We start from the raw sequence: 57671 nt of genomic DNA, 5'->3' as shown, positions 1-57671 counted from the left end.
AGATGGGGTTCCCGGGCTACTTTCTGATCGTGATGGACTTCATCAAGTGGGCCAAGAACAACGGTGTGCCCGTGGGGCCGGGCCGGGGTTCCGGTGCCGGCTCGCTGGTGGCCTACGCCCAGCTGATCACTGACCTGGATCCACTAGAATATGACCTGCTGTTCGAGCGGTTCCTGAACCCGGAACGGGTTTCCATGCCCGACTTTGACGTCGACTTTTGCATGGAGGGTCGGGACCGGGTGATCGAATACACCGCCCAGAAATACGGGCGTGAGGCGGTGTCGCAGATCATTACCTTCGGCACCATGGCCGCGAAGGCGGTTGTGCGGGATGTTGCTCGGGTGCAGGGCAAATCCTATGGCCTGGCCGACAAGCTGTCCAAAATGATCCCGTTCGAGCCGGGCATGACCCTGGAGAAGGCTCTGGAGCAGGAGCCACAGCTGGTCGAGTTTCTCGAGAACGACGAGGAAGCCCAGGAAATCTGGGAAATGGCCCTGAAGCTCGAGGGCGTGTGCAGGAACGCCGGTAAACACGCCGGCGGCGTGGTGATCGCGCCTACCAAGATCACCGATTTTTCGCCCCTGTACTGCGACGACGAGGGCGGAAGCCTGGTGACCCAGTTTGACAAGGGCGACGTGGAAGACGCCGGCCTGGTGAAGTTCGACTTCCTGGGCCTGCGGACGCTTACGATCATCAAGTGGGCGCTGAACATGATCAATCCGCGCCGGGAAAAGAAGGGCATGCAGCCGCTCGACATTAACGAGATTCCGCTGGATGACGTGCCCTCGTTCGACATGCTCAAGAAAGCGGAAACCACGGCGGTGTTCCAGCTGGAATCCCGGGGCATGAAAGACCTGATTCGCCGTCTCCAACCGGACTCCCTCGAAGACATGATCGCCCTCGTGGCCCTGTTCCGGCCGGGGCCGCTGCAATCGGGCATGGTGGACGACTTTATCGACCGTAAGCACGGCCGCCAACCCATGTCCTTCCCGCATCCGGATTACCAGTATGAAGGCCTGAAGCCGGTTCTGGAGCCCACCTACGGGGTTATCCTGTACCAGGAGCAGGTCATGCAGATCGCCCAGGTGATGGCCGGTTATACCCTTGGTAATGCGGACATGCTGCGGCGCGCCATGGGTAAGAAAAAGCCCGAGGAAATGGCCAAGCAGAAGCAGTTTTTCCTGGATGGCTGTGAGCAGAACGGGATCAACACGACCCTGGCCGAAAACATCTTTGACCTGGTAGAGAAGTTTGCCGGCTACGGCTTCAACAAATCCCACTCCGCCGCCTATGCACTGGTGTCCTACCAGACACTCTGGCTGAAAGCCCATTACCCGGCAGAATTCATGGCCGCGGTACTGACTGCCGATATGCAGAACACCGACAAGGTGGTCACGCTGGTAGAAGAGTGCCGGAACATGAAACTGGATCTTCTGGTGCCAGACGTCAGCCGTTCGGAATACACCTTTACCGTCAACGACGAAGGCCAGATTGTGTATGGCCTCGGTGCTATCAAAGGCCTGGGCGAGGGCCCGATTCAGAGCATCGTGGAAGGTCGTGGCGATGGCGAGCCCTATCAGGATATTTTCGATTTTTGCCGACGCATTGACCTGAAAAAGGTCAACAAGCGCGCCATGGAAGCGCTGATCCGGTGCGGCGCCATGGACAAGCTTGGCGCCAGCCGGGCTCAGTTGATGGCCAGCATCGATAAGGCCGTGCAGCAGGCCGGCCAGCAATCCCGTAACGAGTCCGTCGGCATGATGGATATGTTCGGCGAAATGCTCGAGGCCGGTGATGGTGGCGATCCCTACGAGGACGTGGCCGGCATGCGCGAGTGGCCCGAAAAACAGCGGCTGAAAGGGGAGAAAGATACCCTGGGGCTTTACCTCACCGGCCACCCGTTTGATGAATACGAGAAAGAGGTTCGGCGGTTTGTCCGGTCCTCCATCGCCGATCTGAAGCCGAACAAGTCACCCCAGCGCGTCGCCGGGTTGGTGGTTGCCCAGCGCACCATGAAAACCCGCACCGGTTCCACCATGTGTTTCATTACGCTGGATGACAGGAGCGCGCGGATAGAGGCGACCCTGTTCTCGGAAGCCTTCTTTGAAAATCGGGAGCTGTTGCAATCTGACCAGGTGATTGTGGTGGAAGGTCAGGTGAGCCACGACGACTATTCCGGCCAGACGAAGATGCGGGTGAGCTCGGTGATGGATGTCGCGAGCGCTCGTCAGCAGTTTAGCCGTGGGTTGAAGCTCAACCTGCACGCCGATCAGCTGCAGAACGGACTGCTGGACAAACTGGACACCACCCTGAGGCCGTTCCGCTGTGATGGCAGTCCGGTCTGGATTGAGTACAGCAGCCCCGAGGCGTCCACCCGGATCGAGCTGGGTGAATCCTGGCGGGTGCAGCCGGATGACAACCTGCTACTGGAGCTCCGTTACCTCGTAGGCGACCAGTCGGTAGAACTGGTCTATGATTGAGTAAGCTGAAAATTAAAAGTTTGTCAGATAGCGGACTCATACCAATGTCCGCTTTAGCCACTGACCGGGCGCTGCTATCTTTGTGTAAATTCTGGTTTGGCGGAGCATTTTCCCGCCTGGCAAAAAATGATGGAACATCATGAACCCTAACTATCTGGATTTCGAACAGCCAATCGCCGACCTGGAAGCCAAGATTGAAGAGCTTCGGATGGTTGGCAATGACACCGACATCAATATCACCGACGAGATCACCCGGCTGAAGAAAAAGAGCGTCAGCCTCACAGAGAGCATTTTCTCCGATCTCAAACCCTGGGACGTTGCCCGACTGGCTCGCCATCCCCGCAGGCCCTACACCCTGGACTACATCGAATCCATGTTTGAGGATTTCGATGAACTGCACGGCGATCGCCGTTATGCAGACGACCTGGCGATCGTAGGGGGTACTGCCCGGCTGGACGACAAGCCGGTAATGGTGATTGGTCACCAGAAGGGCCGGGAAGTGCGGGACAAGGTAAAGCGCAACTTTGGTATGCCGCGCCCTGAGGGCTATCGCAAGGCCCTGCGCCTGATGGAAATGGCCGAGCGGTTCAAGATGCCCATTCTCACGTTCATCGACACGCCGGGTGCCTATCCCGGCATTGGTGCGGAAGAGCGTGGGCAGAGTGAGGCCATTGCCTTCAACCTGGCCGTGATGTCCCGCCTCAAGACACCCATTATCTCCACGGTGATCGGTGAGGGCGGTTCCGGTGGCGCGCTGGCCATCGGTGTCTGTGACCAGCTGAACATGCTGCAGTATTCCACCTACGCGGTGATTTCCCCAGAGGGCTGTGCGTCGATCCTCTGGAAAAGTGCCGAATACGCTGCCCAGGCGGCGGAGGCCATGGGTGTTACGGCTGACCGGCTTAAAGATCTGGGGCTGGCGGATAACGTGGTAACCGAGCCCCTCGGCGGTGCTCACCGCAACCCTGAAAAAATGTCGGAATCCCTCAAAGAGGTTCTGGCGAAAGGCGTCGCTGAGCTCAGCCGCCTGCCACTGGATGAGCTGGTATCCCGCCGCTACGAGCGGCTGACCCGCTATGACACCGGGCGCTGAGCCCGGTTCCGGATTCCACTGGCCGGAGGCCCTGTGTGCCCCGGTCAGAGAACTCCCCGATCACGCCCGTCTTTGGGTCGCCCTGAGCGGTGGCCTCGATTCCACCCTGTTATTGCACCTGGCAGCCCACTGCCATGGCTGTTCCGGCGCTGTCCGGGCGATCCATATCAATCATCAGCTTCAACCCAATGCATCGGATACCGAGTCGTTTTGTCGCGGTGAATGTGAGCGACTTGGCGTGCCGCTTGTGGTTGAGCGGGTAACCGTCGATGGTGGTCGTAGCTCGGGTGCGGGTATAGAGGAAGCTGCCCGCAAGGCCCGCTATGCCGCCCTCGAGGCGCTGGTCGGGAAGGGCGACCTGGTCTTGATGGCTCACCATGGGGATGACCAGGCGGAAACCGTTCTGTTCCGGATGCTCAGGGGCAGCGGTGTGGCCGGGCTCGCGGGCATGCCGGCCAGTCGTGAGCTGGGCACCGCGACCCTCGTCCGGCCCCTGCTAGGGTTTGAGAGGGCCGAACTCGAGCGCTGGGCCCGGGTCGCTGGCCTGTCATGGGTTGATGACCCCAGCAATACCGACCAGCGATTTGACCGGAATTTCCTCCGTCACACTGTGTTGCCGCTCTTGCGGGATCGCTGGCCGGGGTTGAATCGCAGGCTGCGGCACACGGCGGAATCCTGTGGCGAGAGTGAAGCGCTGAACCGCAAGCTGGCCGCTTTGCAGTGGCAGGCAATCGGCGGCGACCGGGACCGTCTCCCCGTTGATGGCCTGAAAACACTGCCTCTGGCGGAGCAGAAGAATCTGGTCCGTTGGTGGGCACGGGAACGCGGGTTTCATGCGCCCACCCCTGGTGACTGGCAGCAGGTCATTCGGGACCTGCTGTTTGCCGCAGAGGATCGGGAGCCGGAGTTCCGGTCCGACGGTTTCAGTCTGCGACGTTTCCAGGGTGATCTTTGCCTGGTTCCCGACCGCGGCCCTTTACCGGACGCTCCGGTCAATCTCGAGCCGGGGGAGGGCGTGGCGTGGGGAGAGTGGTCCCTCAGGTTGGAATCTGTCGTTACCCCGGAACAGTCGTTGCCGCCAATACGGATATTTACGAGGCAGGGTGGCGAGCGGGTCCGTTTCCGTCCCGATGGGCCGTCCCGTTCGCTCAAGAAATGGCTGCAGGAAGTCGGCGTTCCACCCTGGGAAAGGGCCCGTCTGCCGCTGGTTTTCGCGGGTTCAGAGGGCGCAGCAGAGCTCATTGCCATTGGCGATTTATGGTGTTCTGAACAATACTCGGGAGGCGCCCATGCCGCCGGTTGGCGGCTGGTCGTAGAGCGGGAATGTGATTGAGTCAATGGGGCCTTTCTGGTAGTCTGGCGTCCCATCTTGAGATGACAATCTCCCCCCTTCACCGAACCAGACAATCACGGAATCTGCATGACGCGTTATATTTTCGTCACCGGCGGTGTCGTGTCCTCCTTGGGGAAAGGTATCGCATCAGCCTCTCTGGCTGCGATCCTCGAGGCACGCGGCCTGAAGGTCACTATTCTCAAGCTGGACCCGTACATCAACGTGGACCCCGGCACCATGAGCCCGTTCCAGCACGGTGAGGTTTTTGTCACCGAGGATGGCGCGGAAACAGACCTCGATCTGGGCCACTACGAGCGCTTCATCCGCTCCCCGATGAGCAAGCGCAACAACTTCACCACCGGTCGGGTGTACGAGGAAGTAATCCGCAAGGAGCGCCGTGGCGACTACCTGGGCGGAACTGTGCAGGTAATCCCCCATATCACTGACGAGATCAAGCGCCGGGTCGTTGAAGGTGCTGCTGGCGCCGACGTAGCGCTGATCGAGATTGGTGGCACGGTAGGCGATATTGAATCCTTGCCGTTCCTCGAAGCCTGCCGCCAACTGAAGGTTGAAGTCGGTCCCCAGCGTGCACTTTTCATGCACCTGACCCTGGTTCCGTACATTGCCACTGCGGGTGAGATCAAGACCAAACCCACCCAGCACTCGGTCAAGGAAATGCGCTCTATCGGTCTGCAGCCGGATATCCTGCTGTGCCGCTCCGAGCACGAGGTGGACGCCAGTTCACGACGCAAGATTGCCCTGTTCACCAACGTCGAAGAGCGGGCCGTTATTCCTCTCCAGGATGCCAAATCCATTTACGCCATTCCGCGCATGCTCTATGAGCATGGCCTGGATCAGCTCGTTATCGAACGATTCGGCCTGGATGCACGTCCTGCGGACCTCAGTGAGTGGGACAACGTTGTTGAATCACTGATGAATCCCGAGCAGGAAGTGACCATTGCCATGGTTGGCAAGTACATGGAGCTTCTCGACGCGTACAAGTCGCTGATCGAATCCCTGCTGCACGCCGGCATCAAGACCCGCACCAAGGTCAATATCAACTACATCGATTCCGAAGACATCGAGCGTGATGGCACCGGTGCGCTGGCCAGTGCCGACGCGATTCTGGTGCCGGGCGGTTTCGGTGAGCGCGGCGTGGAAGGCAAGATCCGCACGGTTCAGTATGCCCGTGAGAACAAGGTGCCTTACCTTGGCATCTGCCTGGGTATGCAGGTTGCTGTAATTGAATACGCGCGGAACGTGGCCGGTCTGACCGACGCTCACAGCACAGAATTCCGCGAGCACACGCCGGAGCCGGTGGTGGGCCTGATCACCGAATGGCTGGATTCCACCGGAGAGCGCGAAGAGCGTACGGAAGAATCTGATCTTGGCGGGACCATGCGTCTCGGCGCCCAGGATTGCGTGCTTACCGAAGGTTCCACCATTGCCAACTGCTATGGCAAGAAAACCATTCGCGAGCGTCATCGCCATCGTTACGAGGTCAACAACCACTTCCTGCCAAAGTTGGAAGAGGCCGGTCTACAGATCTCAGGTCGTTCGACCGATGGTCGTCTGGTCGAAGTGGTTGAAGCGCCGGATCATCCCTGGTTTGTCGCCTGTCAGTTCCATCCGGAATTTACCTCCACACCCAGGGACGGCCACCCGCTGTTCAAAGGCTTTGTTGAGGCAGCACTGGCCTGCAAGAAAGGATCCTGAGCATGGCGCAGAACACTGTAAACGTTTCGGGAATCGACGTCGCCAACGACAAGCCGTTTGTGCTCTTTGGTGGCATGAACGTCCTCGAGTCGCCGGAGCTGGCCATGGAGGTTGCCGAGGCCTACGTTGAGGCCACAGGTAAACTCGGCATTCCCTACGTTTTCAAGGCGTCGTTTGATAAGGCCAACCGTTCGTCGGTGAATTCGTTTCGTGGTCCAGGCCTTGAGAAAGGGCTGCAGATTCTGGCGGACATCAAAAGCAAGTTTGGTGTTCCCATTATTTCGGACGTCCACGAGCCGGCCCAGGCCGCTCCCACAGCGCAGGTATGCGACATCATCCAGCTGCCGGCTTTCCTGAGCCGCCAGACGGACCTGGTGGTCGCCATGGCGAAAACCGGTGCGGTGATCAACATCAAGAAGGCCCAGTTCCTGGCTCCCCAGGAAATGAAGCACATCATCACCAAGTGCGAGGAAGCCGGCAATGACAAGGTGATCCTGTGTGAGCGGGGCAGCAGCTTCGGCTACAACAACCTGGTTGTCGACATGCTGGGCTTTGGCATCATGAAAGCCATGAACGTACCGGTGATGTTCGATGTGACCCACTCCCTGCAAATGCCCGGCGGACGCGCGGATTCGGCCGGTGGCCGACGTGCCCAGGTGACTGACCTGGCGCTGGCGGGTATGTCCCAGGGGTTGGCCGGATTGTTCCTTGAGGCCCATCCGGACCCGGACAAAGCCAAGTGCGATGGCCCCTGTGCTTTGCGGCTGAGCCAGCTTGAGCCCTTCCTGCAGCGGGTGAAAGCTGTGGATGATCTGGTAAAAAGCTTTAAACCTATCGACACCGCCTGATTGGCGGTGTTGGCGTTTTACGCGGACTATGGGAGCGAGCGGGAACGGCCCTGCGAAAATGTAGAGGGCCGTTCCCTCTCGCTCTGACTCCCGAATTTGAACATGAACTTGGAGACAGAGAAGAATGACCAAGATTGCCAACATCAAGGGCCGTGAGGTTCTGGATTCCCGCGGTAACCCGACAGTAGAAGCCGACGTTATCCTGGAAGACGGCACCGTCGGCAGCGCCTGCGCGCCTTCTGGTGCCTCCACGGGTTCCCGGGAAGCCCTGGAACTGCGTGATGGTGATGCATCCCGTTACCTTGGCAAGGGTGTTCTGAAGGCTGTGGAAGCCGTGAACAGCAAGATCCGTGATGCACTGGTAGGCAAAGATGCAGCTGATCAGCGTGCCCTGGATCAGATCATGCTGGACCTCGACGGTACCGAGAACAAGGCCAACCTGGGCGCCAACGCCATCCTGGCAGTTTCCCTGGCGGCGGCCAAGGCTGCAGCTATCTCCCTGGGCAAGCCGCTGTATGCGCACATTGCAGACATCAACGGCACCTCTGGCCAGTTCTCCATGCCGGTGCCGATGATGAACATTCTGAACGGTGGTGAGCACGCGGATAACAACGTTGATATCCAGGAGTTCATGGTTCAGCCGGTTTCCGCCAAGAGCTTCTCTGAAGCCCTGCGTGTTGGCGCGGAGATTTTTCACAGCCTGAAAAAAGTGCTTAAGGCCCAGGGCCTGAACACAGCGGTCGGTGATGAGGGTGGTTTTGCTCCCAACCTGCCCTCCAACGAAGCGGCGCTGGCGGTTATCCAGGAAGCGGTCGAGAAGGCCGGTTACAAGCTTGGTACCGATGTGACCCTCGCCCTGGACTGTGCGTCTTCCGAATTCTACAAGGATGGCCAGTACCAGCTGTCCGGCGAAGGCAAGAGCTTCGATTCCGAGGGTTTTGCCGATTACCTGGCAGGTCTGTGTGAGCGATACCCGATTGTCTCCATTGAAGACGGCATGGACGAGAGCGACTGGGATGGCTGGAAGGTGCTGACCGACAAACTGGGCGCCAAGGTTCAACTGGTCGGTGACGACCTGTTTGTGACCAACACCAAAATCCTGAAGCAGGGTATCGAGAAGGGCGTGGGTAACTCCATCCTGATCAAGTTCAACCAGATCGGCAGCCTGAGCGAAACCCTCGATGCCATCAAGATGGCCCAGGATGCCGGTTTCACTGCCGTGATTTCACATCGTTCCGGTGAAACCGAGGACACCACCATTGCCGATCTGGCGGTGGCGACCTGCGCCGGCCAGATCAAGACCGGTTCCCTGTGCCGTTCGGATCGTGTTGCCAAGTACAACCAGCTGCTGCGCATCGAAGAAGCGCTGGACGGTAAGGCGCCTTACCGCGGCCTGAGCGAAATCAAAGGGCAGGGCTGATCGACTGATCCCACCGGTTCTGGCAGAGTGTCTGGCCGGTAATTGGCGAAAAACTGTTAAGGCCATCGTGTTCTGGGCGAAATTCCGGACATGATGGCCTTTTTGTACAGGCAGTTAGAAGAATTTGTTGCTAATCTACTCTAAGGTCTATACTCAACGTCCGGCGTTGGTATTTTGATTGATTGAATTTTGAACGGAATCGGCAATGAAGTTGCTCTGGACCTTAATGGTGGTTGTGATTCTCCTGCTGCAGGTGCGCCTGTGGGTCGGGGAGGGCAGCTTTGCGCAGGTATGGGCTCTGGAGCAGTCCATTGCCGAGCAACGTGAAGAAAATGCCGAGCTAGCTACCCGCAATGAACGTCTCTATGCGGAAGTCAGGAATCTGCGTAACGAGCAGGGCGCCGTTGAAGAACGGGCCAGAATGAACCTCGGCCTGATAAGAGACGACGAGACCTTTTTCCTGGTTGTTGAAAACTGATTGTCTATGCCTGCTCCGAGACTCTGGCTGATTGTTCCTGCCGCCGGCATCGGCCAGCGTATGCAGGCTGAGCAACCGAAACAGTACCTTCGGCTTGGCGAGCGTTTCATTCTCGACATCACCCTTTCCCGACTCATGGATTCCGCGCCTTTTTCCGGCTGCATGGTGCCATTGCACCCGGCCGACCATTGGTGGCCGGATACCGAAGCCAGCGGCGATAGCCGAATCCAGACCTGTACCGGCGGTTCCGAAAGAGCTGGTTCGGTGTTGTCGGCGCTGCACGCCATGGCGGAACAGGTGAAAGATGACGACTGGGTTCTGGTGCACGATGCGGCGAGGCCCTGCCTTGATACCCGGGATCTTTCCAATCTGATTGACCGGCTCTACAGCCATCCGGTTGGGGGGCTGCTTGCCTCGCCGGTTGCCGACACTTTAAAGAAAGCCGGTACTGCTGAACTCCCGGAAGTGATTGAGACCGTTGATCGCACGGGGTTGTGGCGGGCTCTGACGCCCCAGATGTTTCGCTATCGTGTTCTTGTTGATTCTCTGGAGGCAGCTCTTGCCCGAGAGCTTCCGGTGACCGATGAGTCCTCCGCGGTGGAGTTTTCCGGTAACATGCCGGTGCTGGTTGAAGGGCGGCCGGACAATATCAAGATCACCGTGCCCGCCGATCTGGCACTGGCAGGCTTCATTCTGAGCCAATTCTGAACTTTCGGAGTGTTCCGGAGCACATTATGCGTATTGGTCAGGGCTTCGATGTCCACGCCTTCTGCGAAGGCGACTCTGTGATTATTGGCGGCGTAAGCATTCCGCATTCCCACGGGCTCAAGGCCCATTCTGATGGTGATGTCCTGCTGCATGCGTTGGCAGATGCATTGCTGGGCGCTGCCGCGCTTGGCGACATCGGGCATTTCTTCCCGGACACCAGTGACGAGTGGGCAGGGGCCGACAGCAGGGACCTTTTGCGTCGGGTTGTGAACCGGGTCCGGGACGAGGGCTTCTCCGTCGTTAACGTGGATACCACAATCATTGCCCAGGCCCCCAAGATGGCACCCCATATCGATGCCATCCGTTTGAACATTGCCGAAGATCTGGGCGTGCCGGCCAGTCGTGTCAGCGTGAAAGCCACCACCACGGAAAAGCTGGGTTTTACGGGGCGCGGGGAAGGCATTGCCTGCCAGGCGATCTGCCTGCTTGAACCGGTGGAATCTTGAGCAACTGGCGCCTTGACTGGCCAACCTCCGGCGGCGGTCGTATTGCCTCTGGCCGCCTGAAAACCGCCCCGGGCGATTTCATTGTCGACGAATTGCTGGAGCTGCCGGAAAGCGACCCGGCTGTCGAGGGAGAGGTAATCGCAGGCAGTGGCGAGCATCTTTGTTTGAAACTGGAGAAAGTGGGTGATAACACAGAGTATGTTGCCCGCGAATTGGCCAGGATCGCCGGGTGTCGTCACTTTGATGTCGGTTTCTGTGGGCTCAAGGATAGGCATGCTGTGACCCGCCAGTGGTTCAGTCTGTACCGTCCCGGAAACGAGGATCAGGACACCGCTCTGATCCGGGAGATTGGCCTACGCTGGCCGGTTCTGGCGGCTTCGCGGCAGGCGCGGAAATTGCGGCGCGGGGAGCACAGGGGTAATGGCTTCACGATTACCCTGAGGGCCGTCTCCGGTGAGCACCAGGTTATTGACCGAGCGCTGGAGCGTCTGGGCGATATTGGGGCTCCAAACTACTTTGGCCCCCAACGGTTTGGCAATGATGGCGCTAACCTTGACCGAGCGGTGCATCTTGATCCCGCTACCCTGAACCGACGTGGCCGGTCCGGTGGAAAAGGCCGGGGTGGCAAAAAGCGAGCTGGCAGCGACGGCTCGAAAAACGTATTGTATTTTTCGGCAGCGCGCTCCTGGCTGTTCAATGAGGTGCTGGCAGCTCGGGTAGACGATGGCAGCTGGGCCGAGGCAGGAGCGACAGGTCCACTGTGGGGTGACGGCGGCACCACCGCTTGCGGGCCCCTGGAAACCTTCGAGCGAGGCATTGTCGCGCAAACCCCGGAGTTGGCCGCCCTGTTTTCGGTCACCCGGATGAAACCGGAGCGAAGGCCATTGGCGGTAAAACCGGAGAGCCTCTCCTGGCAGTGGGTCGCTGAAGACTGTCTGGAGCTGGCGTTTTTTCTTTCGCCCGGCCAGTACGCGACAACGATTTTGAGTGATATTTTCGAGCTTGAGGACATGAGCCTCGGCCGACACAACGAACAACAAGGCTAGCGGAGAACACTGTGCGTATTCTGTTGTCGAATGATGACGGCGTTCATTCACCGGGGCTTATAGCCCTGTTTGATGGCTTAAAAGGACTGGGTGAGCTTGAGGTCGTGGCGCCTGACCGGGATCACAGCGGCGCCAGTAACGCCCTGACGCTCAATCGCCCCCTGACGGTTGAGGAACATCCCAACGGTTTTCGTTCGGTCGATGGAACACCGACCGACTGCGTCCATCTGGCGGTGAACGGATTGTTCCGTGAGCCGTTCGACAGGGTGGTGTCGGGTATCAACACCCACGCCAACCTAGGCGACGACATTATCTACTCCGGTACCGTTGCTGCGGCAACCGAGGGTCGCCACCTCGGACTTCCCGCCATTGCCGTCTCCCTTGTCAACGATGGCCACTTTCACTACGAGACCGCCGCCCGGGTTGTCCGGGTGCTGCTCGAGAACGAGCGTCCCCTGGTGCTGGGGCCTCGCTCCATTCTCAACGTGAATGTCCCGGATGTTCCCTGGGAGGAACTGGCTGGCATTCGGGTGACGCGCCTCGGCCACCGGGAACGGGCAGAGGGTGCCGTCCCGATGACCTGTCCTCGCGGCAAAGAGCGTTACTGGATCGGGGCGGCAGGTGTCGGCGGTGACGCCGGTCCCGGCACTGATTTCAATGCCGTACGTGAAGGTTATGTCTCGGTTACCCCGGTTCACATCGACATGACCCGGCATGAGGCGCTCTCACGGCTCCGGGATTGGGTCGATACCCTGGAGGTTTCGCTGGAGGGGCGGGGATGACAGCGCAGCTCGAAGGCATCGGGATGACCTCCCGACGCACCCGGATGCGACTGGTTCAGCGCCTCAGGGAAGCCGGCATCGAGTCGGACCGGGTACTTGAGATTATGGGAGAGGTGCCACGGCACATTTTCCTGGATGAGGCGCTTTCCCATAGGGCCTACGAAGATACATCGCTACCGATTGGCTACGGCCAAACCTTGTCACAGCCCTACATAGTGGCCCGCATGACTGAATTGATGCTGGCCTACGGGCCCTCACGGGTCCTGGAGCTTGGCACCGGGTCCGGTTACCAGACCTCGGTGCTTTCCCGCTTGTTCGCCGAAATCTACAGCGTCGAGCGGATCAAGGCGCTTCAGGACAGGGCCCGGGACCGGTTGCGACAACTGAACGCCAGAAACGTGTTCCTGAAACATGCTGATGGTGGCATGGGCTGGCCTGAACGTGGCCCTTTCGACGGCATTATCGTGACCGCAGCACCCATTGAAGTTCCAGCCGAATTGCTCGCCCAACTGGCAGACGGTGGCGTGTTGATTGCCCCTGTCGGTGAGGAGAACCAGGTGCTGGTGCAGGTAACCCGGCGTGGAGATCGCTTTGATCACAAGGAGCTGGAACCGGTCCGGTTTGTGCCGCTTCTGGGCGGGGTTGTCCGATAATCATGGTCGACTCTTCAGAAAGTAAACCAAACCCGGACAACGATATTGCACGCAGCCACCACCCTGCAGCCGTGTTTCTTCGGGGAATCGCCATGGGCGCCGCTGATATCGTTCCAGGGGTTTCCGGTGGCACAATTGCCTTCATCACCGGTATCTATTTCCGCCTCCTGGAAGCTATCAACGCGGTTCCCGGAGCAGTTTTCCATGACTTGATTCGAGGCCGGTTCAGTCGGTTCTGGCACGCCTGTGACGGAACTTTTCTGGTCGCCTTGCTGGCGGGCGTCCTGACCAGTATTGCTACCCTGGCATCTGGGATCAGCTATATGCTGGTGGCCTACCCGATCCTGATCTGGAGCTTTTTCTTTGGATTGATCGTCGCTTCGGTGTGGCATGTCGGGCGCCAGGTGCGACACTACAAGCCCGCACTGCTGGTTCCGTTGTTGTTCGGCATTGTTATCGCGTGGTGGATAACCACCCTGTCTGCCAGCGAAGTCGCGCCTTCCACTCTGGCGTTCTTTGGTGCCGGAGCGCTGGCCATCTGCGCCATGATTCTTCCTGGCATCTCGGGCAGCTTTATCCTGGTGATTATTGGTATGTATGCGCCCGTGCTCGCCGCGATCAAATCGTTGGACGCGGGCATTCTGCTTCTGTTTATGGCAGGTTGCGTGGTGGGTCTTTTATCCATCGCCCGCCTGATCACCTGGGCGTTCCACCATTTTCATGATCTCGTGCTCGCCTTGCTCACCGGCTTCATGATCGGAGCGCTCAACAAGGTTTGGCCCTGGAAGGAGACTCTCAGTTGGCGTATCAACAGCTCCGGTGAACAAGTTCCCCTGAATGAGACGAGTATCTGGCCCTCTACCTTTGCAGAGCAGGCCGGCCAGGATCCCCAGGTGCTATTTGCCCTGCTCATGGCGGCGGCCGGTTTTGCCCTCGTTCTGCTGGTGGAGTGGCTCGGTTCCCGGCATGGAGAGGTCGCACCATCGAGGTGATTTGAGGCGACTGTGTGCGAAGAGTGTTACCTAACGCACAAAACGGATGTTTCTGGAGGTAACAAGGGAGGTCGGTTAGTAACTTGGCTTCGCGAGAAAAATGTGCAATATATTAGCAAGTTACTATAAAAACTTTAGAAACTGCTTCGACAACCGACAGCGGTTATACGGATTTTTCATAACTGGGTCAGTTTTATTCCTGTGAGATTCATGCGTGGGCTCATCAATGCCGTTTCACCGGCGTCCCCGCGGTTCCCGTCCGGTGCCTCAGAGCCTGATCGCCCCGCGAAAAAGGTGCTGGCCAGCCGCCTTGCACTCCTGCCCCTCATGGCCCTGCTGCTACTTTCCGGCTGTAACACGCCGGCACTCTACCAGGATGACATTTACAATCCCCCGGTCTATTGGGGCCGCCACGTCGTCAAACCCGGCGAAACCCTTTACAGCATAGCCTGGCGGTATGGTCGGGACTACCGCGAGCTTGGCGACGCCAATGGCATTGGTCCGCCCTGGAATCTCAAAGCGGGTCAGGTGATTCGTCTGGATCTTCGCGGAAGTGTAACCTCGGGCAGTCAGACTACAGCTGCCAAAAAGCCGTCTGGATCGCAACCGCCGAGAACGGCGAGTCGTGCTTCGCCTCCAAAACAGACAGCCGCCACGGCACCCAAACCTGCGGTGACGAGAGCGGCGAACAAGGGCGCGCCGCTCGCTTCCCAGACCCAGACCGTGGCCCGGATTGAATGGCGCTGGCCTCACGTTGGCACTGTAATTGCTGGATATTCAACATCCGGAAAAGTCAATAAAGGTATTGATATTGCCGGGCAAGCCGGGGATGCTGTAAGAGCTGCGGCCACCGGGAATGTGGTCTATGCCGGCAACGGGTTGCTTGGATACGGCAACCTGATTATCGTGAATCACAACGAGCACTATTTAAGTGCTTACGCTCACAACCGGAAGATTCTGGTGCAGGAAGGGGAGGATGTGAAAGCCGGGCAGGTGATCGCAGAGCTCGGTAGCAGTGGCGCTGAACGACCCATGTTGCATTTTGAGATTCGTAAAAATGGCAATCCGGTTGACCCAGTCCATTATCTGCCGCCGCGCTAATGAATGACGCAGTCAGCAGGCTGCCCTGATCGCACACCCTGGCACTGACAAAACACCGCGTTCGCAAGAAAAACAAGAACGGTAAAGGCCATGACAGGCCGACCAACAAAATGTCCTGAAGAAAAAAGTGTGAAGACAAAGACGTCCGCAATAACAAGAAGTATCGGGCGAACATCCAGGATTATTGAGAGGCGGGGCAAGACAAATGTCAGCAGAGCAAGAAGACATCATCATTGATCGTGTATCGGACATGGACGATGCCGAGGATCAGTTGTTAGCAGAAGAGAAAGTTGAAAAAGAGCCCACCGAAGAAGTGGCCGAAGTAGAAGAGGACATCCCCACCCAGGGACGTTATTTCACCAGTCAAAAGCAGCTGGATGCCACTCAGCTGTATCTCAACGAAATTGGTTTTTCCCCCCTGCTTACGCCGGAAGAAGAGGTCTATTTTGCCCGTCTGGCACGCAAGGGAGAGGAGTCCGGCCGCAAACGGATGATCGAGAGCAACCTTCGCCTTGTGGTGAAGATCGCACGACGTTACGTGAACCGCGGGCTGACCCTGCTGGACCTGATCGAAGAGGGCAACCTTGGCCTGATCAGGGCGGTGGAAAAGTTTGATCCGGAGCGGGGTTTCCGATTCTCCACCTACGCCACCTGGTGGATTCGCCAGACCATTGAGCGGGCCATCATGAACCAGACCCGCACCATCCGTCTTCCGATTCATGTGGTCAAGGAACTCAATCTGTATCTCCGTGCAGCGCGGGAACTGACCCAGAAACTGGATCATGAGCCCTCGGCGGAGGAAATCGCCAGAATGGTCGATAAGCCCGTGGCCGACGTTAAGCGGATGTTGGGTCTCAATGAGCGCGTCGCTTCCATGGACACTCCCATTGGTGCCGGTGGCGAAAAGTCGCTTCTGGATACCGTAGCGGATGAAGGGGCTTCGGATCCGGCGGATCTCCTGCAGGACAACAATATGTGTTCCTGCCTGGAGAAGTGGATTGACCAGCTTAGCGACAAGCAGCAGGAAGTTCTGTCACGCCGTTTTGGTCTGCGGGGCTACCCGGTGAGCACGCTGGAGGAAGTCGGCCAGGAGATTGGTCTGACCCGTGAGCGAGTAAGACAGATCCAGGTCGAGGCGCTTCGTCGTCTTCGTGAGATCCTGGAGAAGGAAGGCCTGTCCGGCAACCTGCTGTTCAAGTAACGTCTTTCTTTTCTTTCGATCCAAAGCCGGCCAGGGAATCCCTGGCCGGCTTTTTTGTGTTTCAGGATCGCCCCAAATGAGAACCAGGGCGCGTCCCGCCCGCCAGCGCCGTTGATAGAATGCCGTGACCGGGCGGGGATAAGGGTGTCGAAACCCGGTGCACGAATGAAACACGTCAATAATAACGATCGAAAAGGAAAGGACTATGAAGAAGGCTCTTACAACCGGTTTTGCGTCTCTGACGCTGACGGCCCTGCTGTCTGCTCCAGCCGCCGCACTCACCGTGGAAGGTGTTGATGTTCCGGATACCTATTCCGCCATGGATACCGAACTCACGCTTAATGGCGCAGGTACCCGTTCCAAATGGTTCATGGACCTGTATGTCGGCGGTCTGTACGTTCCCGAGACCATCGACGATGGTGAGGCCGTGATTAACGCAAATGAGCCCCAGGCCATCACTCTGCACATCATCTCCGGCATGATTACCAGCGAACGCATGACAGAGGCCACCCTGGAAGGTTTTGAGGCCTCCACCGACGGCGATATGGCTTCTATCCAGGAGGATGTTGACCAGTTTATGGCGGTCTTCCAGGAAGAAATCACCGAGGGTGACGTTTTCGATCTGGTGTACCTGCCGGGCGAAGGCGTGCGGGTCCTCAAGAACGGCGAGCAAAAGGACACGGTTGGCGATCTGGCCTTTAAAAAGGCCCTGTTCGGAATCTGGCTGTCCGATAAGCCGGCGCAGAAGGATCTGAAGGAGAAAATGCTGGGTCAGCGCTAACCGCGGCTTGGCGTCTGAAACAAAAAGCCGGCAAGATGCCGGCTTTTTTACGCCCCGGATTCAGAGATAGTCCCGTTTCTGCTTGAACTCGCAAAGGTCCTCAATGATACAGGCGCCGCATTTCGGTTTCCGGGCGGTACAGGTATAGCGCCCGTGCAGAATGAGCCAGTGGTGCGCGTCCAGCAGGAATTCTTTTGGCACCAGGCGCATCAACCGGTTCTCCACCTCCAGAACGTTCTTGCCGGGCGCAATGCCGGTGCGGTTCGACACGCGATAGATGTGAGTGTCCACCGCCATGGCCATGTGGCCGAAGGCGGTGTTCAAGACCACGTTTGCGGTTTTGCGACCGACCCCGGGCAACGCCTCCAGATCCTCCCGCCGCTCCGGCACCTGGCCGCCGTGTTTCTCAATCAGGATTCGACAGGTCTTGATCACGTTCTCGGCCTTGCTGTTAAACAGGCCAATGGTCTTGATGTACTCCTTCAGGCCATCGACTCCCAGGGCCAGGATGGCCTCTGGGGTGTTGGCGACCGGGAACAGCTTGTCAGTAGCCTTGTTGACACCCACATCCGTGGCCTGGGCCGAAAGAATAACGGCAATCAGCAGCTCGAACGGGCTGGAATAGTTCAGCTCGGTAGTCGGGTTGGGGTTGGCCTCCCTGAGGCGGGTGAAGATCTCAATGCGTTTCTGTTTGTTCATCAGCTCTCAGTCTTGTGCAAGTGCGGACTCAGGATACGTTCCCGGTAACCCGGACCCGCTTGCTGCCTGCTGCTACAGGCGCTGGTTCATGTGCCTTGCGGCGCTCTTCCAGATGGTTGTCGATACCATTTTTGAGCGCGATCAGCAGTCCTAGCCCGATAAAGGCGCCGGGCGGAAGAATCATGAACAGCATATCCGGGTAGTTGTCGAAGGGGCGGATCACCCAATCGGCAGCAACGGGGCCCAGCAGCAGGTGCATGTCCACAAACAGAGTGCCCTGTCCGATGAGTTCCCGAAGGCCGCCCAGAACCACCAGCACCGCCAGAAAGCCAAGGCCCATCATCGCGCCATCCAGCAGTGCCGGAAGTGGTGGATTTCTGGAAGCAAAAGCGTCAGCCCGGCCGAGGATGGCGCAGTTGGTGACGATCAGTGGAATGAAGATGCCAAGAATCAGATACAGCTCATAGGTAAAGGCCTGCATGAGCAATTCCGCGCAGGTTACGAATGAAGCGATGATCATGACGAATGCGGGCAGGCGCACAGACTCGCTTACGAAATTGCGAATCAGTGACACGGCAAGATTGGACCCCATGAGCACCATGAGTGTAGCCAGCCCCAGCCCGATGGCATTAACAACGGTACTGGTCACGGCCAGAAGCGGGCAGAGCCCAAGCACCTGGACGAGGGCCGGGTTGTTGTCCCAGAGCCCGTCGCGGATGATTTCGCTCGATGATTTGGTTGCCATGATCAGGAATGCTCCGTGTTGGACGATTCGCCGGCAATCGCTTCAGGGTTCAGGATCTTGTCTCTCGGTGACGGCTCTTCGTTGAGCCGCTCCCGGATAATCTGACGGTTTTCCCGAAAATAGATCAGCGCTTTCTGAACCGCTTTCACTACAGCCCTTGGCGTGATGGTCGCGCCTGTGAACTGATCGAATTCTCCACCATTCTTTTTAACGTTCCACTCCCGGTGCGGCGGTTTGCCCAGCGAGCGGCCATCGAAACTCTTGATCCAGTCGGATTTGCGGGTTTCGATCTGGTCTCCCAGCCCCGGCGTTTCCTTGTGACTGGTTACCCTCACTCCGAGAATGGTCCCCGTCATGTCCACTCCCACGAGGAGTTGAATCTTGCCGGAATACCCGTCGGGTGCCACCACGGGCATTATCATGCCAATGGGCTGCTCGTTCTGTCGAGCTACCCAGACGTTCAGAGGGCCGGGCTGTGCCAGGCGCTCACTGGCAGGCAACTGTACCGTATCCCTGAGCAGGTCGTTGTTGTGCCGGCTTTCGGGAATGATTTCATACAGGGCCTGGGCCTCTGCGCGGGCGGCCTGTTCACGAATCCGCTCTTCCGTGGCCACCTGGGTTACGGCAATGGTGCCGCCGGTGATCACGGCGAACAGGCCGAGCCCGATGGCGCTGCGGCGGATGGACTTTGCAACTGCAGCCATGATTACCCCTGGCTCCCCGGTACACCCCGACGGGCCTTGTGGTGGCCGTAAGTGCGTGGAGGTGTGTAATGATCAATGAAAGGAACGGCAAAATTCATCAGCAGAACGCTGAACGCCACGGCGTCGGGATAATTGCCCCAGGTGCGGATCAGGTAGATCAGAATGCCAATTCCCGCTCCATAGATGAGTTTCCCCTGGTGGCTCGTAGCTGCTGACACCGGGTCGGTAGCGATAAAAAAGGCGCCGAGCATGGTCCCGCCTGCAAGCAGATGCAGGGATAGTGGTGCATAGAGGTCGGCATTGTTGCCAAAGGCCAGGCTCATTACGATCATCCCACCAAGAAATCCTGTCGGAATGTGCCAGGTAATGATCCGCAGGGCGATGAGCAGAAGGCCTCCTGCCAGAAATGCCGCATTGACCCATTCCCAGCCTCTGGCGATACCCTCACCAAACGTTGGGTGGTTCAGCACCTCGGTTGCTGTGTGGGTGGTGATCTTGTGTTTGTACTCGTCAAGAGGCGTTGCCATTGTCCAGCCATCGACCGCTGTTTGCTGGCCAGAGGCTATGGTTGCCAGGGTCTCGCCAAAGCCCGGAGCACCGTCCCAGAGCATGGCGGGCTCTGCCCAGTTCGTTGTCATCGCAACCGGAAAAGACACCAGAACCAGGGCGTAACCAACCATGGCAGGGTTGAAAGGATTTGAGCCCAGCCCGCCATAGAGTTGTTTGGCCACAACGATAGCCGAGATCACTGCGACCGCAGATACCCACCAGGGCGCAAACTGGGGCAGCGACAGAGCCAACAGAAGGCCGGTGACGGCGGCGGTATTGTCTTTGATGAAGAAGGCAACCGGCTTTTTTCTGAGCTTGAGCAGGGCAGCTTCAGAGGCGATCGCCAGGGCAATACAGAAGACCACGTTGATCAGGTTGCCCCAGCCGAAGAATAGCGTCTGGGCCAACAGGCCAGGCAAGGCCGCAATAAGCACCCATAACATCACGCGGGATGTTGGCCGGGCCTTGTGGGCGTGTGGCGATGACTGCTGAACAAATGCCATGGATGTGTTGCCTGATCTCGTTTAGTGGGTTGTCTGGGATTCAGTCGGACCGGCGGCCAGCTTTTCTCTGGCCTCAGACAGCGCCTCTTCCGCTCTTTGCACCCGATCGTGATTCTTGGCCACGGCCCTCTCCAGCTTCTCGACGTTGTCTGCCTGCTGGGCTTTGGCGTCATCAAGCATGCCTTGCATGGTTTCCAGCTTGGACCTGGCCTGCTCCAGCTGCTTCTCAAGGGCCTCGATGTCGGGCTTTTCTTCGGTCGGCGGTGCACTGGGGGCAGGCGACTGGGACGCTTGTGCCTTTGCTTTCTTACGGGCCAGGGCCTGCTCCACAAGCGCCGACTTGGCGGCACGTTCGTCAACAGCCTGACCTTCGGCGGCCGCTTTCTCCGCCTCTGCCTGTTTTTTCGCGGCTGCTTCGGCTGCGGCCTGCGCCCGCTCCTTGCGCCTCAGTTCTTTCTCCTGTTGCTCGCGCTCGAGGCGTTCCTGGCGTGCCTCGAAGCGTTCCCGGGCCCGGTCGGCTTTCAACTGTTCTGCCTGTTGGGCACGGATTTCACCCTTGGCGAACCGATAGTACTGAACCAGCGGAATCGAACTCGGGCAAACATAGGAACAGGCGCCACATTCTATGCAGTCAAACAGGTTCAGGTGCTCCGCCTTTTCAAATTCGGTGGCCTTGGCGTGCCAGAAAAGTTGCTGCGGCAACAGCTCCATGGGGCAGGCTTCGGCGCACTGGCCACACCGGATGCAGGGTTGTTCCGGTGGTGGTGCCGGCAGTTCAGCTGCCGTTGCCGCAATCACGCAGTTGGTGGTCTTGATGACCGGTACCGCTTCGGTCGTGAGTGTGTAACCCATCATGGGGCCGCCAAGCACCAGGCGGCTGACCGCATCCTGGTTAACACCAGCCTGCCCGAGCAGATGCTCAATCGGTGTGCCAATAAGCGTTTCGAAGTTGCCCGGTTCCCGAACGGCTTCCCCCGTGATGGTAACGATTCGGGAAATCAGCGGCGTACCCTCCAGGACCGCATTTGCCACGGCAACGGCGGTTCCGATGTTCTGGCACATCACGCCGATATCAGCGGGAATTCCGCCGCTGGGCACTTCCATGCCGGTCAGTATCTGGATCAGCTGTTTCTCGCCACCTGAGGGATACTTGGTGGGAACAACCGCAATTTCGGTCTGGGTGCCTTCGGTGGCTTTTCGCAGCGCGGCAATGGCTTCGGGTTTGTTGTCCTCAATACCGATCACGCAACGCTCGGGGCGCAGAATCCACGCCATGATTTTCAGCCCGGCAACCACCTCGTCGGCCTTTTCCCGCATGGTCATGTCATCAGCGGTGATATAGGGCTCGCATTCTGCGCCGTTCAGAATGAGCGTGCTGACCTTGCGATCCCTTGGTGGCCGGAGTTTGATATTGGTGGGAAAGCCGGCTCCACCCATACCGGAAATACCGGCATCACGGATAATTTGCAGAACCTCGTCGCGCTCCAGAGAACGATAATCCGCCACTGGACTGCGCTGGCACCATTGGTCCTCGCCATCCGGTTTCAGGGTGATGCACCGGTCCGCCATACCTGAGGGATGGGGGACAGGGAAGTCGGCGATGCTCTCGATCACTCCGGATGTCGGTGCATGAACGGGAACGCCCATGCCGGTTTTAACGTCGGCAATTTTCTGGCCCTTCAAGACCCGCTCGCCGACCTCAACAATGGCCTCCGCCGGATCACCGATGTGCTGCTGAAGTGGCAGAACCAACTGGGCAGGCATGCCGGCATCGCGAATCGGACGCGCGGTTGAGATGTCTTTGTGTTCCGGAGGATGGATGCCGCCGGAGAAATCCCAGAGTTGAGTCATCAGGCGCTGGCTCCCTGGCGATCGGTGGCAATGAGTCCGGATTTGGGCGGTGTCCAGGTCCAGGTGCGAATATCCGGTTCCACTGTCACCATGTCGATGCAATCCACCGGGCAGGGATCAACGCACAGATCACAGCCGGTGCATTCGCTCTCAATCACCGTGTGCATGTGTTTGGCGGCGCCGAGAATGGCATCCACGGGGCAGGCCTGGATGCACTTGGTGCAACCGATACACTCGTCTTCGCGAATCACCGCAAACCGTTTGACATGCTCAACGCCATGCTCGGCATCCAATGGTTCCGGCTCCACATCCAGAAGGTCTGCCAGCGCCTTGATAGTGGACTCGCCACCTGGCGGACACTTGTTGATGGGGCCACCTTCGGCAATGGATTCGGCATAGGGCCGACAGCCGGGATAGCCGCACTGGCCGCACTGGGTCTGGGGTAGAAGGGCATCGATCTGGTCGACCAGGGGGTTGACTTCCACCTTGAATCGTTCGGCGGCAAATCCGAGCAGGCCGCCGAAAACAACGGCAAGGGCCAGAAGAACCACAACGGCAACAAGAACGCTTGTCCACATAACCTGTTACTCCTAATCCTGCCAGCCGGTCAAACGCTGACCAGGCCGCCAAAGCCCAGGAAAGCCAGAGCCATCAGCCCGGCCGTAACCAGACCGATGGCAGCACCGCGAAAGGCAACTGGCACGTCGGCCACGGCGATGCGCTCACGCATGGCCGCGAACAGCACCAGAACCATGGAAAAGCCCGCTGCTGCGCCAAATCCATACAGAACCGACTCAACAAAGTTGTTGTTCTTGTTGATGTTCAGAAGGGCAACGCCGAGCACCGCGCAGTTCGTGGTGATCAGCGGAAGGAAAATACCCAGCACCCGATAAAGCAACGGGCTTGTCTTGCGAACCACCATCTCGGTGAACTGGACCACCACGGCAATCACCAGAATGAACGTGATGGTTCTCAGAAACGCCAGATCCAGCGGTTCAAGCAGGTAAGTGTAGGCAAGGTAGCTGCACACCGATGCCAGGGTCAGCACGAACGTGGTAGCCAGGGACATACCCATGGCCGTTTCCAGCTTGCCGGATACGCCCATGAACGGGCACAGGCCCAGGAACTGAACCAGTACAAAATTGTTCACCAGAATGGTGCTGACCAGAATCAGCAGATATTCGGTCATTTACCTTGCTCCCTTGGACCCCTGCCAGCGTTGCCCGGCCGCCCTTACATAATCCGCATGCCGGGGGTGGCGCCGGAATCCGGGGACAGGATAAAGATATCCTTGCCACCGGGGCCTGCTGCCAGAACCATGCCCTCGGACATCCCGAACTTCATTTTCCGCGGTTTGAGGTTGGCCACCATGACAGTCAGGCGCCCCTCGAGATCTTCCGGCCTGTAAGCAGACTTGATACCAGCAAACACGTTGCGGTCGCCGTGCCCCACGTCAAGGGTAAGGCGAAGAAGTTTGTCGGCACCTTCCACGTGCTCGGCTTTGACAATTTTAACGACGCGAAGATCCACTTTCGCGAAATCGCCAAATTCTATTTCATCCGCGATGGGCTCAAGATTGGAAGCAGGTGCCGGTTTGCCGGTCGCTGCAGGCAACTCTTCCTTGGAGGCATCCAGCATTTTCTCGATCTGGGCCATGTCGACACGGTTCATCAACGGCTTGAACTTGTTGATGCCATGGTTCTCGAGGCGTTCTGCGCGTTTGTTCCAGTCCAGCGGCGCATTCAGGAACGCCTCGGAGGCCTTGGCGGTTTCCGGTAGTACCGGTGCCAGGTAGGTCATCAGCAGGTGGAACATGTTGATGGCGTTGGTGCAGATAGCCTGCAGATTTTCATCCTGGCCTTCCTGCTTGGCGATCACCCAGGGCTGCTCGTCATTGACGTACTGGTTGGCAATGTCGGCGAGTTCCATGATCCGGCGCATCGCGCGGCCGAATTCGCGGGCCTCATAGAATTCCTCGATTTCCTGGCCGGCTTCGATGAATTCCTTCAGTTTGGCATGTTCGGTGACCTGACCAAGCTGACCGTCGAAACGCTTGGTGATGAAGCCGGCACTGCGGCTGGCGATGTTCACCACCTTGCCCACCAGGTCCGAATTAACCCGGGCGGAAAAGTCCTCCAGGTTCAAGTCCATGTCATCCACGCTGCCGGTCAGCTTGGCGGCAAAGTAGTAGCGCAGGTATTCCGGGTTCAGATGGTCCAGGTAGGTGCGGGCCATGATAAACGTACCGCGGGACTTGGACATCTTCTTGCCGTTGACGGTTACAAAGCCGTGGGCCCAGACGGCCGTCGGCGTGCGGAAGCCGGCATCGTGAAGCATGGAAGGCCAGAACAGCGCGTGGAAGTTGATGATGTCCTTGCCGATGAAATGGTAGACCTCGGCCTCGGAATCCGCTTTCCAGAAGTGCTCGAAATCGATGCCTTCACGGTTGCACAGGTTCTTGAAACTGGCCAGGTAGCCGATCGGCGCGTCCAGCCACACGTAGAAGTACTTGCCGGGAGCGTCCGGAATTTCGAAACCGAAGTAGGGGGCATCACGGCTGATGTCCCATTCCTGGAGGCCTGCGTCCAGCCATTCCGCCAGCTTGTTGGCGACCTGGGGCTGCAGCGTGCCGCTGCGGGTCCACTTGGCGAGAAAGTCATGGAAATCCGGCAGCTTGAAGAAATAGTGCTCGGACTCTTTCTCGATAGGCGTGGCGCCGGAGACCGCCGAGCGCGGGTTGATCAGCTCGGCAGGTGTGTAGGTGGCGCCACAGGCCTCGCAGTTATCACCGTACTGGTCCTCGGTCTTGCACTTCGGGCAGGTGCCCTTGATGAACCGGTCCGCCAGGAACATGTTCTTTTCCGGGTCGTAGGACTGGGTGATCTTGCGCGTGGCAATGTGCCCGTTTTCCTGCAACTGACGGTAGATGTACTCCGAGAACTGGCGGTTCTCTTCGGAATGCGTGGTGTAATAGTTGTCAAAGCGGATGTGGAACCCGGCGAAATCTTCCTGGTGCTCCTCACGGATCCGGTCGATCAGCTGCTCGGACGTAATACCCTCCCGCTCGGCGCGGAGCATAATGGCGGTGCCATGGGCATCGTCGGCGCAAACGTAGAAACAATTCTGGCCCCGCATCTTCTGGTAGCGTACCCAGATATCGGTCTGAATGTATTCCAGCAGGTGCCCGAGATGGATAGGGCCGTTGGCGTACGGCAGGGCGCTGGTAACCAGAATATCGCGCTGTTGCTTGCTCGCTTGCGTCATGGTGATGTCCGAACCTTATGTTGACACGGGTTGGAAAGACAAAACGGGGACTGGCGGCTGTCTGGATTGATTGCCCCAGGTAAAGATCCCATATGGTCAGAAACGGGCACAGATGATACCTTCCGAGCAGATAATTTTCACCCGAATCACCTGTTTCCGTGCTTAAAATCGAGCATGAGCTTATTCCGGAGAACCCGATGACACAGATTTCTGAGCAGGCCCTGCAATCAGCGGTTCGCGAGTACCGTGATCCTTACCTCAACAAGGACCTCTACCAACTGGGTGCCGTAAAATCCCTGAACGCCGACGAGCGCGGAAACGTCACCCTCATGGTCGAGCTGCCATACCCCTCGAAAGGCATTGCAGGTGCCCTCAAGCAGCTTGTCGGTAATGCTCTGGAAGACGTCGACGGTGTCGAGAAGGTAGACGTCCACGTGGGCCAGAAAATCCACTCCTACAAAGTCCAGAAAGACCTGCCCTCAGTACCCGGCGTGAAAAACATCATCGCTGTCGCGTCGGGCAAGGGTGGCGTCGGTAAATCCACCACCGCCGTCAACCTGGCTTTGGCACTCCAGGCCGAAGGCGCACGGGTTGGCATCCTCGACGCCGACATCTACGGCCCCAGCATCGGCATGATGCTCGGCGTGCCCGAAGGCAAACGCCCGGACACCCGCGAAAACAAATACTTCGTCCCCATGGATGCCCACGGCCTCCAGGCCAACTCCATGGCTTTTGTCGTTACCGAGAAAACCCCCATGGTCTGGCGCGGCCCCATGGTCAGTGGCGCCGTGATGCAATTGCTCCAGCAGACCCTCTGGAATGAACTCGACTACCTCATCGTCGACATGCCCCCCGGCACCGGCGACATCCAGCTCACCCTGGCCCAGAAAGTCCCGGTAACCGGCGCGGTCATCGTCACCACACCCCAGGACATCGCTTTGCTGGACGGCAAGAAAGGCATCGAAATGTTCCGCAAAGTCGACATCCCCGTGTTGGGCGTTGTCGAAAACATGAGCGTCCACATCTGCAGCAACTGCGGCCACGAAGAGCCTCTCTTCGGCCACGGCGGCGGCGAACGCATTGCCCAGGAATACGACACAACGCTCCTCGGCCAGCTGCCCCTGCACATGACCATCCGCGAACAAACCGATGGCGGCACCCCCTCGGTGATCGCCGAACCGGATTCCGAAGTGGCCCGTCGTTACCGGGATATCGCGAGAAGGGTAGGGGCTGAACTGTCCACTCGGGAGCGGAACCTTTCCGGTTCGATCTCAAGCGTTTCAGTGACGGAGCACTGACAACGTCTCAAGGTTTGCGGCGTTTCACTCCGATGTTAGTTCGCGGTCTTAGGGGCAGCCTTCCAAAAATGTCGAAGGCCATGGATGGCCTTCGCCAAGCGCACATGGATGTGCTCGTAGCGGTTTTTGGAAGGCTGCTCCTATGAGCGCAGCCCGCCAATTCTGAGGTCCGAGCACCCAGCTGCAGCCCCCAGAAGTAAAGACTCGACAGCCTTCGACAGACCCCAAGGGAAAAGGTAAACTACGCCCCAATTTTCCCAGTGGATACGAGACTTCGCCAATGAGCATCAAATCCGACAAGTGGATTCGCCGGATGTCCGAACAACACGGCATGATCGAACCGTTCGAAAGCGGACAGGTTCGTGAAACCGAAAAAGGCCGCGTGATCTCCTACGGCACCTCCAGCTACGGCTACGACGTACGCTGCAGCAACGAATTCAAAATCTTCACCAACGTCCACTCCGCCACCGTGGACCCGAAGAACTTCGACGAAAACAGCTTCGTCAACTACACCGGCGACGTCTGCATCATCCCGCCGAACTCCTTTGCACTGGCCCGCACCGTTGAATACTTCCGCATTCCACGAAGCGTCCTGACCATCTGCCTGGGCAAGTCCACCTATGCGCGTTGCGGCATCATCGTCAACGTCACCCCGCTGGAACCAGAATGGGAAGGCCAGGTTACGCTGGAATTTTCCAACACCACCAACCTGCCGGCGAAGATCTACGCCAACGAAGGCGTCGCCCAGATGCTCTTCTTTGAATCCGACGAGATCTGTGAAACCAGCTACAAAGACCGGGGTGGCAAATATCTTGGCCAGACCGGCGTGACCCTGCCCAGGACATGAACGCCAACCAGTTCCTGAAAGCCGTTTCACAACTGCAGGGATGGCGCGAATGCGCCTTCCTGCTCGCTCTGGCTGAGCGCTCATTCCCGAACTACGCCCTGTTTGCCGATGCCATGGGCCTGAAGACCGGTGCCAAAATGCGCCAGCTTCTCGATCTTGGCTGGGACTTGCTCCAAAAAGACGTCTCCGAATCGGCGATCCCGCAGTTGCTCGCCAAACTGGAAACCCTGTCGCCGGACGTGGACGCCTACGACGCCTACGGTGTTTACCCGGCCTTCGACTTCTGTCAGCTACTGGAGCAGGCGCTGCTGAACCGCCTGAACCCCTCCAAACACCGCGCTACCGATGCGTCACAGATGGCGACCGGAACCGTGATGAACTTTATTGAGCTGTCCGAAGGGGAAGACCTCGAGGAAGACGAGCTCGTCCGTCTGCTTGATCATCACCCGTTGATGAAAGAAGACAAAACCTTCCAGCGGGACCTGATCCTGGAGCTGAAGCGCCAACGCACGCCAACCGATCAGTTCGTGGCCCGTCTCCGGGAGGATGCAGCCAACGAGGGCGTCAGTAACCTTGGCATTTCGCTCACCGAATAAACGTTGGGGAGCGAGCAAGCTACACTTTCGGTATTACCCGTTGTATTCAGAATAGGTCAGATGGATTTTATCCCATGAAACTCTCTGCTTTTGGTCGCAAGTTCACCGCCGATGCCGGTATCACGTCCCTCATGGATGACCTGGGTAACGCCATGGCATCCGGCGACGACATGATCATGATGGGCGGGGGAAATCCCGGGCATATTCCCGAGATCCAGCAGAGAGTACAGGAAATTCTCGCGGATATGAGTCGTAACGAGGGCGATGTTCGCCGTCTGGTCGGCATCTACGATCCGCCTCAGGGGGAAAAGCAGTTTATCGCCTCGCTCGCCGAGCTGCTCAACCGCGAATATGGCTGGGGCCTGAAACCTGAGAATATCGCCCTGACCAACGGCAGCCAGGCGGCCTTCTTCATGTTGTTCAACATGTTTGGCGGAGACTACGGCGACGGTAACCGCAAGCATATTCTTTTGCCGCTTGCGCCCGAGTACATCGGCTACGCTGACGCTGGCATTGAACCGGGCCTGTTCCATGCGGTGCAGCCGGACATCTCGTTCACCGACGCCCACGAGTTCAAATACCGGGTGGATTTTGATGCCGTAGAGGTTACCGGTGAGACCGGCGCTATCTGTGTGTCACGTCCCACCAATCCGACCGGTAACGTCGTTACTGACGAAGAGCTTGCCCGGCTTGAAGAGCTCGCCCGCCAACACGACATACCACTGATCGTCGATGGCGCGTATGGCACACCATTTCCGAGCTTGCTGTTCGTTGATGCAACACCCACCTGGAACGACCAGATCATCCTCTGCCTGAGCCTCTCGAAGCTTGGTTTGCCGGCAGCGCGGACCGGAATCGTGATTGCCGCCGAGCCGGTGATCAAGGCGTTGTCAGGCATTAATGCCATTATGAACCTGGCCACGGGCAGTTTTGGCGCCATGCTGGCCGAGCCTCTGGTTCGTTCCGGCGAAATATTGTCCCTGAGCAGAGATGTGGTTTGCCCGTTCTACAAGGCGAAGATGGAACGGGCGGTATCCGCGTTCCGGGAGGCCATGGGAGAGGACAGCTGCCGCTGGTATGTGCACAAGCCCGAGGGCGCCATGTTCCTGTGGCTCTGGTTCCCGGATCTGCCGATCTCCAGCCTTGAGCTGTATCAGCGGTTGAAGAGCCGAGGGGTTCTGGTCGTTTCCGGACACTATTTCTTTCCCGGATTACCGGAAGATGGCTGGAGGCACCGGCATGAGTGTCTGCGCGTGACCTACTCCCAGGACGACGACCGGGTTGCCGAGGGCCTCCGGATCATTGCCGATGAGGTCAAGGCCGTGTGGCGCGAGGCCGGGCGTGAGGTCTAGCGCTCGAACTCTGCTTCCTTGAGTTTCAATTCGTAGGTGCTGCCGTCCGGCTCAACCTGCCTGAGGCGGACTAGCAGGAAATTCTGCTCCGGCGAGAACCACATCAGCGTCTGGCGCTTGGAATCCTCGCGAACCTTCTCCGCCTTCAGGGTGGCGCTCTGTTTGTTGCCGGTGCTCATATTCTCGCCATTGATCACCGCGAAGCGATCGGTGTCGATAGAGTTACCGTCGAGCACCCGATAGGTCATTTCCCGCTTGCCATTCTTGATGTCCTGGTGCAGCTGAAGCTGGTAGCCCAGCGGATCCAGCAGGCCTTCTTCCAGCGCCAGTTCGAAGGGCTTTCCCTTGTATTCCCCGGTTGCGACGCCTGCGGACCAGTCGAAGTCGATAGAGTTCTTGCGGTCGCTGATCAGGAAACCGGATAAGCGGTATCGGTATCGCATGGGTATGACGTGCCCGTCCTCCCAGCGGAATACCAGCGATTCATCGATGCTGACAATGAACGAGTCGACATCCGTGCGGTACAGCCAGACATCGTTGCCCTGGGAGGAGAGTGTGCGTTTTGCGGTGCCATTGAGGGAGAGACCCTTCTCCATGGCTGCGGTATAGCTGGCCTCGAAGGGGGTGAGGTCCGCTTCGGTCTCGGCATGCAGCGTGACCGGTCCGGCGAGAATGCCGAGACAGGCCAGCAGTGCGGCGCAACCAAATCTGATGAGACGTCGTGAAAGCATCTTGTTAAACCCGAACAATTACCGTCATCAATGGCGACAGTGTAGCTGCTCGGGCAGGATGCGGGGATGACAATTCGTTCAGGCGATGCCTCAGTTGTCCGGCAGGCGCATCGGAGCGTTCAAGGGTTCGCCGTCGAACAACACATAATCGCTACCCAGTTGAATCCGGCCCTCACAGAACCAGCGCACAACAATGGGGTAGAGGATGTGTTCCTTGGCCTGTACCTTCTCCGCGAGGCTTTCTGGCGTGTCATCGGAAACAATCGCCACTTCTGCCTGGGCAATCACGGGGCCGCCATCCAGCTCTTCGGTAACGAAGTGGATGGAAACGCCATGTACGGTATCGCCCGCTTCCAGTGCACGACGGTGAGTATTCAGCCCGGTGTACTTCGGCAACAGGGACGGGTGAATGTTCAGCATCTTACCCCGGAATGCCCGAACAAAATCCGTGGTCAGAATGCGCATGAAGCCTGCCAGGACAATCAGATCCGGATTGTATCGGAGGATTTCCGCCATCAGGGAGGCATCAAACTCATCCCGGGATTCGAAATTCTTGTGGTTTACCACAAAGGTCTCGATATTGGCCTGGGCCGCGCGCTCAAGGGCAAACGCGCCGGGCTGGTTGCAGCCAACGGCAATTATCTGCCCGGGAAAATCCCGCCCCCGGCTGGCGTCAATCAGTGCCTGAAGGTTGGTGCCGCTTCCGGAGGCGAGCACCAGGATTTTCGGTAACGGGGTCTGATCTGCCTTCATGCCGACAGCAGCCCCGGTGCATAGCGAACGCAGGCATCTGCCTGTTCGTCATCGGCACGTTCGATCAGGCCTACCTGCCAGGCATGTTCGCCCAGTGCTTTCAGGGTATCCAGGGCCAGCTCCTTCTGGTTGGCAGGCACGCAGACAATCATGCCGATACCACAGTTAAAGGTGCGGTACATCTCTTCACTGGCAACGCCGCCGTTGTCCTTGAGCCACTGGAATACCGGGGGCAATGACCAGCTGTTCGTATCGATGGCAGCGATGGTGCCGTTCGGCAGCACCCTGGGAATATTTTCCGGCAGGCCACCACCAGTGATGTGGGAGAGGGCACGAACGTCGACTTCGCGAATCAGCTGCAGAAGATTCTTTACGTAGATTCGAGTCGGTGCCATCAAGGCGTTGGCCAGGGTGGTATCGCCCATTGGCTGCTCGAGGTCAGCGTTGCTGACTTCCAGAATTTTCCGGATCAGGGAGTAGCCGTTGGAGTGAGGGCCGGAAGAGCCCAGGGCAATCAGCACGTCTCCGGCCTGGACGCGGCCGCCGTCAATAATCTCGCTGCGTTCGGCAACGCCTACGCAGAAGCCAGCCAGATCGTAGTCGTCGCCTTCGTACATGCCCGGCATTTCAGCGGTTTCACCGCCGACCAGCGCACAGCCAGCCTGCTCGCAGCCCTCGCCGATTCCGGCAACCACCTGAGTGGCAACGTCTACGTTCAGCTTGCCGGTCGCGTAGTAGTCGAGGAAGAAAAGCGGTTCAGCGCCGCCGACAACCAGATCGTTCACGCACATGGCGACCAGGTCGATGCCGATGCTGTCGTGCTTGTCCAGTTGCATGGCCAGTCTGAGCTTTGTGCCCACTCCGTCGGTGCCGGAAACCAGAACCGGTTCGTTATATCCGGCGGGGATGGAGACCATGGCGCCGAAGCCGCCGAGACCGCCAAGAACCTCGGGGCGGCGGGTGCGCGCGGCGGTGTCCTTGATTCGGCTGACGAGTTCATTGCCGGCATCAATATCTACGCCAGCATCGCGGTAGGTCAGGGAGGGCTTCTGTTCGCTCATGGTGTACTTAACCGTTGGCCAGTGGGTCAGGCGGCGGATTTTAACAGGTGCGGTGTGGCGCTCCAAATGTATATTGCTTTTCCGAAATCCGGGGCCGCTACTCACACCCTGGGGCATGGTGTATCCTATGCGCCATTCATGCGAATTGCAGGGTGTTTCATGTCAGTATCAGGGCAAAAGCCGGCACACAGGTCTTTATCCGGGACGTGGGTAGTTGCGTTGTTCACCGTTCTGCTGTCTGGGTTTTCCGCCCAGGCGAGTGCCGTGACGGTTTCCGGTCTCTATTCGGCAAAGGTGCCAGTGGAAGGGTCCTCGTCGGGTCAACTCGCCCAGGGATATGCAGACGGGCTGAGCCAGGTACTGGTAAGGGTTTCCGGTACCCGAGACGTACTGGCGATGGAGGGCGTTGAAGCCCTGCTGTCCGATGCCGAGTCGTTACTTCTTTCCTATCAGGTTGCCCGTGGCGAGTCCGGCCAGAGTGTTCTGAGCATGTCCTTCGGAGCGGTTGGCGTGAATCGCGCGCTGGCTGCAATTGATGCGCCGGTGTGGGGTGCCAACAGACCGCTCACGCTGGCCTGGATTGCTGCCGAGGATCGTGGCTCGAGAACACTCGTAACACGGCCCGGGGCCGGCTCTGGTCAGGAAGACGCAGGAGCCTGGAGGGCTGCGTTCGATGAGGCGGCCAGAAAGCGTGGCTTGCCCGTGGCGCTGCCCCCGTCAGATTTCAGCTCTGACCGCGAATTGCTCTCGGATATCTGGGGGCAGTTTATTGGTCGGGTGAAGTCTGCATCCGGGAATCTGGACCATGATGTGCTCGCTTTGGTGCGGGTCAGCCGTGCTGGCGGGCAATGGCGTGCCGGCTGGGTCTTCGATGGTATGGCCATGAATGCCGGGGAAGAGTCGGTAACCGCCGATACCCCGGAAGCGCTGGCGGAGGCGACGATAAACCGCTGGGCGGAGTTATACGCCAGCCGATACGCGGTTGCTGCGTCGGAAGTGGGCGATTCGCCCCAGGTGGACATTGTGCTGCGTGGCGTTACGTCGCTTGAAGACTATGCCGGCGCCAATAAGGTGCTGGAAGGACTGACCCCCGTGGTTAGCGTTGGTGCCCATCGGGTACGGGACGAGCAACTGACCCTGCGGGTGGCTTTCTCCGGTGAGCTGGACCAGCTGCGGGAGTACATCGCCCTGGATCCGCGCTTCGTTCCAATGGAGGCCGACGTTCCGGCAGAACCTCCGGTTACCGCCCGCACAGCAGAGGACCAGGTGGCGTCGTCTGGGCCGAACCCGCAAGAGGCGCTCGAGAGCGAGGTATCGCAGCCGGCTGGCCCGGATCAGCAAACCTCTGCGGAGGCGTCTGAAGAGACTGCCCTGTTTACCTATCAGCCGGTGCCCGTCGATGAGGAAGATGCCAGGGAGGCGTTCGAATCCCTGTACCAGGTTCTGTATTATCGTTGGCAACCGTCTTCTGTCATCGGGAGCGATGGCGGCGAATAAGGTGTAACCGGAGGGAGTCTTTTGAATTTGCACCGCTGGCGCTGGATTCCCAATGCCCTGACGTTCCTGCGCATTCTTCTGATCGCTCCCTTCGCGGGAGCGTTACTGATCGGAGATTATCGCCGGGCGTTGCTGATATTCTTTCTGGCCGCCGGCACAGACGCGGTTGACGGCTTCCTTGCCCGCCATTTCAATTGGCGTTCCAGGCTTGGTGCAATTGCAGATCCTCTCGCCGACAAGGCCTTGTTGATCACCGCGTACCTGATGCTTACTCTCACCGAGGTTCTGCCCGTGTGGCTGTTTCTGCTGGTGTTGGGGCGTGATCTGCTGATTGTGGTCGGCGCTCTGGCCTACCACTACAAGGTTGGTCGATACGATATGGAGCCCAGCATTCCCGGCAAGATCAATACGTTTATCCAGATTCTTGTAGCCCTGGCCATCATCGTGCTTCTGGCGGACCTGCCGATGCAGCCCTGGGTGGTGGATGCCGGCATTATCCTGGTGGCTGTTTCCACCGTGTTCAGCGGGGCGCATTACCTGTTTGTGTGGGGCTTGCGGGCCTGGAGGGCTACCCGGCCATGACCGCATCCCAGTTGGTGCTCGGGGTCAAGCTGCGTGACGACGCCCGATTCGACAATTTCCATGGCGACCGGAACACGAGCGCAGCCCAGCGTCTTGAAAGCGTTTGTCAGCAACCTGATGATATGCCTGTCGTTGTTCTGTGCGGTGATGCCGATACCGGCAAGAGCCATCTTCTACAGGCAGTGTGCCACCTGGGCGAAAAGCAGGGCAGGGCAGCGGTGTGTATCAGCATCGCAGAGCTAGAGCCTTTTGGTCCCGATGCCTTGTCGGGGCTTGAGACCCATGAGATCGTCTGTCTTGACGATGTCGACCGCATCGCAGGCCAGCGGGTCTGGGAAGAGGCCATTTTTCATCTCTATAACCGGATTCTCGATCGAGGCGGCCTCTTGCTGGTGAGTCTGGCCGATTTGCCGGCCAGTTTGCCCTTTGAGTTGCCGGATCTGGTCTCCAGATTCAGTCACGGGCTGATCATCCAGTTGGGTATTTACCGGGATGAGGATCGCCTGACCATTCTCAGGGCCCGTGCCGAGAAACGTGGCCTGGTGATGGCGGATGATGTGGCCAGCTATATAATGCGCCGGGCGCCCCGAAGGCTCGGTGATTTGCTGGGGATTCTGGATATACTGGATGAAAATTCACTTCAGGCACAGCGGCGGCTTACTATTCCGTTTGTGAAGACAGTGATGGGGTGGTGAGTTGGAATGGGTTCATCGCAGGGCAGAAATCGATAACGGATTCATCAAGGGAGAGGCAATATGAGACGGGTGGTATTCAACCAGAAAGGCGGTGTCGGCAAGTCCAGTATCACGTGCAATCTCGCAGCTATCAGCGCCGCTCGTGGAAAGCGCACCCTGGTCGTGGATCTTGATCCGCAGGGAAACTCCACCCATTATCTGCTGGGCAAGCCTGCGAGCGAGCTCAAGGACACCGTTGCGGATATGCTGGAGCAGACGGTGGCCTTTACCGTGTTCAATCGCCGTCCGGACGAATTTGTCCATGCCTCACCGTTCAAGAACCTGTTTGTGATGCCCTCCAGCCCGGAGCTGGATTTTCTCGAGCGCAAGCTGGAGGCCAAGCACAAGATATACAAGCTGAGGGAAGCCCTGAAAAAACTGGGTGAATCCTTCGATGCGATCTACATCGATACCGCGCCGGCGCTCAATTTCTATACCCGGTCTGCCCTGATTGCAGCCCAGCGCTGCCTGATACCCTTCGACTGTGACGATTTTTCCCGTCAGGCGCTGTACAACATCCTCAACGAGATTCGTGATCTGCAGGAAGATCACAACGAGGATCTTGTTGTCGAAGGGATTGTTGCCAACCAGTTCCAGCCGCGGGCCAGCCTGCCCAAGCAGCTGGTCAGGGAGCTTACCGAGGAGGGCTTGCCGGTTCTGCCTGTGCGTCTCTCAAGTTCCGTGAAGATGAAAGAGTCCCACCAGAGCCGGCAGCCCCTGATTCACATGGCACCCAAGCACCCGCTGACGCGCCAGTACGAGGACCTGTTCCGGGTTCTGCATGGCGAAACCGTGGAGCTTGAGCCGCTTAACGATTGAAGCGAGACTGATATGACCGAATCCGGTAACCCGGTCGGGCAGGTTGCGGACTGCCTTCTGAACATTGAGATGGAGTTGCGGCAGCTGGGGCTCTGGGAGTCAGAGCCGCCACCGGACGAGGCGTTCCAGAGTGCGCAGCCCTTTTGCATCGATACGCTGGAATTTACCCAGTGGCTGCAATTTGTTTTTGTGGAAAGAATGAAGATCATTATCGAAAATGACCACCCGTTGCCCTCGGCCTCCGGCATAGCGCCGATGGCCGAAGAGCATTTCCGGGGGCGACCGGAGTCCGGTAGCAGGCTGGTTCGGGAGCTGGAGGTGATCGACCGCCTGCTTAGCGGGGAGTGATCAGTCCAGTCTCATTGACAGGTCGACAGCCTTCAAATCCTTGGTCAGCGCGCCAATCGAGATGAAGTCCACGCCGGTTTCGGCGATCGGCACCAAGGTGTCGGCATTGATTCCCCCGGATGCTTCCAGCTTTGCTTTGCCACCCGTGGTAGCGACCGCGGTCCGCATGTCTTCAAGTGAGAACTCATCCAGCATGATGATGTCTGCACCCGCTAGAAGGGCCTGCTCCAGCTCGTCAAGGTTCTCGGTTTCCACCTCCACCGGTTTGCCCGGTGCAATCCGGTGGGCGGCTTCAATGGCCAGGGCAATGGAGCCGCAGGCGGCAATGTGATTTTCCTTGATCAGGAAGGCATCCCACAGCCCGATCCGGTGATTGAAGCAGCCGCCACAGGTTACAGCGTATTTCTGGGCCAGGCGCAGACCGGGCAGGGTTTTACGGGTATCCAGCAGTCGAACACCGGTGTGTGCAACCCGGGCGGCATAGCCTGCGCAGGCGGTCGCAACGCCAGACAGGGACTGGAGCCAGTTCAGAGCCGCGCGTTCGGAGCTTAGCAGGCTTCGTGCCGAACCCTGCATGGTAAACAACACCTGATCCGGTGACACGGTCTCTCCATCGGCCACCTGCCAGTTCAGCTCAACGGCCGGATCCACCTGTCGGAAAACCTCGTCCACCCACTCCCTGCCCGCGATGGTGGCGGTTTCCCGCGTAATTGCCCGCCCTGTTGCCTGTTTGTCGGCTGGTATCAGTCTGGCCGTAATGTCGCCATCGCCGATGTCCTCCCGCAGACTCTGGGCAACATTTTCAATTCTGGCCTGGCGGAGGAGTTCAGGGGCAATCATAGGGCAAAAAGTCCGGTGCAGTGGGTTGACGGCGTTTCAGGCTGTCAATTCTAAAGCGCCGCCGGTGAATCGCCAAACTCTTGGGGCTGGGCTGCTAAACTGTGATGCACGTCAGGTCTACACAAAAGGTGACAAATTCTGACACAACCTGACGTGGGCAGCTCGTATCATGTGAAGTGGAGAAATAAACAGGCAATTGTGTAATACAAGGCGGAGCAGCGAGATGGTGCACGATAACAAGGTTGTCAGCTTTTCAGGCCGGAAACCGCCCGCCCGGTTTTCTTTGCCTGCGTCCCTCGTGCGCCTGCGTGACGCATCGGGTCAGTCCCTCAAGTCCGTTCTTGCCAGTTTTTTCGATCGTGCCGATGATGCCCTGTTTGAACTCGCGGACAGAGCCGGCTCCAACCTCGACCAGACCGCCTACTTTGATGCCATGCGGGAGCTCAGGCTTCGTCGCAAAGCCATGGTGGTCTCGATCCTCCAGTATGTCAGCCAGGCCTTCAATGAAATCGGCAGGTTCCAGCCCCAGCAAAGTGCCAGGTCGCTGGATGAAGTTGACGAGGACTCTCTCAGCCTCGTTGACCATTCCCAGCTTGAGCAGCAGGTGGCAGTCGACAATCTCATAAATAAACTCCGGAACCGTTATACCGAACAGATCCGTCTGCTTACCGTCCGGGTGGGGCATCTGGTGCCGGGTATCGAGCTGAAAGACGCACAAATGCCGCTGAGCCCGGAAATCATCTGTGGTGGTGTTGCCGAGGCCTGTGCCGACCTCGACATTGATATCCGGGCCAAGCTGGTGGTTCTGAAGCTGTTTGATCGCCTGCTTGCCGATACCCTCGGTGATTTCTACAAAGAAGCCAATCGCACCTTGATCAGTGAAGGCGTAATGCCTGACATGAAACGACCGCCCACCGGCAAGGTGCCCTCCCGCTCCGGTCAACGTGGGTCAGGAGAGAGTTCAGTGCCGACCAGTGCCAGCGGTCAGGCGGATTCTGCCAGCGAGAGTCAGGGTATGTCTCAATCACAGGCCACTTTCTCGGAGCTCAGCGCGCTGTTGCATCGCGGTGAGTCCAATGCTGTCACTGGCGGATCCTCGGTCGGCGAAAGCTACATTGATACCGACAGGCTTATGGCCCGTTTGACTGAAGCGCAGTCGAGCAGCAGGCAATGGGGTGAAGGTACCGTTGTACCTCTGAACGAGCAGCTTCAACCCATCCTGCGTTCCGGCGATGGCAACAGCCTGAGCGTTGGGCAGGTCGACAGTGACGTGATCAATCTGGTTTCCATGCTGTTCGACTTTATTCTGGAAGATCGCCAACTGCATCCGGTGATGAAAGCATTGATCGGGCGCCTGCAGATTCCGGTGCTGAAAGTGGCGCTTAGTGACAAGAACTTTTTCAACCGGGGCGGTCACCCGGTTCGAAAACTGCTTAACGAGCTGGCACTCTCGGCCATTGGCTGGACCGAGAAGAAGGCCGGGCAAAGAGACCCGCTTCGGGACAAAATCGAATCGGTGGTAGATCGGGTTCTGACAGAGTTCACTACCAACGTCTCCCTGTTCGAGGAGTTGCTCAAAGATTTCAGCCACTTCATGGATCTCGATCGCCGGCGTCGTGAGCTCGTCGAGCAACGTCTTCGGGATGCTGAAGAAGGGCGGGCTCGACAGGAGCGGGCGTCCCAGGCGGCGGAAGGCTTGGTTAAGGAGCTGACAGAGCAGCGGGACGTGCCCGAACCGGTTGCCGGCCTCCTGAGCGAAGCCTGGACCCGGTACCTGCAATGGGTTGTCCTCCGGGAGGGCGAGGAAAGCGACCGGTGGCAGCACGCCCGGAACCTGACCGAGCAGTTGGTCTGGAGTGTGGATCCGCGCCCGGTCACTGATACCACCAGGTCAGATCTGCTGAGGGCAATACCGGCCATTGTGGACGACCTTCGCAAGGCACTGCAGGATATTTCCTGGGACCCGTTTGCCACCGATGCGGCGATTCGCGACCTTGAACTTGCCCATGTGGATGTTTTCCAGCGATTGGTGACGGCTCCGTCCAGGCCGGAATCACCTTCGGAACCAGAGGATCTGCTCGTTCCGGAGCCCGCTGCTGAGCAGCCCGTCGAGCCCCCTGAGCCGGCGGCCGAAGACGCTGTCAAAGCAACGCCCTCGCCGGCCGAGCCTGAAGTGCCTGTTTCTGTGGTCAGCGAGGCTGCCTCCCAGGCGGACGCTGAAACGCAGACTGCTTCAGTATCTCCAGAGTGGCTGTCAAAGGCCGAAAGCCTGCGTGTGGGTTCCTGGATTGAACTTACCCGCGACGAAACCCGGGTGCGCTGTAAGCTTGCGGCCTTTATCAAGGCCACTGGCAAATATATCTTTGTGAATCGCAGTGGCGCGAAGGTGGCAGAGTATCTGCGTCAGGAACTGGCCGCCGACATGGAATTCGGGAAAATCAGCATGCTGGATGATGGTCTGATCTTCGACCGGGCACTGGAGTCGATCATCGACAACCTGCGCAGCAGCCGCAAGGACTGATTCGTAGCAACCGTGGCAACTTTGTGATTCAATCAGAGGCTGTAATGCTCTGAAACTTTTGGAATTACTTTGCCCGATTCAGACGTTTTTTCCGAACGCCCTTCCGCCTCCGGTACCGATGGAAATTCGCTTCGCGAAACCGGGCAGATTTCCTTCGCCCGCTGGACCCCTTCGCCGAATTTCGGGCCTCGTCCGGATGGAGCGGGCATCTCTCTTCTGGTCGTCCACAATATCAGCCTGCCTCCGGGCCAGTTTGGTGGCCGCGAAATAGAAGACTTCTTCTGCAACCAACTCGACCATTCTGCGCACCCCTACTTCAAGACTATCGAGGGCGTCCAGGTGTCTGCGCACCTGCTGATTCGCCGCGATGGCGCGCTGGTGCAGTTTGTCAGCCTGCTTGATCGGGCCTGGCATGCCGGCCGATCGTGTTTTGAAGGGCAGGAGGAATGCAATGATTTTTCCATCGGGATTGAGCTGGAAGGGACCGACGACACCCCTTACACCACCGAGCAATATCGCATGCTGGCGAAAGTGGCGGACCTGATTATGACGGCCTGGCCGGATATCACGGCCAATCGGATTACCGGGCACTGCGACATTGCGCCCGGCAGGAAGAGCGATCCCGGCCCGGCTTTTGACTGGCGGTATTTCCGGTCAGCCCTGGAAATAGTCCGAGGATCGGGGAGGAACGTCTGAATGGTATTTGTTGTGTTTCTTCTGGCCTACATGGTACGTAGGCGTCTGGATTCCCTGGACATGCTGTCTGGCGATGAGGTCTGGCGCCGTTGGTTCCGCTACGGCAGCCGGGTCAGGGCGGGCCATGAATCGGGGATAGCAACCGGGCTGGCACTGGTCCTGTTGCCGGCCCTGATACTGGGGCTTGCGGAATACCTGCTGGTGTCTTCTGGCTGGAGAATGGCGGCTTACCCGCTGGAGTTCCTGGTGCTGGTCGTCCTTATGGGAACGCCGGGCTGGCGACAGGTACTGCGGGCCTATGCGGAGGCGTGGCATCGGGGAGACATGCAGTCGGCCTGGCATCATGTGAAAGACCTTCTTCCGGCCGATGAACGGGGAGCCGCAGTGTCTCCCGAGGCCATGCACCTCTCCCTGTCCAAGGCACTGATGGTTTCGGTGTTCCAGCGCTTTTTTCTGGTGGCTTTCTGGTATGTGGTTGGCGGTATCGGTCTCGCGGTCCTGGCGCGTGGGCTGGTAGCGCTCGCCGAGCAATGGCCGCAGGCGCCGGCCAGGCCCAGGTTTGCAAAAATGTCCGACCTTGCCGGCTGGATTCCTGCCAGGCTTTTGTCGTTAACGTTCGGAATTGCCGGAGATCTGGCCGGCTGGCTGCGTGAAACTCGCCAGACTCTGACCGGAATCTCCAAAAAAGCGGGCGAGGTACTCATGATTTCGGCCAACGGGTCGTTAACCGGGTATGCACTGGATCCAGCGAGGTTTTCCCGGATTCACCCGGATGAGTGGACAGCGTTTGGGGGAAGGAGTCTGCGAGCGGTAAGGGATCTGCTGAACAGAAGCATGCTGGTATGGATATGCATACTCGCCCTGCTGGTTATTTCCGGCGTCGTTTAGCCCGGATTTTATAAAACATTGCAGTTTAACAACAAATAAAGCTTAAGTTTTTAAGACTTTAGGCGACAATAGAAGAAAAGAATTAACGTTCAGTGGTTATTTGCCAGCACGAGGGTCCCTGTGAAGCAACTCATTAATCCTGCCATTGCCCTGATGAACCGGCTGCCGATGGTCTACAAGTTCAGTCTCATCAGCATTCTGTTCCTTTTACCAATTGGCGGGCTGTCCTGGCTTGCCATTTCCGAGCTGAATCGCTCGGTTCAGACCATGACCCGGGGTGTCGAGGGGCTGGAGCAACTCCAGCAAGTGGATCGGCTGGTGGATGCGGCGATGGATTATCGAGACTATCGCTCACCGGCGATCATCAAGGATGAGAGTGCCATTACCGCAGTTTCCGAAGAAGCGGCCACTGAGATTGACAGCCTGCTGGCGGCTCTGACCGCAGAAGAGCGCTCGTTTGATACGACTGGCTCCTGGGCCGATCAGGTTGAAGGCCTTCGCCAGGAGTGGGAAGCATTGCGGGCCGATGACAATTACCAGGGCAGCTTCGATCCTCAGTTCAAGTATTATCAGGAATTCGTCCAGAAGGCACAGGCGCTGCTTTCGGCCACCATTGAAATCTCTGGTTTGGGGCAGGGGGCCTCAAGAGAAAACCAGTTGATTCTGGGCCTGGTCCAGGACTCTCTCCCGGCTGCACGCACCGTGATCGGTCGGGCAAAATCCTACGGAATCTTCGCACTGGTCGAGGGGCAGGTAGGTTACGCCCTGAGCGAAACCCTGAACGAAATCTATGACCAGTTGACCAATCGCACCTCCTTGCTTTCACCGGCTTTGGCTCTTGCTTCTGAAGCATCGCCGGCCCTCGCCAATCAGGCAGGCAACGCCATTCAACGGGTTGACGAGAGTTTGATGGTGGTTCGGGATCATCTGGATCTGAACGTGATAACGCCCATGCGTCTGGAAATGCCCTGGACCGAATACGACGATCTGATGTCCGGGCAGTTGGCCCACTACGACGACGTCAAGACGGCTGCCTTCAGCGTGGTCGACTCGAACCTGCGCGCACGGCTCGAGAGTGAGATCAACCAGCGTCGCCTGATTGTGGTTGCCCTGATCGCCGTGCTGCTTGTGGTTGTCTATCTCTACATCGGCTTCTTCATGTCCGTACGTACCGCCATCAACCGCTTCAGCGAAGCCGCACGGAACGTTGCCGCCGGCGACATGACCACGCACATCAGTTTGCGCAACCGCGATGAGCTGGGCGAGTTGACGACGGAATTCAATAACATGACCGACCGGATTGCCGAGCTGATCCGCTCTGTCAGCCGGACGACGGCGGACGTAGACCAGCAGGCCACCCGGGTCAATGACACCGCTGCGGCCAATAGCGAAGCGGTTGCGCGTCAGATGGAAGAAAGCGGCCAGATCAATGAAGCCATGAACCAGATGGTTGAGGCGGTTCATGAAGTCACCGAAAGCGCGCACCGGGTTGCGGACAGCGCGAGCAATGCCGAACAGGACACAGAAACCGGCCGGGGCGTGGTGGCCGACACGGTTGAAACCATCAACAAGCTGGCGGGTGAAATCTCAGGCGCGGTGGAAGTGATCAACCGGGTCAGCAAGGACAGTGACAACATCAGTCAGGTGCTGGTCGAGATCAAGGCCATCGCCGAGCAGACCAACCTGCTCGCCCTGAACGCCGCGATCGAGGCGGCCCGAGCCGGGGAGCAGGGGCGAGGATTCGCGGTGGTTGCCGATGAGGTTCGCTCGCTGTCACAGCGCACGCACAAATCGACGGAAGAAATCGAAGGCATGATTTCCCGTCTCCAGAGCGGAGTCAAAGACGCGGTGTCGGCCATGACCAACAGCCGGGACGTGACCGAGGCAACGGTGCAGAAGTCTGGAGAGGTGACAGAAGCCCTGGACAGAATCGCCAAGGGCATCTCCGTGATCGTGGATATGAGTCACCAGATCGCCCAGGCCGCCGAAGAGCAGTCTGCCGTCGCGAAAAACGTGAACTCGAACGTTGAGCAGATTGGCGAGCTGGGCCATAAAACAGCCGCCAATGCTGAAGAAACCCTGGGTTCTTCCAGAGAAATGTCGCAACTGACAGCGTCGCTTCAGCGTCTGGTGGAAGCGTTCAAGGTCTGACCAGCGGACCTTTGCGCGCGATCAGGCGCATAAAAAATCCGGCCCTTAGAGGCCGGATTTTTTTTGTTCCCAGAGAATCTCTTCGCCACCCTCGCGCCGGGCGAGTACGCGGGCGATGACAAACAACAGATCCGAGAGACGGTTCAGGTAGTGTCGGGAAGCGGTTTTGATGGAGTCCTCATGGCCGAGGGCGACGACAACCCGCTCTGCACGACGGCAGACCGCCCGGGCAAGGTGACATTGGGCGGCGCCGGGGCTGCCGCCGGGCAGGACAAAATTCTTCAGCGGTGGCAGGCCTTCGTTGTGCCGGTCCAGGGTGCCTTCCAGCCATTCGATGTGCTCGTCACCGATGACACGGCTGCCGGGGATGGCAAATTCGCCCCCCAGGTCAAACAGATGGTGCTGAATGCGGCGCAGGCTCTCCACCAGTTCGTCGTCGCTGTTCAGGGTTTCGATTAGCAACCCGATATGGCAGTTGAGTTCATCAGCGGTGCCCATGGCTTCAACTCGCTGGGCATTCTTGGCAATCCGGTTGCCATCGGCCAGGCCCGTGGAGCCATCGTCTCCGGTGCGGGTGTAAATCTTGGAAAGGCGGTTGCCCATCAGTCTGCTCCTGTTAATGTGACGACAGTTGTTGTACCCGTTCGGTCAGCATTTGGTTCACCGGCGTGTCGATACCGAGTTCTTTTCCGAGTTTTGCCAGATACCCGTTGATAAAGTCTATCTCGGTTTGGCGTTTCCGGAGAACATCGGCACGCATCGACGATGTGTTGCCGGCGGTGTTTTGAGCGACCTGTTCAATGCGTTGGCGCAGGGAATCCGGTGTTTCCGTAATCTGGACGGCGGCGCTCATCAGCTCTGACAATTCCCGGCAAAGTTCCTCGATGGTGTCCTGATATAGCCCTGCAGACAGGATGTCGCCATTGGGGCAGTTCAGGATCGCGGTGTAGGGATTGATGCCCGCATTGATGATCAGTTTCTGCCAGAGTCGCTGGAGGATGGCCGGCTCCCGATGAATGGCCAGGCCGGAGTCTTCCAGCATGGCGACCGCGCGGTCCACCGAGAATCTGGCCTGGTCCGTCAGCGGACCCACCCAGGTATCGCCGGTACCGGCATGGACGAGAAGCCCCGGTTCAGGTCGATTTGCGCCCTCGGTGGTGCTGGCGGCCAGGATCGGGCGCTCCGGCCACCGCTCGGCGACAGATTGCTGGCTGCCCAGTCCGTTCTGGAAAAGCAGGATGGGGGTGTCAAAGGGTAATTGGTCGATCACGCCTGCCACGGCGCTCAGGGTATCACCGGCCTTGGTTGTTACCAGCATCAGGTCCGGCGTGTCGCCGGTCCTGAGGAAGGGAATCTGTATGGAGGATTCCGGCCCCTCAAAGGGCCGGAAACGGTAATCGAGGCTTGAGTCGGTGGTCTCGCCCGGTCTGGCCACGAAGGCAACGCAACCGTTGGGTAGCATTGCGCCCCAGAGCCTGCCCAGAGAGCCTGCACCGAGAATACCGATCATGCCGGTTACATGGCCTCGATATCGGCCCTTTGCTGGCTCAGGCGGGCCTGGCTGCTTTGGGCGTCCCGGAGTTTTTCCTGTTCCTTCTCGACCACCTCGGCTGGAGCCTTGGCCGTGAACTTCTCGTTACCCAGTTTACCCTCCAGGCGACCGATCTCTTTCTGCAGGCGTTCCAGCTCCTTGTCCAGACGCTTGAGTTCGGCATCCTTGTCAATCAGGCCGGCCATGGGGACCAGTACTTCCATGTCTCCCACCAGTTGAGTGGCAGACATGGGGGCTTTGTCACCCTCAAACCAGTCCAGGCTCTCCAGCTTGGCCAGGGAGCTCAGGAACTGGCGATTGTCATTCATGCGGCGCTGATCCTCGGCGTCTTTGCCGCGCAGCAATACCGGAATCTTCTTCGCCGGCGAGATGTTCATTTCGCCCCGGATGTTCCGCACGGCAACGATCACGCCCTTGAGCCATTCAATATCAGCGGTAACCGCTGAATCCTGCTTGGTTGCATCCGGTTGCGGGTAGGCCTGCAGCATGATGCTGTCGCCAGTCTTGCCGGCCAGGGGCGCGATCCGCTGCCAGATTTCCTCGGTGATAAACGGCATCATCGGGTGCGCCAGGCGCAGAACGGATTCCAGTACGCGCACCAGGGTGCGACGGGTGCCACGTTTGGCTTCGGCACTGGCGTCTTCATCACTGAGCACAGGCTTGGACAGTTCCAGATACCAGTCGCAGTATTCGTTCCAGATGAACTCATAGAGCGCGTAGGCCGCCAGATCGAAGCGGTACTGGTCCAGGTGACGGATCACGTCCTGCTCGCAGCTTTGCAGCTCGCTGATGATCCAGCGGTCTGCCAGAGACAGTTCCACGGGCTCGTCATTCACACCACAGTCTTCGCCTTCGGTGTTCATCAACACGTAGCGGGCTGCGTTCCAGAGCTTGTTACAGAAGTTGCGGTAGCCTTCCAGGCGCTTCATGTCCCAGTTGATGTCGCGGCCGGTCGTTGCCATGGCGGCAAGGGTGAAGCGCAGGGCATCGGTGCCGTGGGCGGTGATACCCTCCGGGAATTCCTTTTTGGTGCGCTTGCCGATTTTCTCTGCCAGCTTGGGCTGCATCAGGTTGCCGGTTCGTTTCTCCAGCAGGTCATCCAGGCTGATGCCGTCGATCATGTCCAGCGGGTCGATCACGTTGCCCTTGGACTTGGACATCTTGTCGCCGTGCTCATCACGGATAAGGCCGGTGACATAGACGGTATGGAAGGGTACCTGGGGGCTGCCGTCTTCGTTCTTCATGAAGTGCATGGTCATCATGATCATCCGGGCGACCCAGAAGAAGATGATGTCGAAGCCGGTGACCAGCACGTCGGTCGGATGGAAGGTTTTCAGGCGCTCGGTGATCTCTGGCCAACCCAGGGTGCCGAACGTCCACAGGGCAGAGCTGAACCACGTATCAAGAACGTCTTCATCCTGCTCGAGGGCGACATTGGCGTCCAGGTTGTGCTTCTGGCGCACTTCATCTTCGCTGCGGCCCACGTAGATATTGCCGTCGGCGTCGTACCAGGCCGGAATGCGGTGGCCCCACCACAGCTGGCGCGAGATACACCAATCCTGAATATCGCGCATCCAGGCAAAGTACATGTTCTCGTACTGCTTGGGTACGAACTGGATACGACCGTCTTCCACCGCTTCAATGGCCGGCTTGGCCAGGGTCTTGGCATCGGCAAACCATTGGTCGGTGAGCATGGGCTCGATAATCAGGCCCGACCGGTCACCGCGGGGGACGCTGAGTACGTGATCCTCGATGTTCTCGACCAGCCCCTCGGCTTCCATATCGGCAACGATTTGCTTGCGCGCCGCCTCGCGGGTCAGACCAGCGTAGGCACCCGGCATGGTGCCATCGAGTTCGGTGTTTTCGGTGCCGTCGGCATTGAACACCTCGGCCACGTCCCGGATGTTGGCGTCCTGGGTCATGACGTTAATCATCGGCAGGTTGTTGCGCTTGCCCACGGCATAGTCGTTGAAGTCGTGGGCCGGCGTGATCTTCACGCAACCGGAGCCTTTCTCCGGATCGGCATGATGGTCGGCAACGATGGGAATACGGCGGTTCACCAGCGGCAGCATCACGTGCTTGCCAATCAGGTGCTGATAACGCTCGTCTTCCGGATGCACGGCCACGGCCGTATCACCGAGCATGGTTTCCGGCCGGGTGGTGGCAACGATCAGGTAATCCTTGCCATCCTGGGTTTGCGCGCCGTCAGCCAGCGGGTAACGCAGGTGCCAGAAAAAGCCTTTTTCTTCCTTGTTTTCCACTTCCAGATCGGAGATGGCGGTGTGCAGTTTCGGGTCCCAGTTCACCAGCCGCTTGCCGCGATAGACAAGTCCCTCGTCGTACAGGCGGATAAACACTTCCTGAACGGCTTTGTAGAAGCCGTCGTCCATGGTGAAGCGTTCGTTGTCCCAGTCCACGGAATTGCCAAGGCGGCGGATCTGGCGGGTTATGGTGCCCCCGGAGTGCTCTTTCCAGTCCCAGATGCGCTTGATGAATTCTTCCCGGCCCAGATCGTGGCGGGTCTTGTCCTCTTCCGCAGCGAGTTTGCGCTCAACCACCATCTGGGTGGCAATGCCGGCGTGGTCGGTACCAACCGTCCACAGTGCGTTTCGGCCCTGCATGCGCTTGAAGCGGGTGAGGGTGTCCATGATGGTGTGCTGGAACGCGTGGCCCATGTGCAGGCTGCCGGTTACGTTGGGCGGCGGGATCGCGATGCTGTAGGACTGGCCTTCACCGCTGGGGCGGAAGTACCCTTTGGATTCCCAGTTTTCGTACCACTGGCGCTCGATGTTTTCTGGCTGGTAGGTTTTTTCCATGGGGTTCTGCAGTGACCGTTGGTTGATTCACAAGGGAAAATTGAGACGCACGATTATACATGGTCGCCCTGTTTGCGGCGAACCTAACGCTTCCTCTGATCATGCACCCGGGGTTCAATCCCCAGTGCCCGCAATTGCTTGAAGTGTGACCGCGCCTGATTAAGAACATTCGGGTCGTTATGGGCAACCAGGGCCAGTCGCTTGAACCGGTCGGCATCCGCCGGCAAGGTTGCGGAGAGAATGATCACGGTATCCCAATCCTCTGGCGCCGGCGGGCAAAGCAGAATGCCAACGGGATCGGAGCAGGTTGTGGCAGAGTCCGGAACAACGCTATGGGGGATGAATGCGTCCGGGCTGAAGTTCCAGAGCAGGTCGTCCAGCTCTTCTGCGTGTTGCATGGTATCGCACACGACGCACACGCGGTCGCCCTGCTGCCAGGCTTTGTCCACGAGTTTGGCAGCGTGGAGATTGCGGGCGGCGGGCGTATTCTGGGCAAGGATGTGAAACCAGTAGCGCTGGTTCCGGTCTTCCTGTCCGGAGTGGCCGGCAGCTGGGCTGCCGGTCTCCGAAGAGCTGGAGGGCTTACTTTCCTGCATGGGACATCAGGTAGTCGACCAGCATGGGCACCGGGCGACCGGATGAGCCCTTGGCTTTGCCGGAGTGCCAGGCGGTGCCGGCGATGTCCAGGTGCGCCCAGCGATAGTCCTTGGCAAAGCGGGAAAGGAAACAGGCCGCTGTTATGGTCCCTGCAGGGCGGCCACCGATGTTGGCCATGTCGGCAAAGTTGCTGTCGAGCTGGCTCTGGTATTCGTCCCAGAGCGGCAGGCGCCATGCCCGGTCACCGGCACGCTCGCCGGCGGCAAGAAGCTCGTTGGCAAGTTCATCGTTGTTGGCCAGCAGGCCGGTGGCGTGATTGCCAAGTGCAATGATGCAGGCGCCGGTCAGGGTCGCCAGATCGATGACGGCGGCCGGGTCAAACTTCTTCACGTAGGTGAGGGCATCGCACAATACCAGGCGCCCCTCGGCGTCGGTGTTGAGGATTTCAACAGTCATGCCGGAGAGCGTGGTCACTATGTCGCCAGGGCGGGAAGCGCCGCCATCCGGCATGTTCTCTGCTGCGGCAATCACAGCCACCACGTTGATCTTGGGTTGGGTTTCGGCGAGCACTTTCATGGCGCCGAAGACACTGGCGGAGCCGCCCATGTCGTACTTCATTTCATCCATGCCCTCGCCGGGCTTGAGGCTGATACCGCCGGTGTCGAAGGTGATACCTTTGCCCACAAGTACGTGGGGCTTGTCCTTGGCCTTGCCACCACGGTATTCCATCACGATCAGTCGCGGCGGTTGGGTGCTGCCTTTGCCCACGGCCAGGATGGTGTTCATGCCCATCTTTTCCATCTGCTTTTCGTCAAGCACTTCGGTCTTGATGCAGTCGTAATCCTTGGCCAGCTTCTTGGCTTGCTGAGCCAGCCATTCCGGGTGGCAGATGTTGGGCGGCGTGTTGCCCAGATCCCGGGTGAGATTCATACCACGGCCGGTGGCCAGACCGAGGTTGAAGGCGTCCTTGAGGGCCTTGCCGGCACTGGAGGCATGCACAACAGCTTTGTTGACCTTCCGGGCGGCGGGCTTTTCGCTTTTGAAGTCGCTGAAGGTGTAAAGCTGATCTTCAAGGGTCCGGCCAATCAGGCTGAGACGGGCTGTTTCAGAACTCACAGCTTCTTCGCCGGTTACAGGGGTATCTGCGAGAGCGATCGCGACGCTTTTGGACGGGCCGTCCTTGAGCGCGGTCATCATCGCGATCAACGCTTTACGGTAGTTGGCGGGGCTGCGATCCGCATCCTTGCCAGTGCCAACCACAAGCAGGCGAGTCCAGGGCTGATCGGTCAGGGGAATGGTCAGCGTCGTGGCATTCTTGCCGGACAGATCACCGGCCTTCTGGAGTGTCTTGATCATCCCGCCCAGAGCCTCATCGGCCTGATTCGTTGAATCGGGCCAGGTGCCTTTCTCAGGCAAGCCAACTACGAGACAGTCTGCTTTGGTGCTGGCGATGGCTTTACTGCTCAGGCTGAAATTCATGGCAACTCCTGTTGATTGTTCACGAGGCTCCCGCCGGCGGCGGGAATCGTTCTTGATTGTGATCTAGTCTAGCATTGGGGCTTGCGGGGAAATTATCAAGCGATTGGCGCCGCTTCCGTGCCTGTCTGTGCCTTCATGCCGGTGTAATACCGCTACTCTGTCATTCGGCACGAAGGTTACATAGAATACGCGCAGTTCCCAGCGACCTCCACGTTTCAGCGGATACCGCCAGAGAGACCGATTTGAGCATCATTTTCCGTTACCTCATACGCCAGATCATGATCAGCATGGTTGCCGTTTCGGGCATCCTGCTGCTGGTGTTCATGAGCGGCCGTTTCCTGAAATATCTCGACAGTGCGGCCCAGGGCAGCATTTCGGCCGGTGTGCTGCTGGAGATCATGGCCTTCCGGTTTCCGGGTTTTCTTGAGCTGATTCTGCCCCTCGGGCTGTTCATCGGCATCCTGCTCGCCTATGGGCGTATGTATCTCGAAAGCGAAATGACGGTCCTGTCCGCTTGTGGGGTGAGTGACAAGGCACTGTTGGGAAAAACGCTTCTGGGCAGTCTGCCAGTGATGATCATTGTCGGTGCCATGAGTCTTTACGTGTCGCCCTGGGGAATGAATCAGGTTCAGGAAATTCTGAACGAACAACGAAAGGCAACCGAATTTGAAATGCTTGCGCCCGGGCGCTTCCAGGATTTTTCCTCTGGCGGACGGGTGACCTATACCGAGGCTTTGAGTGAAGACAAGCGCCAGTTGCAGGGCGTTTTTATCGCCGAATACGCACCGGACGGGCGTGGTCTGACGATCATAACCGCAGATTCAGGCTCCCAGCTGATCGATCCGGAAACCGGCAGCCGTTTTCTCATACTGGAAAACGGCGGTCGCTTTGAGGGCGCCGCGGGCCAGCTAAATTACAATGTGATCGATTTCGAAGCCTACGGTCTGAAGATTGAGGGCGGCGAGGCTGGCACCAAGCAGCGGGAAGAGGGCGCCAGTACCTGGAGCCTGATGCAGTCAGACCGCCTGGAAGATCGTGCGTTGCTGCACTGGCGATTTTCGCTGCCGCTCATCGTGCCAATCGTAACGTTGCTGGCAGTGAGGCTGAGCCGCGTGAATCCACGCCAGGGCCGGTTCTTTCATCTGTTACCGGCAATGCTTGTCTACATAACTTATCTGGGCCTACTCATTGTAGCCCGGGACTGGCTGGCGGCCGGCAAGGTCCCGGAATGGCTGGGCATGCTCTGGGTCCACGCGTTGTTCCTCGGCTTTGGGCTATGGCTTCAATTCGGGCCAGCGTGGTTGTACCGCCGGCGCCTGATTCGGGATGGGGGTGCTCGTGCGCAAGATTGACGGGTATGTAATGCGCTCGGTTGGCGGCGCGATGTTCCTCGTGATGATGGTGGTGTTGTCCCTTGATCTCATTTTTGCGTTCATCGCCGAACTGGATGACATCCGCAACAACTACCAGATCCTGGACGCACTCTGGTATGTCTTTCTGACCCTGCCAAGACGAATCTACGATTATCTGCCGCTGGGTGCCTTCATGGGTTGCCTGGTGGGCCTGGGTTCTATGGCCAGTTCCTCGGAGTTGACGGTTGTACGGGCTGCCGGCGTATCGCTCAAGCGTATTGTCTGGTCCGCAATGAAGCCGGCGCTGGTTATCGTGGTTCTGGGTGTATTGATAGGCGAATATCTGGCTCCGCCTGCCGAGCGTGTGGCCCAGAGTTACAAGGCGGTGGCATTGGGCGCCGGTAGCAACGTGGCGTCGGCTTCGGGGGTCTGGCACAAGGAAGGGGATTCATACATCCATCTCAATGCCGTGCAACCGAATGGCGTCCTGCATGGGGTGTCGCGTTTCCAGTTTGATGATGATCGGCAGCTGCTGGCCGCAAGTTTTGCGGAGCGAGCGATTTATCAGGGCGACCACTGGTTGCTGGAGAATGTTCGCACCACGAGCTTCGAGGATGATCGGACAGTACGGGTTGACGACCGGACCCTGCGCTGGGAAACCGGCCTCTCGCCCGGCGTTCTCAGCGTGTTGATCGTGAAGCCCGAGAATCTTTCGATGACCGGACTCTACACATACGCCACCTATCTTGGCGAGCAAAGCCTCAACGCCTCCCGCTATTGGCTGGCGTTCTGGAAGAAGGCGCTCATGCCTCTGGGAACGGCGGTCATGGTGCTGGTGGCAATATCCTTCATCTTTGGGCCATTGCGCTCGGTCACCATGGGATTCCGGGTTTTTACCGGGCTGTTGGTGGGGCTTCTGTTCAAATATATGCAGGATTTTCTTGGGCCAATGAGCCTTGTATACGGGTTCAACCCAATGCTTGCGGTGCTGGTGCCCATCGCGGTAAGCGCCGTGGCTGGTGGCATCCTGATGCGGCGGGCTGGTTGACCAGCCCTGCTATTCCGGCGGCTAAACCATTACTTTTTGGTCGCTTCTTTGGGTATGGATACAACCACGCTGTCAGAGAGGCGGTCGGTAATTGATAGACCATTGATCGGATAGAACAGCGCAACAATAGCCGGGATACCCAGAAACAGGGTGGCAGCTCCGAGGTAGTAGCTTCCTAGAAGTGTCAGGAAGATCACAGCCGCCGCCGTCACGTAACGCCTGAGCGCCTTGCTCCAGCTCACCGAAGTACCATCAATGTTTTCAATTCGAATCCGCCAGACCTGCATCCCCAGGGTCTGGCCAATGCGCGTCCAGAAATAGGCAAAGAACAGGTAAAGGATCAGGAACAACGTGAACGTCAGCCCCGGGTCCCCGGAAAGCTGGCCTGCCTCGGCCATCTGTTCGTACCTGTCCCAGCCGGTGATCCAGCCAGCCACCATGGTGTATCCCCAGGTAGCGACAAGCAGCACGGCAATGCTGATCAAACCGTCGTAAATAATGGCAAGGGCACGTTTGAGGGCGGTGGCTGGTGGGAATAGTTCCTCGGCGTCATGGAAGCGTCGGGGCATGGAATCTCCTGTGATGTTTCACGTTTTTCCTGTTCTCGGCGTGTGCTAGAGTAGCGGATTTGCACAAGCATGTAAGTATCCGTATTCAATCGCGGACCGGGCGGCATTTCCGCCGGGTTTCTGGAAAGGTATCAAAGGGCTATGAAAACCGCAGAGTTGCGACAGGCATTCCTCGATTATTTCAAGCAGCAAGGTCACACCATTGTTCCAAGTAGTTCGCTGGTACCTGCGGACGACCCCACATTGTTGTTTACGAATGCGGGAATGAACCAGTTCAAGGACCTGTTCCTGGGTCGTGAAGAGCGCGACTACACCCGGGCAACCTCGTCCCAGAAATGTGTCCGCGCTGGCGGCAAGCACAACGACCTCGAAAACGTCGGTTACACCGCCCGTCACCACACCTTCTTCGAGATGCTGGGCAACTTCAGCTTCGGTGATTACTTCAAGCGGGAAGCCATCAACTACGCCTGGACATTCCTGACCGGCGAGAACTGGCTGAACCTGCCTCAGGAGAAACTCTGGGTTACCGTTTACGCGGAAGATGACGAAGCCTTCGACATCTGGAACAAGGAAATCGGCGTGCCGGCAGACCGTATCGTCCGTATCGGCGATAACAAAGGCGGCCGTTACGCCTCAGACAACTTCTGGCAGATGGGGGACACCGGTCCCTGCGGTCCCTGCACCGAAATCTTCTACGATCACGGCCCGGATGTTGCTGGTGGTCCCCCCGGATCACCGGAAGAGGACGGTGACCGCTACATCGAAATCTGGAACGTGGTGTTCATGCAGTACAACCGCACCGCTGACGGTGAGATGTTGAAGCTGCCCAAGCCGTCTGTTGACACTGGCATGGGTCTGGAGCGCATCACGGCGGTTCTGCAGGGTGTTCACAGCAACTATGAAATTGATCTGTTCCAGGATTTGCTGGCAGCCGCCTCACAGATTCTGGGCGGTGCCGCAACCACGGAAGCATCTTTGCGTGTGGTCGCGGACCACATCCGTTCCTGCGCCTTCCTGATCGCGGACGGCGTCATGCCCTCAAACGAGGGGCGCGGTTTTGTGCTGCGCCGTATCATTCGCCGCGCGGCACGCCATGGCAACAAGCTGGGTGCAACCGGGCCGTTTTTCTACAAACTCACCGGTGCACTGTGCGAGCTGATGGGCGAGGCCTTCCCGCAGCTGGTCAGCAGCCGCAAACAGATTGAAAAGGTTCTGCTGCAGGAAGAGGAGCAGTTTGCCAAGACGCTGGACAAGGGTTTGCGTCTGCTTGAGCAGGACATTGCCGAACTCAAGGGTGCCGAGATTCCGGGCGAGACAATCTTCACGCTTTATGACACCTATGGTTTCCCGGTCGACCTGACCAACGACATCGCTCGCGAACGAGGCCTGACGCTGGATTACGAAGGTTATGAGAAGGCGATGGAAGGTCAGCGCGAGCGCGCCCGGGCAGCCAGCAAATTCGGCATCGACTACAACGCCGCGGGCCTACAGCTCGAGGGCAAGACCGAGTTCACCGGTTACGAGCACATTGACGGCCACGAGAAAATCCGTGCAGTCATCGTGAACGGCGAGGAAAAGACCGCCGAAGCCGGTGATGAGGCCGTTGTGGTGCTCGAACGTACGCCGTTCTATGCCGAGTCTGGTGGCCAGGTCGGCGATACTGGTCTGCTGACCTGGAGCGGCGGCCGGTTCAAGGTAACGGATACCCGCAAGGAGGGGGATAACCACCTGCACCTTGGCACCCTGATCGAGGGCGAGCTGTTTCCGGGGCTGGAAGTCGATGCGCGGATTGATCACGCCCGTCGCGAGCGAACCAAGCGTAACCACTCCGCTACGCACCTACTGCACGCGGCCCTGCGCAAGGTACTGGGTGAGCACGTTAGCCAGAAAGGTTCACTGGTGGACCCGGATAAACTGCGTTTCGATTTCTCCCATTTCGAGGCCGTTACTCCGGAGCAGCTTCGCGAGATTGAGCGCCAGGTGAACGAGCAGATCCTGGAAAACAGCCCGGTCCAGACCGAAATTACCGACATGGAAAAGGCCCAGGAAAAGGGTGCCATGGCGCTGTTCGGGGAAAAGTACGGGGATGTGGTTCGGGTACTCAGCATGGGTACCGACAATTACTCCGTTGAACTGTGTGGTGGTACGCACGTTTCCCGTACCGGGGACATTGGCCTTTTCCGTATTACCTCTGAAAGTGGCATCTCATCCGGCGTCCGTCGTATCGAAGCCGTTACCGGCATGGGCGCGCTGGACTGGATCGACGGCACCGAGCGTACCCTTCGCGAGGCGGCCCGTCTGGTGAAAGGCTCCCGCGAGTCGGTCATTGAAAAGGTCCAGCAGACGATTGACCGCAACCGTCAGCTTGAGAAGGAAGTGGGCGCGCTGAAGGCAAAACTTGCTTCCTCGGCCGGTACCGATCTGGCCAGCACCGCTGTCGACGTCGGCGGGCTCAAGGTGGTGGCTTCCGAGTTGGAAGGTGCTGACCGCAAGGCCCTGATGGAGACGGCTGATCAGCTGAAGAACAAGCTGGGCGAGGGCGTTGTGGTTCTGGCCAGCGTGGAAGATGGCAAGGTGACTCTGGTTGCCGGTGTTACAAAATCGGCCACGGGCCGGATCAAGGCCGGGGACCTCATGAAGCATCTGGCCGCGCAGGTCGATGGCAAGGGCGGGGGGCGACCCGACATGGCTCAGGGTGGTGGCAACGATCCATCCAAGCTGGAGGATGCCCTGGCGGGTGTTGCCGGCTGGGTCGAGAAAAATATCGCTTAAGCAACTGTTTTTGTCGGCGGGCTGGGGTTTATAATCCCGCCCGTTTCTTCTTAGTGGCGGAGTGTCACTCCGCTGTGAGTCCCCGTTTCGGATATTGGGAAAATAATGGCTCTGTTGGTTCAGAAATTTGGTGGCACATCGGTTGGAACAACCGAGCGTATTGAAGCGGTAGCCGAGAAGGTGAGCCGTTTTCGGAAGGAAGGTCATGATGTTGTTGTCGTGGTTTCCGCCATGAGCGGTGAAACCAACCGGCTGATCGCCCTGGCCAACAACATCATGGAGGAGCCGACACCGCGTGAGATGGATGTGCTGGTATCCACTGGTGAGCAGGTAACCATTGCGCTCCTGTCCATGGCGCTGCAGAAGCTCGGTTGTGAAGCACGGTCCTACACCGGTTCTCAGGTGCGCATCCTGACCGACAGCAGCCATACCAAGGCGCGGATCAAACAGATCGATGAGCAGCGCATGCGCGAAGATCTGGATGCTGGTCGAGTGGTTGTGGTTGCCGGATTCCAGGGCATAGACGAGAGTGGAAACATCACTACGCTCGGGCGTGGCGGCTCCGATACCACAGCGGTGGCTCTGGCGGCAGCGCTCAGGGCAGACGAATGCCAGATCTACACTGACGTTGACGGTGTCTACACAACCGACCCAAGGGTTGTCGACACTGCGCGCAGGCTTGAACGGATTACGTTCGAGGAAATGCTTGAAATGGCGAGTCTGGGTTCGAAAGTGCTCCAGATCCGCTCTGTAGAATTTGCAGGTAAATACAACGTTCCATTAAGGGTTCTTTCCAGCTTCCAGGAAGGCGAGGGCACCCTGATTACTCTTGAGGATGAAAAAGCCATGGAACAACCGGTTGTTTCCGGCATCGCTTTTAACCGTGATGAAGCCAAACTGACCATTGCCGGCGTACCGGATACCCCGGGCAGCGCGCTGCGTATTCTGAAGCCGGTGAGTGACGCCAATATCGAAGTGGATATGATCGTGCAGAACGTGGGTGAGGATAACCGCACAGCCTTCACGTTCACCGTCCATCGCAATGATTTCAAGCGTGCGAAAGAAGTGCTTCAGCGTGTTGCAGACGAACTGGGTGCTCGTGAAGTGGCCGGTGACAGCAAGATTGCCAAAGTCAGTATCGTGGGTGTCGGTATGCGTTCTCACGCTGGTGTGGCCACTCAGATGTTCGAGGCGCTGTCCAACGAGGGAATCAATATCCAGATGATCTCCACATCAGAAATCAAGATTTCCGTGGTGATCGACGAGAAATACCTTGAGCTTGCGGTTCGCGCACTTCACAGTGCATTTGAACTGGACAAGCCCGCGGTATCGGAAGAGGCCTGAAAACCGCAGATAAAAGGTCGGTCTGCGGGGCCTCCGAAAAAAGGGCGTCATATACTGAGCCTATGACAAACGTGCACCGTATAAGGGAATGTGCGTCTACAGATCAGTAAGTGATCCCACTATAAAAGCAATAAATAGATCAAAAAACCATTTATCGGAACAGGTAGCTCTGGATAGGGAGTAAGGGATATGTTGATTTTGACTCGCCGCGTGGGCGAAACTCTGATGGTCGGCGACGATATCACCGTCACCGTCCTGGGAGTGAAAGGCAATCAGGTGCGCATTGGCGTCAATGCCCCGAAAGAAGTCGCGGTACACCGTGAAGAAATCTACCAGCGGATTCAGTCGGAAAAAGGCTCTGAAGAGCCCGAGCCCGGCAACAGCTGAGAGTCAGAAAGCCGTTCAAGGGAAACCTGAACGGCTTTTTTGATGGTGTGGGGAAACGGGCCCGAAAAATCTCGTGTCAACCCTATGAAAACAGAAAAATTATGGTAGTATACGCCCCGTTCTCAAGGAGAGGTGGGTGAGTGGCTGAAACCAGTTCCCTGCTAAGGAACCGTACGAGCAATCGTACCGAGGGTTCGAATCCCTCCCTCTCCGCCATTTCCTTTTTGAGGAAAGAGAGACAGGTTGAAGTAGCACTCAACCACAGCAAGTGATCAATGTGCGGCTGTAGCTCAGCTGGATAGAGTACCTGGCTACGAACCAGGCGGTCGGAGGTTCGAATCCTCCCAGCCGCGCCATCGATCAACCTGCCACAAGTTTTAAGCGGCTGTAGCTCAGCTGGATAGAGTACCTGGCTACGAACCAGGCGGTCGGAGGTTCGAATCCTCCCAGCCGCGCCATATTAGGATCAAGACGCCTCAGTTTGTGAACCTCACAGGCTGAGGCGTTTTGCTTTGTATAGCTGGGAGGATTTGAACCGATAAGAGGTTCGACCGAAACCCACGCAGTGGGTTGAGGAACGCCGGAGCC

General features: G+C 58.3%; 52 protein-coding genes and 3 tRNA genes (1 of these 55 running past the window's edge). 37 read left to right on the top strand and 18 right to left on the bottom strand.

Annotation, left to right across the window (positions count from 1 at the left end):
- From dnaE to KYE_RS09845, 16 genes are all read left to right on the top strand, one after another.
- On the top strand, nt 1-2480 hold the 3' portion of the coding sequence (dnaE, locus tag KYE_RS09920; protein ID WP_008172899.1) for a DNA polymerase III subunit alpha. 1003 nt of this gene lie to the left of the window's left edge; 2480 of the gene's 3483 nt are visible here — the last part of the coding sequence; its start codon lies beyond the left edge, outside the window; the stop codon is at nt 2478-2480.
- 139 nt (nt 2481-2619) lie between these two features.
- Entirely contained in the window at nt 2620-3573 is a 954-nt protein-coding gene (gene accA / locus KYE_RS09915) for an acetyl-CoA carboxylase carboxyl transferase subunit alpha (protein ID WP_008172897.1), read from the top strand.
- Nucleotides 3557-4906, top strand: coding sequence for a tRNA lysidine(34) synthetase TilS (gene tilS, locus KYE_RS09910; protein WP_008172895.1), 1350 nt, complete (start codon nt 3557-3559; stop codon nt 4904-4906). The genes accA and tilS overlap by 17 nt, the downstream gene beginning before the upstream one ends.
- A gap of 87 nt (nt 4907-4993) precedes the next feature.
- The gene (locus tag KYE_RS09905; RefSeq protein WP_008172892.1) at nt 4994-6622 is read left to right on the top strand and encodes a CTP synthase; all 1629 of its coding nucleotides are present in this window, start codon (nt 4994-4996) and stop codon (nt 6620-6622) included.
- Nucleotides 6623-6624: 2 nt separating this feature from the next.
- Nucleotides 6625-7470 carry a 3-deoxy-8-phosphooctulonate synthase gene (gene kdsA, locus KYE_RS09900; protein ID WP_008172890.1) on the top strand — a complete coding sequence of 282 codons (846 nt, stop codon included), beginning with the start codon at nt 6625-6627 and terminating at the stop codon, nt 7468-7470.
- 124 nt (nt 7471-7594) lie between these two features.
- A complete protein-coding gene (gene eno / locus KYE_RS09895) occupies nt 7595-8890 on the top strand; it encodes a phosphopyruvate hydratase (protein ID WP_008172888.1) in 1296 nt (431 codons plus the stop codon).
- Nucleotides 8891-9095: 205 nt separating this feature from the next.
- Nucleotides 9096-9368, top strand: a complete 273-nt coding sequence (locus KYE_RS09890) for a septum formation initiator family protein (RefSeq protein WP_008172887.1) — start codon at nt 9096-9098, stop codon at nt 9366-9368.
- A gap of 6 nt (nt 9369-9374) precedes the next feature.
- A complete protein-coding gene (ispD, locus tag KYE_RS09885; RefSeq protein ID WP_008172885.1) occupies nt 9375-10076 on the top strand; it encodes a 2-C-methyl-D-erythritol 4-phosphate cytidylyltransferase in 702 nt (233 codons plus the stop codon).
- A 26-nt stretch (nt 10077-10102) separates the two neighbouring features.
- On the top strand, nt 10103-10582 hold the full coding sequence (gene ispF / locus KYE_RS09880; RefSeq protein ID WP_008172883.1) for a 2-C-methyl-D-erythritol 2,4-cyclodiphosphate synthase: 480 nt from the start codon (nt 10103-10105) through the stop codon (nt 10580-10582).
- Nucleotides 10579-11628 (top strand): tRNA pseudouridine(13) synthase TruD, encoded by a 1050-nt coding sequence (truD, locus tag KYE_RS09875; RefSeq protein WP_008172882.1) that lies wholly within the window; start codon nt 10579-10581, stop codon nt 11626-11628. The genes ispF and truD overlap by 4 nt, the downstream gene beginning before the upstream one ends.
- Nucleotides 11629-11639: 11 nt before the next feature.
- Nucleotides 11640-12410, top strand: a complete 771-nt coding sequence (gene surE / locus KYE_RS09870; protein ID WP_008172880.1) for a 5'/3'-nucleotidase SurE — start codon at nt 11640-11642, stop codon at nt 12408-12410.
- A complete protein-coding gene (locus KYE_RS09865) occupies nt 12407-13063 on the top strand; it encodes a protein-L-isoaspartate(D-aspartate) O-methyltransferase (protein ID WP_008172878.1) in 657 nt (218 codons plus the stop codon). The genes surE and KYE_RS09865 overlap by 4 nt, the downstream gene beginning before the upstream one ends.
- Nucleotides 13064-13065: 2 nt before the next feature.
- Nucleotides 13066-14055, top strand: a complete 990-nt coding sequence (locus KYE_RS09860) for a DUF368 domain-containing protein (protein ID WP_008172876.1) — start codon at nt 13066-13068, stop codon at nt 14053-14055.
- A gap of 210 nt (nt 14056-14265) precedes the next feature.
- Complete coding sequence (locus KYE_RS09855; protein WP_008172873.1) at nt 14266-15156, top strand: peptidoglycan DD-metalloendopeptidase family protein; 891 nt, start codon at nt 14266-14268, stop codon at nt 15154-15156.
- A gap of 205 nt (nt 15157-15361) precedes the next feature.
- On the top strand, nt 15362-16357 hold the full coding sequence (gene rpoS, locus KYE_RS09850; protein ID WP_008172872.1) for an RNA polymerase sigma factor RpoS: 996 nt from the start codon (nt 15362-15364) through the stop codon (nt 16355-16357).
- A 205-nt stretch (nt 16358-16562) separates the two neighbouring features.
- Nucleotides 16563-17138, top strand: a complete 576-nt coding sequence (locus tag KYE_RS09845; protein WP_008172870.1) for a chalcone isomerase family protein — start codon at nt 16563-16565, stop codon at nt 17136-17138.
- A gap of 60 nt (nt 17139-17198) precedes the next feature.
- Here the strand turns inward: KYE_RS09845 and nth are convergent, their stop codons facing one another.
- Genes nth through metG form a run of 8 tightly spaced genes read right to left on the bottom strand, consistent with a single transcriptional unit; the run spans nt 17199 to nt 25453 of the window.
- The gene (nth, locus tag KYE_RS09840; protein WP_008172868.1) at nt 17199-17837 is read right to left on the bottom strand and encodes an endonuclease III; all 639 of its coding nucleotides are present in this window, start codon (nt 17835-17837) and stop codon (nt 17199-17201) included.
- Between the two features lie 28 nt (nt 17838-17865).
- On the bottom strand, nt 17866-18582 hold the full coding sequence (locus KYE_RS09835; protein WP_008172865.1) for an electron transport complex subunit E: 717 nt from the start codon (nt 18580-18582) through the stop codon (nt 17866-17868).
- 2 nt (nt 18583-18584) lie between these two features.
- On the bottom strand, nt 18585-19286 hold the full coding sequence (gene rsxG, locus KYE_RS09830) for an electron transport complex subunit RsxG (RefSeq protein WP_008172863.1): 702 nt from the start codon (nt 19284-19286) through the stop codon (nt 18585-18587).
- A gap of 2 nt (nt 19287-19288) precedes the next feature.
- Entirely contained in the window at nt 19289-20338 is a 1050-nt protein-coding gene (gene rsxD / locus KYE_RS09825; protein WP_008172861.1) for an electron transport complex subunit RsxD, read from the bottom strand.
- Between the two features lie 21 nt (nt 20339-20359).
- On the bottom strand, nt 20360-22189 hold the full coding sequence (rsxC, locus tag KYE_RS09820) for an electron transport complex subunit RsxC (protein ID WP_008172859.1): 1830 nt from the start codon (nt 22187-22189) through the stop codon (nt 20360-20362).
- Nucleotides 22189-22767 (bottom strand): electron transport complex subunit RsxB, encoded by a 579-nt coding sequence (rsxB, locus tag KYE_RS09815; RefSeq protein WP_008172857.1) that lies wholly within the window; start codon nt 22765-22767, stop codon nt 22189-22191. The genes rsxC and rsxB overlap by 1 nt, the downstream gene beginning before the upstream one ends.
- 29 nt (nt 22768-22796) lie before the next feature.
- Nucleotides 22797-23378, bottom strand: a complete 582-nt coding sequence (gene rsxA, locus KYE_RS09810) for an electron transport complex subunit RsxA (protein ID WP_008172856.1) — start codon at nt 23376-23378, stop codon at nt 22797-22799.
- Between the two features lie 44 nt (nt 23379-23422).
- The gene (gene metG / locus KYE_RS09805; protein WP_008172853.1) at nt 23423-25453 is read right to left on the bottom strand and encodes a methionine--tRNA ligase; all 2031 of its coding nucleotides are present in this window, start codon (nt 25451-25453) and stop codon (nt 23423-23425) included.
- A 197-nt stretch (nt 25454-25650) separates the two neighbouring features.
- On the opposite strand from metG, the gene apbC reads away from it, so the two are divergent.
- The 4 genes from apbC (at nt 25651) to KYE_RS09785 (ending at nt 29546) form a co-directional block, all read left to right on the top strand.
- Nucleotides 25651-26751, top strand: a complete 1101-nt coding sequence (gene apbC / locus KYE_RS09800; RefSeq protein ID WP_008172850.1) for an iron-sulfur cluster carrier protein ApbC — start codon at nt 25651-25653, stop codon at nt 26749-26751.
- A 280-nt stretch (nt 26752-27031) separates the two neighbouring features.
- Nucleotides 27032-27598, top strand: a complete 567-nt coding sequence (dcd, locus tag KYE_RS09795; protein ID WP_008172848.1) for a dCTP deaminase — start codon at nt 27032-27034, stop codon at nt 27596-27598.
- On the top strand, nt 27595-28194 hold the full coding sequence (locus tag KYE_RS09790) for a YjaG family protein (RefSeq protein ID WP_008172846.1): 600 nt from the start codon (nt 27595-27597) through the stop codon (nt 28192-28194). Before dcd ends, KYE_RS09790 begins: the two co-directional genes overlap by 4 nt.
- Before the next feature lie 74 nt (nt 28195-28268).
- A complete protein-coding gene (locus tag KYE_RS09785; RefSeq protein WP_008172844.1) occupies nt 28269-29546 on the top strand; it encodes a valine--pyruvate transaminase in 1278 nt (425 codons plus the stop codon).
- On the opposite strand, the gene KYE_RS09780 is transcribed toward KYE_RS09785, so the two are convergent.
- The 3 genes from KYE_RS09780 to purM all read right to left on the bottom strand — a co-directional run bounded on the left by KYE_RS09780 (nt 29543) and on the right by purM (nt 32091).
- Nucleotides 29543-30277, bottom strand: a complete 735-nt coding sequence (locus KYE_RS09780) for a DUF3108 domain-containing protein (RefSeq protein WP_008172842.1) — start codon at nt 30275-30277, stop codon at nt 29543-29545. The genes KYE_RS09785 and KYE_RS09780 overlap by 4 nt on opposite strands.
- 90 nt (nt 30278-30367) lie before the next feature.
- Entirely contained in the window at nt 30368-31030 is a 663-nt protein-coding gene (gene purN / locus KYE_RS09775) for a phosphoribosylglycinamide formyltransferase (RefSeq protein WP_008172840.1), read from the bottom strand.
- Complete coding sequence (purM, locus tag KYE_RS09770) at nt 31027-32091, bottom strand: phosphoribosylformylglycinamidine cyclo-ligase (protein WP_039881976.1); 1065 nt, start codon at nt 32089-32091, stop codon at nt 31027-31029. Before purM ends, purN begins: the two co-directional genes overlap by 4 nt.
- A gap of 219 nt (nt 32092-32310) precedes the next feature.
- Between purM and KYE_RS09765 the strand changes: the two genes are divergently transcribed.
- Genes KYE_RS09765 through KYE_RS09745 form a run of 5 tightly spaced genes read left to right on the top strand, consistent with a single transcriptional unit; the run spans nt 32311 to nt 36071 of the window.
- Nucleotides 32311-33588, top strand: coding sequence for a DUF2066 domain-containing protein (locus tag KYE_RS09765; RefSeq protein WP_008172836.1), 1278 nt, complete (start codon nt 32311-32313; stop codon nt 33586-33588).
- 21 nt (nt 33589-33609) lie between these two features.
- A complete protein-coding gene (locus tag KYE_RS09760; protein ID WP_175497385.1) occupies nt 33610-34170 on the top strand; it encodes a CDP-alcohol phosphatidyltransferase family protein in 561 nt (186 codons plus the stop codon).
- A complete protein-coding gene (gene hda, locus KYE_RS09755; protein ID WP_008172833.1) occupies nt 34167-34865 on the top strand; it encodes a DnaA regulatory inactivator Hda in 699 nt (232 codons plus the stop codon). Before KYE_RS09760 ends, hda begins: the two co-directional genes overlap by 4 nt.
- A 60-nt stretch (nt 34866-34925) precedes the next feature.
- Entirely contained in the window at nt 34926-35723 is a 798-nt protein-coding gene (locus KYE_RS09750) for a ParA family protein (RefSeq protein ID WP_008172831.1), read from the top strand.
- A 12-nt stretch (nt 35724-35735) separates the two neighbouring features.
- Nucleotides 35736-36071 (top strand): YqcC family protein, encoded by a 336-nt coding sequence (locus tag KYE_RS09745; RefSeq protein WP_008172829.1) that lies wholly within the window; start codon nt 35736-35738, stop codon nt 36069-36071.
- Here KYE_RS09745 and nadC read toward each other — a convergent pair whose 3' ends face one another.
- Nucleotides 36072-36911: a carboxylating nicotinate-nucleotide diphosphorylase gene (nadC, locus tag KYE_RS09740; RefSeq protein ID WP_008172827.1), complete on the bottom strand. Its 840-nt coding sequence runs from the start codon at nt 36909-36911 to the stop codon at nt 36072-36074.
- Between the two features lie 223 nt (nt 36912-37134).
- Here nadC and KYE_RS09735 point away from each other — a divergent pair, with 223 nt between their 5' ends.
- From KYE_RS09735 to KYE_RS09720, 4 genes are all read left to right on the top strand, one after another.
- Complete coding sequence (locus KYE_RS09735) at nt 37135-39432, top strand: DUF1631 domain-containing protein (RefSeq protein WP_008172826.1); 2298 nt, start codon at nt 37135-37137, stop codon at nt 39430-39432.
- Nucleotides 39433-39501: 69 nt separating this feature from the next.
- Nucleotides 39502-40128, top strand: coding sequence for a 1,6-anhydro-N-acetylmuramyl-L-alanine amidase AmpD (gene ampD / locus KYE_RS09730; RefSeq protein ID WP_008172825.1), 627 nt, complete (start codon nt 39502-39504; stop codon nt 40126-40128).
- Nucleotides 40129-41016, top strand: coding sequence for a hypothetical protein (locus KYE_RS09725; protein ID WP_008172824.1), 888 nt, complete (start codon nt 40129-40131; stop codon nt 41014-41016). It abuts the gene before it with no gap.
- A gap of 120 nt (nt 41017-41136) precedes the next feature.
- Nucleotides 41137-43167 carry a methyl-accepting chemotaxis protein gene (locus KYE_RS09720; protein WP_008172823.1) on the top strand — a complete coding sequence of 677 codons (2031 nt, stop codon included), beginning with the start codon at nt 41137-41139 and terminating at the stop codon, nt 43165-43167.
- Between the two features lie 45 nt (nt 43168-43212).
- On the opposite strand, the gene KYE_RS09715 is transcribed toward KYE_RS09720, so the two are convergent.
- The 5 genes from KYE_RS09715 to KYE_RS09695 form a co-directional block, all read right to left on the bottom strand.
- On the bottom strand, nt 43213-43770 hold the full coding sequence (locus tag KYE_RS09715; RefSeq protein ID WP_008172822.1) for a cob(I)yrinic acid a,c-diamide adenosyltransferase: 558 nt from the start codon (nt 43768-43770) through the stop codon (nt 43213-43215).
- 13 nt (nt 43771-43783) lie between these two features.
- Nucleotides 43784-44677 carry a ketopantoate reductase family protein gene (locus KYE_RS09710; RefSeq protein WP_008172821.1) on the bottom strand — a complete coding sequence of 298 codons (894 nt, stop codon included), beginning with the start codon at nt 44675-44677 and terminating at the stop codon, nt 43784-43786.
- A gap of 5 nt (nt 44678-44682) precedes the next feature.
- Nucleotides 44683-47535: a valine--tRNA ligase gene (locus tag KYE_RS09705; RefSeq protein WP_008172820.1), complete on the bottom strand. Its 2853-nt coding sequence runs from the start codon at nt 47533-47535 to the stop codon at nt 44683-44685.
- Nucleotides 47536-47618: 83 nt separating this feature from the next.
- The gene (locus KYE_RS09700; protein WP_008172819.1) at nt 47619-48131 is read right to left on the bottom strand and encodes a DNA polymerase III subunit chi; all 513 of its coding nucleotides are present in this window, start codon (nt 48129-48131) and stop codon (nt 47619-47621) included.
- Nucleotides 48118-49611, bottom strand: a complete 1494-nt coding sequence (locus KYE_RS09695; protein ID WP_008172818.1) for a leucyl aminopeptidase — start codon at nt 49609-49611, stop codon at nt 48118-48120. Before KYE_RS09695 ends, KYE_RS09700 begins: the two co-directional genes overlap by 14 nt.
- A gap of 242 nt (nt 49612-49853) precedes the next feature.
- Between KYE_RS09695 and lptF the strand changes: the two genes are divergently transcribed.
- The gene (gene lptF / locus KYE_RS09690) at nt 49854-50963 is read left to right on the top strand and encodes an LPS export ABC transporter permease LptF (protein WP_008172817.1); all 1110 of its coding nucleotides are present in this window, start codon (nt 49854-49856) and stop codon (nt 50961-50963) included.
- Entirely contained in the window at nt 50950-52011 is a 1062-nt protein-coding gene (lptG, locus tag KYE_RS09685) for an LPS export ABC transporter permease LptG (RefSeq protein ID WP_008172816.1), read from the top strand. Before lptF ends, lptG begins: the two co-directional genes overlap by 14 nt.
- 29 nt (nt 52012-52040) lie before the next feature.
- Here lptG and KYE_RS09680 read toward each other — a convergent pair whose 3' ends face one another.
- Complete coding sequence (locus KYE_RS09680) at nt 52041-52580, bottom strand: RDD family protein (RefSeq protein WP_008172814.1); 540 nt, start codon at nt 52578-52580, stop codon at nt 52041-52043.
- Between the two features lie 141 nt (nt 52581-52721).
- On the opposite strand from KYE_RS09680, the gene alaS reads away from it, so the two are divergent.
- From alaS to KYE_RS09650, 6 genes are all read left to right on the top strand, one after another.
- Nucleotides 52722-55352 (top strand): alanine--tRNA ligase, encoded by a 2631-nt coding sequence (gene alaS / locus KYE_RS09675; RefSeq protein WP_008172812.1) that lies wholly within the window; start codon nt 52722-52724, stop codon nt 55350-55352.
- A 105-nt stretch (nt 55353-55457) separates the two neighbouring features.
- A complete protein-coding gene (locus KYE_RS09670) occupies nt 55458-56696 on the top strand; it encodes an aspartate kinase (protein ID WP_008172810.1) in 1239 nt (412 codons plus the stop codon).
- A 189-nt stretch (nt 56697-56885) separates the two neighbouring features.
- A complete protein-coding gene (gene csrA / locus KYE_RS09665) occupies nt 56886-57083 on the top strand; it encodes a carbon storage regulator CsrA (RefSeq protein WP_008172808.1) in 198 nt (65 codons plus the stop codon).
- Between the two features lie 126 nt (nt 57084-57209).
- A tRNA-Ser gene (locus KYE_RS09660) sits at nt 57210-57299 on the top strand.
- Between the two features lie 63 nt (nt 57300-57362).
- Nucleotides 57363-57439 (top strand) — tRNA-Arg (locus KYE_RS09655).
- Nucleotides 57440-57464: 25 nt separating this feature from the next.
- Nucleotides 57465-57541: transfer RNA gene (locus tag KYE_RS09650), tRNA-Arg, on the top strand.
- Nucleotides 57542-57671: the final 130 nt, after the last annotated feature.

Source organism: Marinobacter manganoxydans MnI7-9 (genome assembly GCF_000235625.1).
Taxonomy (GTDB): Bacteria; Pseudomonadota; Gammaproteobacteria; order Pseudomonadales; family Oleiphilaceae; genus Marinobacter; species Marinobacter manganoxydans.
The sequence above is the reverse complement of the archived record's forward strand: the minus strand, read 5'-3'. Positions and strand labels throughout refer to the sequence as shown.

Coding starts and splice junctions, on each gene's coding strand:
- rsxB (WP_008172857.1), bottom strand. CDS start 22,767: ATGTGGACAAGCGTTCTTGTTGCCGTTGTGGTTCTTCTGGCCCTTGCC.
- rsxG (WP_008172863.1), bottom strand. CDS start 19,286: ATGGCTGCAGTTGCAAAGTCCATCCGCCGCAGCGCCATCGGGCTCGGC.
- KYE_RS09845 (WP_008172870.1), top strand. CDS start 16,563: ATGAAGAAGGCTCTTACAACCGGTTTTGCGTCTCTGACGCTGACGGCC.
- KYE_RS09710 (WP_008172821.1), bottom strand. CDS start 44,677: ATGATCGGTATTCTCGGTGCAGGCTCTCTGGGCAGGCTCTGGGGCGCA.
- purN (WP_008172840.1), bottom strand. CDS start 31,030: ATGAAGGCAGATCAGACCCCGTTACCGAAAATCCTGGTGCTCGCCTCC.
- KYE_RS09670 (WP_008172810.1), top strand. CDS start 55,458: ATGGCTCTGTTGGTTCAGAAATTTGGTGGCACATCGGTTGGAACAACC.
- rsxA (WP_008172856.1), bottom strand. CDS start 23,378: ATGACCGAATATCTGCTGATTCTGGTCAGCACCATTCTGGTGAACAAT.
- KYE_RS09680 (WP_008172814.1), bottom strand. CDS start 52,580: ATGCCCCGACGCTTCCATGACGCCGAGGAACTATTCCCACCAGCCACC.
- KYE_RS09705 (WP_008172820.1), bottom strand. CDS start 47,535: ATGGAAAAAACCTACCAGCCAGAAAACATCGAGCGCCAGTGGTACGAA.
- KYE_RS09735 (WP_008172826.1), top strand. CDS start 37,135: ATGGTGCACGATAACAAGGTTGTCAGCTTTTCAGGCCGGAAACCGCCC.
- rsxD (WP_008172861.1), bottom strand. CDS start 20,338: ATGGCATTTGTTCAGCAGTCATCGCCACACGCCCACAAGGCCCGGCCA.
- rpoS (WP_008172872.1), top strand. CDS start 15,362: ATGTCAGCAGAGCAAGAAGACATCATCATTGATCGTGTATCGGACATG.
- KYE_RS09715 (WP_008172822.1), bottom strand. CDS start 43,770: ATGGGCAACCGCCTTTCCAAGATTTACACCCGCACCGGAGACGATGGC.
- dcd (WP_008172848.1), top strand. CDS start 27,032: ATGAGCATCAAATCCGACAAGTGGATTCGCCGGATGTCCGAACAACAC.
- csrA (WP_008172808.1), top strand. CDS start 56,886: ATGTTGATTTTGACTCGCCGCGTGGGCGAAACTCTGATGGTCGGCGAC.
- eno (WP_008172888.1), top strand. CDS start 7,595: ATGACCAAGATTGCCAACATCAAGGGCCGTGAGGTTCTGGATTCCCGC.
- KYE_RS09700 (WP_008172819.1), bottom strand. CDS start 48,131: ATGCAGGAAAGTAAGCCCTCCAGCTCTTCGGAGACCGGCAGCCCAGCT.
- accA (WP_008172897.1), top strand. CDS start 2,620: ATGAACCCTAACTATCTGGATTTCGAACAGCCAATCGCCGACCTGGAA.
- rsxC (WP_008172859.1), bottom strand. CDS start 22,189: ATGACTCAACTCTGGGATTTCTCCGGCGGCATCCATCCTCCGGAACAC.
- KYE_RS09725 (WP_008172824.1), top strand. CDS start 40,129: ATGGTATTTGTTGTGTTTCTTCTGGCCTACATGGTACGTAGGCGTCTG.
- KYE_RS09890 (WP_008172887.1), top strand. CDS start 9,096: ATGAAGTTGCTCTGGACCTTAATGGTGGTTGTGATTCTCCTGCTGCAG.
- KYE_RS09750 (WP_008172831.1), top strand. CDS start 34,926: ATGAGACGGGTGGTATTCAACCAGAAAGGCGGTGTCGGCAAGTCCAGT.
- KYE_RS09835 (WP_008172865.1), bottom strand. CDS start 18,582: ATGGCAACCAAATCATCGAGCGAAATCATCCGCGACGGGCTCTGGGAC.
- ispD (WP_008172885.1), top strand. CDS start 9,375: ATGCCTGCTCCGAGACTCTGGCTGATTGTTCCTGCCGCCGGCATCGGC.
- nadC (WP_008172827.1), bottom strand. CDS start 36,911: ATGATTGCCCCTGAACTCCTCCGCCAGGCCAGAATTGAAAATGTTGCC.
- KYE_RS09860 (WP_008172876.1), top strand. CDS start 13,066: ATGGTCGACTCTTCAGAAAGTAAACCAAACCCGGACAACGATATTGCA.
- kdsA (WP_008172890.1), top strand. CDS start 6,625: ATGGCGCAGAACACTGTAAACGTTTCGGGAATCGACGTCGCCAACGAC.
- ispF (WP_008172883.1), top strand. CDS start 10,103: ATGCGTATTGGTCAGGGCTTCGATGTCCACGCCTTCTGCGAAGGCGAC.
- KYE_RS09745 (WP_008172829.1), top strand. CDS start 35,736: ATGACCGAATCCGGTAACCCGGTCGGGCAGGTTGCGGACTGCCTTCTG.
- KYE_RS09905 (WP_008172892.1), top strand. CDS start 4,994: ATGACGCGTTATATTTTCGTCACCGGCGGTGTCGTGTCCTCCTTGGGG.
- KYE_RS09790 (WP_008172846.1), top strand. CDS start 27,595: ATGAACGCCAACCAGTTCCTGAAAGCCGTTTCACAACTGCAGGGATGG.
- tilS (WP_008172895.1), top strand. CDS start 3,557: ATGACACCGGGCGCTGAGCCCGGTTCCGGATTCCACTGGCCGGAGGCC.
- nth (WP_008172868.1), bottom strand. CDS start 17,837: ATGAACAAACAGAAACGCATTGAGATCTTCACCCGCCTCAGGGAGGCC.
- metG (WP_008172853.1), bottom strand. CDS start 25,453: ATGACGCAAGCGAGCAAGCAACAGCGCGATATTCTGGTTACCAGCGCC.
- KYE_RS09865 (WP_008172878.1), top strand. CDS start 12,407: ATGACAGCGCAGCTCGAAGGCATCGGGATGACCTCCCGACGCACCCGG.
- KYE_RS09855 (WP_008172873.1), top strand. CDS start 14,266: ATGCGTGGGCTCATCAATGCCGTTTCACCGGCGTCCCCGCGGTTCCCG.
- apbC (WP_008172850.1), top strand. CDS start 25,651: ATGACACAGATTTCTGAGCAGGCCCTGCAATCAGCGGTTCGCGAGTAC.
- hda (WP_008172833.1), top strand. CDS start 34,167: ATGACCGCATCCCAGTTGGTGCTCGGGGTCAAGCTGCGTGACGACGCC.
- KYE_RS09695 (WP_008172818.1), bottom strand. CDS start 49,611: ATGAATTTCAGCCTGAGCAGTAAAGCCATCGCCAGCACCAAAGCAGAC.
- KYE_RS09785 (WP_008172844.1), top strand. CDS start 28,269: ATGAAACTCTCTGCTTTTGGTCGCAAGTTCACCGCCGATGCCGGTATC.
- alaS (WP_008172812.1), top strand. CDS start 52,722: ATGAAAACCGCAGAGTTGCGACAGGCATTCCTCGATTATTTCAAGCAG.
- purM (WP_039881976.1), bottom strand. CDS start 32,091: ATGAGCGAACAGAAGCCCTCCCTGACCTACCGCGATGCTGGCGTAGAT.
- KYE_RS09780 (WP_008172842.1), bottom strand. CDS start 30,277: ATGCTTTCACGACGTCTCATCAGATTTGGTTGCGCCGCACTGCTGGCC.